We start from the raw sequence: 57,671 nt of genomic DNA on the forward strand, positions 1-57,671 counted from the left end.
GCCCCCGGCACACTGATGCCGCCGGGGATGCTCATGGTCTGGTATTCGTCGAAGCGCCGAGCGTCGAGCACCACCACGTCGGCCTCGCTGTCGAGCAGCGCCTTGACCTCTTCCGCCGCCAGTGACGGCGTATGGCGCTGGCTTTCCACCAGCTCGCCAAAGGCCTTGCTCGGCACATTGACGTCGATGAACAGTTCGCCGCCGGCCTTGCGCCAACCTTCCAGACCGCCTTCGAGCACGCTGACATCAACGTAACCCAGGCCTTCCAGGCGTCGCGCCGCAATGTCGGCCAGGCCTTCGCCGTTGTCATAAACCGTGACCTGGGTGTCGCACCTGGGGATGCGCGAGTAGACCTCAAGCTCCAGCTTCGACAGCGAAATGTTGGCGGCAAACAAAGGGTGACCCTGGGCGAAGGGCGCCTCTTCGCGCACGTCGACGAGAGCCAATTCTTCACGGTCCAGCAACGCTTGGCGAATCTGCGAGTAGGAGCGGGTGCGTACGGTGCTCATAGGGCTTGGCTCTCTTTGGACAGGTCCCAGATGTTGGGGAGGAAGGCATTGGAATAACCGGAAATGAACAGCTTCTCGCTACCGTCGGGCTGGTACACCGCGCGGCGGACGGCGCCGATGTTGGCCCCATAGACGTGGATGCTGATGGAGACCTGGTCATCGAAGGCATTGCTGACTTGATGAATGTCGCCAATCTTGGGGGAGACGGCTTCGACTTGACCGGGACGCAGTTCGACGCGTTCGCCCTCGGCGAACAGGTACCCGTCAGGGTGACGGTGAAAACCCTGGGAATATTCCGCCCCGCGCAGCATGCCGATCAGCCCCCAGACCCGATGGTCGTGGATCGGTGTGCGTTGCCCGGGTCCCCAGACAAAACTGACGACGCTGAAGCGTTGCCGTGAATCGGCGTGCAACAAATATTGTTGATAGCGTTCGGGGTCTGGCCTGGCGAAATCTTCGGGTAGCCAATCGTCATGGCTGACGAGTTGGGCAAGCAGCTTGCCACCGCGATGGAGCAGGTCGCCTTCGCGGGGATTGCTGTCGATCAACTCTGCCAGGGCGCCAATGAATGCTCTTAATCTTTCCGGGTGTCGGGCCTGGGTCATGGCGAATCCGTCGTCGTAGAGGAACATGAGATGCTGGTAATGTAAGCATAATGATTTGAATTAATATGCTATTTTTTAATGATTAGCTTATAGCTGGAACGAATTTAGACTGGGTAGATCTAGCGTTAGAGGTTATTGGTCGGTGGGTTGGGCTATCCAGCCATAGGCATTGGCACTATGCTTTTCACACATCTTATTGACTGTTCTCTATGTGCGGGCCAAATGAAAATTGACGATATTGACGCCTTTGTCGAAGTGATTCGTTGCCAGTCCATCAGCCATGCCGCCGAGACGTTGCAGCTGACGCAACCGGCGATTACGCGGCGCGTGCAGAACTTCGAGCAGGCATTGGGTGTGGAGTTGTTCGACCGCAACACCAAGCCGCTCAAGCCCACCTTGATCGGCACGCGGGTCTACGAGCAATGCCGTTTGATCCTGCGGGAGATGGATGCCTTGCGGGAACTGGTCGCCACCGACGCGCCGCCGACCGGGCTGCTGCGCCTGGGTGTTCCGCAAACGATTGGTGATGTGGTGTTGCTCGATGCCCTCAAGCACTTGCGCAGCGAATACCCCGAGTTGCGCGCCCAGGTGGCCACGGGCTGGGGTAGTCAGCTGGTCGGCAAGATCGAGCGTGGCGAGTTGGATGCGGCGGCGGCTTTGTTTCCTGCCGGCAAGATCTTCCCCGACAACATTGTCGGCGAGTCGATCGGCAAGATGGAGTTGGTGGTGGTCTGTGCCAAGGCGCAACTGCCCAAGCGCCCTTGCAAGCTGGCCGATGTCTACCAGAATGGCTGGGTCCTGAATCCCGACGGCTGCGGTTTTCGCGCCGGGTTGCAACGGACCTTGTCCGACCAGGGCTTGGCCTTGCGGGTCAACCTGGAAACCTTCGGCACCGAATTGCAGTTGGGTCTGGTCGCCGATGGCCTCGGCCTTGGCTTGGTGCCGCGTCCGTTATTGGAGCGCAGCGCCCATCGCGATCAACTGGCAGCCATGCCCCTCAAGGATTTCAAGCCGGTGATGGACCTGTGGCTGATCTACCCGCACTTTCTCGGCAACCTGCAAGGGCCGGTGGATGCTTTCGGCAAGCTGGTGGCCGGATCGTTGCAGAAGATCAAGAGCGCCGCGTAAGGCGTGGGGAGGGTCTTTATAATAAAAAAAAATAATAATTAGCTTAGATTAAAATGTGCTTTTTATTATTTTTTGCCTTCCCCTAGGCTTGCTGGAGATCCTTAAGGCCATCCAGGAAGTCTTGTCATGAGCAGCGTCAGCCCACTGTCTAGCGTTTCGAAAAATGTCCGTCAACGCGTCACTCCCGAGGAATGGGAGGTTCGCGTGAAGTTGGCCGCCGCCTACCGGTTGGCGGCCTTGTTCAAATGGACCGACCACATCTACACGCATTTTTCCGCACGCGTGCCCGGGCCTGACGAACATTTCCTGATCAACGCGTTCGGGTTGTTGTTTGATGAGATCAGCGCTTCCAACCTGGTCAAGGTCGACGTCGATGGGACCATTGTCGATGACCCTACGGGACTGGGCATCAATCACGCAGGCTATGTGATCCACAGCGCGATCCACGGTGCGCGTCCCGACCTGCAAGCTGTGCTGCACACCCATACGCGCGATGGCATCGCAGTGTCTGCCCAACGCGATGGCCTGCTGCCGATCTCCCAGCATTCCATCGCTTTTTCGGGGCGGGTGGCCTACCACGGCTATGAGGGCATCGCTCTGGATCTCGACGAGCGCGAACGATTAGTGGCGGACCTGGGAGACAAGAGTGTACTGATCCTGCGCAACCATGGGCTGCTGACCGCGGGCATCAGCGTCGAACACGCGTTCCAGCAACTGCAAGGACTGGAGCGCGCCTGCAGCATCCAGATCGCGGCGCAGGCGGCTGGCAATGCCGAACTGATCTTCCCGCCGGCCGAGGTCGTGGCCAAGGTTGAAACCCAGGCCGAGACACTCAAGAAAGGCGATGGGCCGGGTGTTGCGCGGCATTGGAATGCACTGATTCGGCAGTTGGAAAGAACTGGCCTCGACTACAAGAACTGAGTCTGTGGGCGAATGTGTTGAAGGTTGTAATCGGCACATTCCTATTGTGGAGCGAGCCTGCTCGCGATAGCGTCGGGTCAGCCAGAATTGACGTTGGCTGGTCCACTGCTATCGCGAGTAAGCTCGCTCCCGCCTATTCCGCGTATCGCTTTCAAGCCACCTTTTCAGAAGCCTGGCGCTCGCGCTCGACGATCAGTCGGCGCGTCAGCGGGATCAGGCGCTTACCATAATCGATGGCGTCATCAAGCGGATCGAAGCCGCGGATCAGGAAGGTGGTGATACCCAGGTCGTAGTAGTCGAGCAGCGCTTCTGCCACTTGTTCCGGGGTGCCCACCAAGGACGTCGAATTACCCTGTGCGCCCAGCAGGCTGGCAATGCCGGTCCACAGCCGCTTATCCAGGCGCGAGCCCTGGGCTGCGGCTGCCAGCAGGCGTCGCGAGCCTTCGTTCGGTGGTTCCCGGCGTACGAATCCATTTTGTTCGGCCAGTGCGCTTGCCTGTTGCAGGATGCGCTCGGCGCGTTCCCAGGCTTGCTCTTCAGTGTCGGCCAGAATCGGTCGCAACGACAGGCTGAAGCGGATGCTGCGGCCATGTTTGGCGGCTTCGGCACGCACCTGGTTCACCACCTCGCGCACTTGCTCGTAGGTTTCCCCCCACAACGCATAGACGTCCGCATGCTTGCCCGCCACCGCGATGGCGGCCGCCGATGAACCGCCGAAGTACAGCGGGATATGCGGCTGCTGCGGTGATTTCACATCCGAATGCGCGCCTTCGAATTGGTAATACTTGCCTTGATAATCGAAAGGCTTTTCGCGGGTCCATTCCTGGCGCAGCACGTCGAGGTATTCGTCCGTGCGGGCATAACGCTCGTCCTTGCCGATGTAGCTACCGTCGGCACGCAGCTCCCGATCATCGCCGCCTGTGATGATGTGCACGGCGGTGCGCCCGCCATTGAACACATCCAGCGTGGCGAACTGGCGAGCCGCCAGGGTTGGCGCAACGAACCCAGGTCGGTGCGCAATGAGGAATTTCAATTTTTTCGTCACACTGGCGGCGTGGGAGGCGATCAGCGTGCTATCCGGACTGTTGGAATGAAACGCGACCAACGCCCGGTCGAAACCCGCTTCTTCGTGGGCCCGGGCCACTTTCTCCACATAATCGGGTTGCAGGGTTGGGCCGCTGCGAGGATGGATCTCCGAGGCGTGGTGGCCGCCGATGAAACCGATAAATTCAACACTCATGGTGGGTTCCTTTTCTTTGAACGGGTGTGATTTCACCTCCACCAGGCAAGGGGTCGGTTCGTGACGAACAAAGGTAGGCGTGCGGTGTTGGCCTGTGAAATGCCAATTTGTTCTATGTTAAGTATCAAATATATTGATTAAATATCGTCAAAATTATCAGGTATATGCATTTTAAGGTAAGCGGTTCGCGAGCCCGCCAACGACGCTGCCTGGGATGCATTATCATGCAAATAATTTATCTGAAATCGGAGATATCTGATTTCTAATCATATTAGGTTATTCCCAAAAAGAATTTCACTGCGTTTTTTTATGCGAATAGCATGAAAGCGAAGCTGATGCATGGCGCCTCCGGCCATGTTCTTTATGAGGAAGGAAGCCTGATGAGCAACAAGACTTTCGAGACACAAGGCACCAGCAGCTCGTTATTCATCGACAAGACTGCGGGTCTCAGCGCAACGGGGCAGGGTGTGTCGAGGCTGGCCCCCGACTGGTTGCGTCGTTGGCGCACGCCAGAAGCGCTGCTGCGCTTGATCAGCCCGATTGTGCTGCTGCTGTTGTGGGAACTGGCGTCGCGCTGGGGCTTGATCCCGCAGCGGGTCATTGCCGCGCCGTCGCAGATCGGCGGAACGCTTTGGGCCATGATCGTCTCGGGTGAGCTTGGCAGGCATTTGTTGGTCTCGCTGCAACGGGCGCTTGTAGGGTTGAGTATCGGCGTCACCATCGGCGTGTTTGCGGCGCTGATCAGTGGCCTGACGAAACGCGGCGAGGTGGTCCTCGATTCGCCTATGCAAATGTTGCGCACCATCCCTTCGCTGGCCCTCGTGCCGCTGTTCATTCTCTGGTTCGGCATCGGCGAATTCACCAAGATCGCCCTGATTGTCATCGGCACCACCTTCCCGGTGTACCTGAACCTGTTTGCTGGCATTCGTAATATCGACCCCAAGCTGATCGAGGCGGCCAACACGTTGGGGCTGAGCCGTCGAGAGCTGATATGGCACGTGATCCTGCCGGGCTCCTTAACCTCGTTTTTCGTCGGCCTGCGCTACTCCCTGGGGATTTCCTGGCTGGCCCTGGTATTTGTCGAGCAAATCAACACCACCGCCGGCATCGGCTACCTGGCAAGCGATGCGCGAGATTTCATGCGCACCGACGTGATCGTGATCTGCTTGCTGATCTATAGCGTCCTCGGTCTGTTGATTGACGGATTGATCCGCACGCTGGAGCGATTTGCCCTGGCCTGGCGCCCAACTTTTGTGAGGAACTGATATGTCGAGCATTGATCTTGTGAACGCATCCAAACCCACAGAATCCGTAGCGCCTGTGCAATTGCGCAACGTGGTGCGTCAATTCGGCCAGCAGCGGGTGATCGATGGCTTGGACCTGGATATCGCCCCGGGAGAGTTCGTCGCGCTGCTCGGCGCCAGTGGTTCGGGCAAGACCACCTTGCTGCGCAGCCTGGCAGGACTTGACAGTATCGACAGCGGTCAACTGCGCGTGCCCAGGGCACGAGCGGCGGTGTTCCAGGAGCCTCGGTTGATGCCCTGGAAACGGGCCTGGAAGAACGTGATTCTTGGTCTGCGCGTTCCCGATGCCAAGACTCGTGCGGTAGAAGCCCTGACCGAGGTGGGCCTGGCCCATCGGCTGGAGGCCTACCCGGCGACGCTGTCTGGCGGCGAAGCCCAGCGGGTGGCGCTGGCTCGCGGGCTGGTGCGCGAGCCAAAGTTGTTGCTGCTTGACGAGCCGTTCGCCGCGCTCGATGCGCTGACCCGGATCCGCATGCATCGGCTGATCATCGATTTATGGCGCAAACACACACCTGCTGTGTTGCTGGTGACCCACGATGTGGACGAAGCGATCCTGCTGGCCGATCGGGTCATCGTGCTGGCCAACGGCAAGATCGCTGAACAATTGACGATCGATCTGCCCAGGGCACGGGACACCGGCCAGGAAGGCTTCCAGAACATCCGTGCGCGCCTGTTGAAGTTGCTGGGTGTTGAAAGGCTGGAGCCTGTGACCCAGGCAAACGGCGCTGCGCTTCAGGCTACCAATAGCAGCGTCCGGCGGTTTGCCCATGGATAATTTGACGACAAAGGCGTTCGCCGCCATGCCCAGGCGCACCTGGAAAAACACGACCGCACTGTTGACCGGCGCCGCGCTGCTGCTGGCTGGCTGCGGCGAAAGCAGCGACACGAAATCGCCTTCCGCCAAGGCCCCCGACTTGTCCAGCGTGACGCTGGTGCTGGGCGATCAGGCCAAGGGTCTGCGCACGGTGGTGGAAGCGTCGAACGCCTTGGAAGGTATCGAGTACAAGGTGCAGTGGGCGAACTTTCAGGGTGCCGCGCCGTTGTTCGAAGCCCTGCGTGCCGGTGCTGTCGATCTGGCGCCGGCGGGTGATACGCCGGTGCTCGCGGCGGCGACGGGAGGCACGCCCTTGCGGATTGTCGCGGTGCGGCGCGGTCAGGCGCGAGGGATCGCGATTCTGGTCCCGCCGGACTCAACGATTCGCAGCGTCGCCGATCTGAAAGGCCGCAACGTTGTGGTCTCGTCGGCCCGAGGCAGCATTGCCCAATACCTGCTGATTCGTGCACTGGCCAATGCCGGCGTCGATGAGAACGACGTGAAGGTGGGATTTGTCCTGCCGACCGATGCCTTGCCAGCGTTCAACGCCGGAAAAATCGAAGCCTGGGCGACGTTTGGTGTGTACCAGGCTTTCGCCGAGCAGAAGGGCGCGCGGGTATTGCTCAGCGGGGAGGGCATCAATTCGGGGCTGACGTTCATCACTGCTTCCGATGAGGTCTTGAATGATCCCCTCAAGCGCAAGGCGTTGAGTGATGTCCTCGGACGTTTCGCCAAGGCCTTCGAATGGGCGCAGGACAATCGCGACGAGTACGCCCGGGTGTTCGCCAAGGTCAACGACATTCCCCTCGAAGTCTCGCAGACGTTGCGCAGTTGGGGCGACGAGTCCCTGGTACTGATCGAAGCGAGAGACGTCCAGGCCCTGCAGCAAGTCGATGACTTGTTCGTGGAAAAGAAGATCTTCCCCCATCGAGTCGACGTCAAGGCGCTGACGAATGAGCAGGTGTTTTCGCCGACGCCTTTGGTGTTGACGCAATCGGAATCGGCGCGTTAGCCCAGGTTCTGGCGGGCTCGATTTGGACATTTACAGGAGTCGATCAATGGGCAATGTTCAGAGCGCCACCCGTGCCCTGGAGATCTTCCGACGACCGCTACCAGGTGGCGAGTTGCTGGATCTTGGACGGGTGTTCCGCGAGCCCTTGGGGTTTTCGCGGTTGCACACCACGCCCAAGCACATTCTGAGTCGTCGCGAAGGGCTCTTGCTGGGAGCTTTCGTCCTGGTGCTGCATGGCGCGGTGATTGTCTGGGTCAACCAGGCACCCGCGCCGGTATTGCCCGTGGTACCGCCGGAGATCCCGCCTATGACCATCGAGTTTTCCCAGCCCGCGCCGCCGGTAGTGCCTCCGCCACCCGCGCCGGTTGTGCAGCCTGCGGTCGAGCCACCGTCGCCGGTCGAGGAGGAGCTGGCCGTCAAACCTGCGCCGCCTAAACCGATTCTCAAACCCAAGCCGGTGGTCAAACCGGTGCCAAAACCCGTGGCCAAGCCTGTTGAGCCGCCACCGGCACCTCCAGCGCCGCCGCAACCGGTCGCGGCCCCTGCACCGCCTGCACCGCCCGCGCCGAAACCGGTGACGCCACCGTCGGCCAGTGCCGGTTACCTGAAGAACCCGGCGCCGGAATATCCATCGCTGGCGATGCGTCGTGGTTGGGAAGGCACCGTGTTGTTGCGGGTGCATGTCCTGGCCAGCGGCAAGCCCGGTGAGATCCAGCTGCAAAAAAGCAGTGGCCGCGATCAGCTCGACGCCGCCGCGCTGGCTGCGGTCAAGCGCTGGAGCTTCGTTCCGGCCAAGCAGGGTGACGTCGCCATGGATGGGTGGGTCAGCGTGCCCATCGATTTCAAAATCAAGTAACTCAACTTATCCGAAAGACCGCGGGCCACCTGACAAAAGGCGCATCGCAACAACCGACTTAGCGCCTTGTTGGAGAGCCTGACCATGAACCTGATTGCATCGCCTTTCGAATCCATCGAACACGCCGTCATCTGGCTGTTGATCCTTTTTTCCATCGCCACCTGGGGCCTGGCCTTGCTCAAGGGCGTGCAGTTCATTCGCCTCAAGGCCCAGGACCGCAAATTCCATAAACACTTCTGGGCCGCCTCCAGTCTCGATTCCGCCGCCGAACTGGCCCAAAGCCAACCGGGCGCCGCTGCCCGCGTGGCATTGGCCGGCTACGCCGCGATCCAGGTGCCGGAAGACCAGCAAGCCGCCGACTTGAGTCAGTCGATCAACCACCAGGACCGCCTTGAGCGCGCCTTGCGCCAGCAGATCGTGCGGGAGCGCCGCTCTTTGGAAAGCGGCCTGGCCATCCTGGCGAGCATTGGCAGCACCTCGCCCTTCATCGGTTTGTTCGGTACCGTCTGGGGCATCATGTCGGCCTTGAAAGGCATCAGTGCGGCGGGCTCGGCCAGCCTGGAAACTGTGGCCGGGCCGATCGGTGCTGCCCTGGTTGCCACGGGTGTCGGTATCGCTGTCGCGGTGCCGGCGGTGTTGGTCTACAACTACTTCCTGCGCCGCCTGAAGCTGACCGCCGCTGACTTGGATGATTTCGCCCACGACTTCTACAGCTTGGCGCAGAAGAATGCCTTTCGCGTGTTGTTGCACCCGGTGCTGAACAAGCCTGGCGCGACCGTCGCCGGGCAGCCCGTCAAGGAGGCGTCCTGACATGGCCTTCTCCACACAAGACAGCGATGAAGTGCTCAGCGAGATCAACGTCACGCCCTTGGTGGACGTTATGTTGGTGCTGCTGGTGGTGTTTATCGTCACCGCGCCCCTGCTGACCAACGCCATTCCCATCAACCTGCCCAAGACCGAATCGGTGGCGCCCGTGGAGCAGAAAGACCCGCTGGTGGTGAGCATCGATGACAAGGGCAAGGTGTTCATCAACAAGGACGAGATTCAGGCAGAATTGCTGGAGTCGAACCTTAAAGCCGCCAAGGCGAAAAGCCCTGATGTCCGTGTGCAACTGCAGGCGGACAACGGGGTGAATTATGGCGAGGTGGCTCGGGCCATGGCGTCTATTGAGCGGGCGGGGATCAGTAAGCTGTCGGTGATAACGGCGAAATAGGATCGGACTCATGTCTTGGATGTGAGCGCTGAATGATGGAAGGGTAGGTGTCGATCACGCGGGACGTACCACTCTGACCTTCATATGGGGTTGGTTGTCGGGTGCGGTTGGAGGAGGAGAGTCTAGCTATGTCGGACTTGGCGCATAACGACTGAGGCGATTAGATTTTCTCGCACAAGCAAATAGAACTCAGAGAGTTCAGCATTGATTCTAGCCAGAGCTCAGTCGTAACCAGCAGAGGGCGTGTCACTTTCGGTGATATAAGGCGGACTGCATCCAATTCCAGCCTTCGGCCTGGTTGAAGCCATTTCTGTTCGTATACCGGCCGCCCTGGAGCGGAGACTAATTCATGTCCCTTCCAGGCGCTGAGCGAGGACGCAGGAACCAGTCCAGGTGTTTTGTAGCTAACGGGCTCACGACAAAGACAATGAGGCTTACTGTGATTGGCGTTAGAACCAGTGTTCGATGCCACACAGCCCAGTTGTCAGCCAGCGGACTCAATGTGTAAAGCAGGAGTGTCGCGATGGAGCAGGGACGCGACATAGCGGTATCGGACGACTTCCTCCAGCGATTGGCGCGAGGGCTGCGGCTCGACCGAGCCGAACGGGAGCACCTTTTTGCACTGGCTGGCCGTGAGACATTTACGGATGGGACTGAAGGCGCCGAGCTTTCTCGGTCACTGGTAACGATGATTAATGCTCTGGATCAAGCCGCCTACATAATGGACAGCTCTTGGGGTGTGCCATAACGAAGCGGCAAGGAGTCTGTTTGAAGACTTCACGTTGTCACGACCGAATATGCTGCGCATCGTCTTCTTTTCCGACCACTACCGGCAGAAGATTCAGGACTGGCAGTTCGCCGCGAGGCTTGTGCTGCTCAAGGCGCGCCATGACTATCTGACAGGAGGGAAGAGCCCGGTTCTGAAGTCCATCCTCAACGAGGTTCTTCAAGCCGTCCCACAAACGATGGAGTGGTGGGATGATCCCGAAATCCTCCCGATCGGCGATACGGACATTACGCTCCGCGATGCACAGGGCCGTTGGCGAAGCTATCGCATCAACATCCTTATTTCCAAGGACAGGCCTGGCCTTCGCGTCGCCTTCTACGATGAAAAAACATAAGACGGTCAGCTTTTCAACGTGGCCGTGGGTTTGCAAGCTGAGGTCAACGCAGGTTGTCGTGGATGTTAGGACATGGAGTTATGGTGCCGCGGTTGTTTGTGCATACCCCATCTCGACAATGGGGGAAAGTATCGCCGCATAATCAATTGACGACGGTGATTGCGCCGATGGCGATGGCCGCGAACAGCATCACTATCACGGTGCCGAAGGTCCACTTCAGCGAGACCCGCTGGTTGTCGCCATAGTCAATGTCCAGCAGGCCGCACAACAAGTAGGTCGATGCCACCAGCGGGCTGAGCAGGTGAACCGGCTGACCGATGAGTGAGGCAATCGCCATTTCGTTCGGACCAATGCCGTAGTGTGCGGCGGTTTCCGCGAGGATCGGCAGCACACCGAAATAGAAGGCGTCATTGGTCAGGACGTAGGTGAACGGCATGCTCAGCAGGGCGGTGATCACCGACATGTAATGCCCGGCCTGCTGCGGCAGCAGCGTAATCAGATTGTCAGAGATGGCCTTGATCATCCCGGTGCCGCCCATGATGCCGACGAAGATGCCTGCAGCGAAGATCAGCAGGGTCACGGCCATGACGTTGTCGGCGTGACGGGCGATGACTTCCTTCTGCTGTTTAAGCGTGGGGAAGTTGACCAGACATGCCAGTCCGAAGGCAACCATGAACAGAATCGGCAGCGGCATCAGGTTGAGCATCATGCAACTGATCAACGCGACGGTCAGCACGACGTTCAACAGGAACTTCGGGTCGCTAAGGCGAATGTGTGCGTACCCCTTGAGCACTTCGTCCTCGCTGACAGCGATCAGGCCCAGACGCCGATATTCCATGCGCCCCAACCACCACGCCGCAAATATCACCCAGACTCCACCGGCGATCATGACCGGGACCATTTCCAGGAACAGCTCGGTGATGTCCACGTGCATCGCGCTGGCCGCGCGGGAGAAAGGGCCGGCCCACGGCAGGATGTTCATGACGCCGATCGCCATCAAAAGCACTGTAGCCATCACTTGCAGGCGGATACCGGTCAGCCGGTAGATCGGCAAAAAAGCGGCCGTGGCGATGATGTAAGTAGTGGCGCCATCGCCATCCAGGCCGACGCAAAGCCCGAGCACCGCCGTGCCGATCACGATCTTGCGCGGGTCACCTTTGACCAGGCGCAGCAGCACTTTGATCAGCGGATTGAACAGCCCGGCGTCAGTCATCATGCAGAAATAGAGAATGGCGAAGGTCAGCATGATGCCGGTAGGGGCGAGCATCTTGATGCCGTCGTACATCATCCCGCCCAGTTGCGTAGTGAAACCGCTCAGGCAGCCGAACACGATCGGCACCAGCAGCAGTGCTACCAGCGGCGAGAGACGTTTGCTCATGATCAGGTACATGAAGCTGGCGATCATGGCGTAGCTCAGAAAGATCAACATGGGCATCCCTTTTATTGGTTTTGTCGGGTGCGGGCGATGCGTGCCCGCTTTTTCTGGCCGAACGAAACCCGTGCGCAGCGCACACAGGGTTCAGATCAAATGGATTTAGCTGTGAGAGAACATCGCTTGGCCGCTGTGTTCGAGGTCGGCCACCAGAATCGTGCTGGTGGACGAGTCGGTGATGAACAACTGCCGATTGCCTTTACCACCGAAGGCCAGGTTGGTCAGGGTGCGGCCTTCGGTGCAGGAACGAATCCGGTGCAGCGGCACCGCTTGGGGATCGAAGACCCAGACGCAGGCATTGCCGGCATCGCAAACGTACAGGTTGCCCTGTGAATCCAGTGCCATGCCATCAGCGCCGCTGACTCCGCCCGCCATGGCGGTGAAAATGCCGACCTTGCTAGTGCCGCCGTCGCGCTGGATCGGCAGACGCCAGACTGCATTGCCTCGGGTCATCGCCACGAACAATGCGTTCTGCGCCAGGTCCATGACCAGTCCGTTGGGGCTGGGGCCGTTATCGATCAGACGAATCAGCAACTCTTTGCCCAGGTCGTAGGCGTAAACGCGGCCGGTAGGATCCTGCTGGCCTGTCTGGCCTTGATCGGTGAAGTAAAGCTTGCCATCGGCGTCGAAAAAAAGATCGTTCACCCCTTTGAAACCTTCACTGCGGCTGTGGGTGAGGAAGGGCGATACCACTCGGGTGTCGGGGTCGAGGGTCAAAATCCCCTGCTTGTAGTCGGCAATGAAGATACGGCCGTCCCGATGGATTTTCAGGCCATTGGGCCAGCCATCGTATTGCGCGACCAACGCCCAATTGCCCTGCGGATCAATGCGGAAAATCCGCCCGTAAGGAATGTCGGTGACGTAAAGGTTGCCTTGCAGATCGAACGAAGGCCCTTCGAGAAAGCTTTTGACCTTCTGCCCGGGTTTGTTGGCGCGGACCCAGTCGGAGTCTCCGTCTTTCCAGAATTTTTCCGGCAGCGTCGTGAACACGCGAGTCGGCAAATCGCGAGGTGGGGCATACAGGCTCACAGGATCAACTCCTCGGGGCGAATGAAGAAATAACCGACTTTGCAGGCGAATATCTCTCCGCACCCTGTTTGTTGTTGTTCTATCTAGCAGAACAATATTTCTTCTGATGGAATAAATGTCGACCTTATTTGGGGGGATGTCAACCCACTCGCTTTCTCCGAGTTGAGGTTGGAAGCGTTCTCCAGCTCAACACTTCCAAATTCATAGGCTTGTAGTTGGCATGCTTGGATGAGCGGCGTTGACAGAGCAAAATCTTAGGCTCATGATTATTTCAGAACAACGTTCTATCAGATAGAACATATGTAATTCCACACCCGGAGACCCGGCGATGAACCATAAGAACAATGTAGATATTCTGATCAGCGAGGTGGGTCCCCGTGACGGCCTGCAGAGCGTCAGCGCAACCATGCCCACGGAGCTGAAGCTCAAATGGTTGACCGCGCTGGCCGATGCCGGGCTTAGGGAAATCGAGGTCGGCTCCTTCGTGTCGCCAAAACTGTTGCCGCAAATGGCCGACGCTGCCGAGCTGGTCATGCATCTGCGCAAGCGCCCGGATGTCTTCGTGACTGCCTTGGTACCGAACCTCAAGGGAGCGGAAGCTGCGTTCAATGCCGGTGTGCAGAAAATTACCTTGCCGATTTCCGTCAGTGAGCCGCATTCGTTGGCCAATATTCGCAAGACTCACCAGCAGGTGTTCGACGAAGTCCGAGCGGTGATCGCGTTGCGCAACGAGCGCTTTGCTCATGTGGAAGTCGAGTCCGGCCTGTCGACCGTATTCGGCTGCACGATTCAAGGCGAAGTGCCGGAAGACGACGTGATTCGCATGGCCTTGATCATGGCCGAGCTGGGCGTGGACGAGGTCGGCCTGGCCGATACCGTCGGCTATGCCAATCCTGCGCAGGTGCGTCGAGTGTTTACCCGGTTGCGCAACGAGATTGGCAGCAAGGCGGGCAGTGCGCATTTCCACAACACCCGCGGACAGGGCCTGGCCAATGTGGTGGCCGCACTGGACGTCGGCGTCACCACTATCGATGCCTCTCAGGGAGGTATCGGCGGTTGCCCCTACGCACCGGGGGCATCAGGCAACATTGTGACCGAGGATCTGGTCTATCTGCTCGAATCCATGGACCTCCGGACCGGCGTTGATATCGACAAGCTGGTGGCTGCTCGTGAGTGGTTGATGCAAGGTCTGCCGGGAGAGCCGCTGTACGGCTTCATTCCCGACGCTGGCGTGGGCAAGAATTTTCACTACGCCGGAGGTGCGCGATGAGCCTGCACAATGAAAACCTGCAGAGCTTACCGCTGGCGGGTGTTCGAGTGATCGAGTTCGTACACATGGTCATGGGCCCGACCTGCGGGTTGGTGCTGGCGGATCTGGGCGCTGACGTGATCAAGGTCGAGCCGGTTCCCGAAGGCGACAATACCCGGCGTCTGACCGGTTCCGGCGCCGGTTACTGGATGACCTACAACCGCAACAAGAAAAGCTTTGCCGTCGACATCAAGACCGAAGAGGGCATGGCGGCGGTGTGCAAGCTGATCGAAAGCGCGGACGTGGTCACCGAGAATTTTCGCCCTGGTGCCATGGAAAAACTGGGTCTGGGATACGAGCAGGTCAAGGCGATCAAACCGGACATCATCTACAGCTCGATGAAAGGCTTTCTTCCCGGCCCTTACGAGCACCGCACCGCGCTGGACGAAGTGGTGCAGATGATGACCGGGCTGGCTTACATGACCGGTCCGGAAGGCCGTCCACTGCGCGCCGGTGCATCGGTCAACGACGTGATGGGTGGCATGTTCAGTGCGATTTCGATTCTCGCGGCGCTGTGGCAGCGCAAGAACACCGGCGAAGGGCAATTCGTGCAGACCGGTCTGTTCGAGAACTCGGCCTTTCTAGTCGGCCAACACATGATGCAGATGGCGACCACGGGCAAAGCTGCGGCACCAATGCCCAGCCGCTTGTCGGCTTGGGCCATTTATGACGTGTTCAATACCTGCGACGACGAGCAGGTGTTCATGGGCGTGGTCAGCGACAGTCAGTGGGCCAGTTTCTGTCAGACCTTCGGCTTCGAAGAATTGGGGCGTGATCCCGAGCTGGCGAAAAACACCCAGCGAGTTCAGGCGCGGACACGGATTCTGCCTCAGGTGAAAGAGCGTTTGGCTCAGTTCAGCAAGCAGAAGGTCATGGCGATGTGCGAACAGGCGGGGCTGCCGTTCTCACCGATTCAGCGCCCGCAGGATCTGTTCGACGACCAGCACCTGAACGAGTCGGGAGGGCTGGCGCATCTGGCGCTGGAAAGCGGCGAGCAGGTCAAGGTGCCGATGTTGCCGTTCGAGATGAATGGCCGACGTTTCGATACGCGCCTGAACGTGCCGCAACTGGGCAGTCACTCCACCGAGTTGCTGGAAGAAATGGGCTATGCGTCGGGGGATGTCGACGCTCTGCGTGCTCGCGGAATCATTCGCTGACGCGCCTTCAAACGGATTCTTGAATCAATTCGCTGACGGAGTTTCCCGCCGTCAGCCTTATAAAAATAAATGTTGAGGAAACCGGTCATGGCAATTGTCACGACATCCCCGCACAGCAGCACAACCGGCGGTGTGCGGCCGCTCGATGCCGAGCAGACCCGCGTACTGCACAAGGCCGCCTGGCGCCTGATCCCGTTGCTCGCGCTGGCATACTTTTTCAATTACCTGGATCGTACCAGCGTCGGTTACGCCGCCCTGCAAATGACCGAGCAACTGGGGCTGACCGCCACGCAGTTCGGCCTTGGGGCGGGCATTATGTTCTTTGGTTATTGCCTGTGCGAAGTGCCGAGCAATCTGGCGATGTATCGATTCGGCGCCCGCTTGTGGATGGCTCGAATCATGATCACTTGGGGGCTTGCGGCAGCCGCTACGGCGATGATCGTCGGGCCCTACAGCTTCTATGCCGTGAGGTTGATTCTCGGCATCGCCGAAGCGGGTTTCTTTCCAGGCGTGATCTTCTTTCTGACCCTGTGGTTCCCAGCGCAGTATCGCACTCGCGTGCTGGCCTGGTTCACCGTAGCCACGCCGATCTCGTTTCTTGTCGGCGGCCCGCTGTCGATCTGGTTACTGCAGATGCATGGCTTTCTGGGCCTGGCGGGTTGGCAGTGGATGTTCCTGATTGAAGGCCTTCCGGCGTGCATCCTTGGCCTGATCACACTGAAAGTCCTGACCAATCATCCCGCCGAAGCCAAATGGCTGTCAGCTGATGAGAGAGAGGTGCTGATAGGCATGTTGGCCGAGGAACAGACCAAGGGCCAGCACAGCCATGGCTTCAAGGCGGCGTTGAAGGATCCGAGGGTGTGGATTCTCAGCTCGATCACTTTCAGCTTCACCCTGGGTTCTTACGGCATCGGTATCTGGCTGCCACAGATGCTCAAGGCCCATGGCGTCGAAGTCAGCATGATTGGATGGGTGGCGGCGATTCCGTACTTCTTCGCGACAGTCGCGCTACTGGTCTGGGCCAAACACGTGGACCGCACTGGCAAGGGCATTTTCAACCTGACTCTGGCGATGCTGCTGGCCGGTTTGGCGCTGCTGTTCGCCTTGCAGATGAATGCGCTGGTGCCGGCCTTGGCGGGCATCACCATGGCGCTGATCGGGACCATCGCCGGCAAGACCATCTTCTACACCTTGCCAGGCAAGTTCCTACGTGGGCAGGCGGCTGCGGGCGGGATTGCGCTGATCAATTCGATCGGTGCCTTCGGTGGTTTTGTCGGTCCCTATCTGATGGGGTTCCTCAGGGACTACACTGGTTCGTTCACCGCAGGTCTGATGGTGATGGGCTGCATCATGTTCGTCGCTGCGGCGATGGTGGTGTCACTGCGCCTGTTCCTGCGCGAAGAGTGACGACCGAGCTGCAGTTTTTTGCCAAAGGTGGCGTGGACCTCTGATATTGTCTTGCGGGCGACCTGCCTGGCCATGAGGCCACCTGTCGTCCGCAAGCGTAAATCGACAATGAGTGTCTATGAATACCGAATCCGAAAAGAACGTTTCCGACCCGGGCAGCAGCGCAGAGGGCGGAGTCGCCGCGGTGGACCGTGCCTTCGCCATTCTGGCTGCGTTCAATATCGAGCAGGACAGCCTGACCTTGGCTGAGATCTCGCGCCGCACTGGGCTCTATAAAAGCACGATCCTGCGTCTGATCATTTCGTTGGAAAAGGCCGGCTTTCTTCGCCGTTTGAGTGACGGTCGCTACTCCGTGGGCCCTGAACCGTTGCGTCTGTCGCAGCTTTATCAGACCTCGTTCAGGCTGCGGGACGTGATTCACCCGTTGCTCGAATCCATCACTGAGGAAAGCGGGGAGACCTCTTCGTTCTACGTGCTGGAAAACGGCAGCCGGGTCGTGCTGTTTCGGGTCGAACCCAAGCGCGCGGTGCGGGTTTCGGTACTCGAAGGCGCGCGCTTTCCGCTACAGGCCGGCGCTTCGGGCAAGATCCTTCGCGCCTTTTCCCGCTCCGTCGACCCGGCGCTGACCGAGGTGCGCGAGCGCTTCTGGGCTTGTTCATTCGGTGAACGCGACCCGGAAACCACAGCGGTTTCGGTGCCGGTTTTCTCTATGGGGTTCGAGCTGAAGGGAGCGCTGACGCTGTCCGGCCCATCCGATCGTCTGCTGAAAGAGCATATCGACCACGCGGCTTCCATTTTGCTGCGCAATGCAGCGATTGCGACCAGCGCCTTGGGCGGCAGCGACGTGGAATTGCGCGCTGCGCTAAAACGCCTCAATCCATGATGGCTGCCCTTTGGATGTCCGGTTTGGAGCGAAACGATTTATTAGTATTTGATGGAATTCTATTACAAGCTATCTGGATTCCCGGGGAAAATTTTCACCAAGGTTCTGGCTGGGTGTTGGCGTCATCGACCGAATAGCTATCAGCAAAACGGTCAATGTTACGCAAAGGGGCTGAGCTAGAACGGCGCAGCCTCCTCGCCCAGCAGAAGCCCTATATCGCCAACTTTGTTTTCAAGGGCCAATTTGATGCTGGCCCGAAGTTTTTCGTCAACCTCCTTGTGCAGACGAATCTTTCCAATCGCCAGTGAAGTGATAAATTCCATAGCAGCGTCACCGCGTTCGAAGCCATAACCCTGAACGACACGCAAGATGATATATGCCATGGATGCGCTGTAGGTTTCGTGGGCGCTGTAGTCGAGCTCTGTGGGTAATGCAGCTCGGAGAAACGCACCCTGTATGATACCGTCGTCGTAACGAGAAAAGACTTCAGTCGTCAGCAGCACCCGAAGTGAATTCAGACTGTACCGAGATTTATTCACGTCCCCTGTGGGCGCCACTCGCTGACGCTTTCTGAAATAGGGAAAGAAATTTGGCTATCGCATTCTTTTCAGGCTTGTGCGCTCCGACAACTCGATAAAATTCCCGTCGGCATCACGGACGAATGAGACCACCGCCACACCGCCGTAGTCACGCGGCGGCGCTGCTTCGATGGCGCCTCGTTGTAGCGCCAGCTTGTGCTCCTCCCGGCAGTCCTGGACCTGGATGGTGAGGTAGCGCCAACCCCGGCCAATCCACGTCTTCGGTGGTTCGGTAGCAGGTGACGCCGATCGCAGTATGACCAGTGAGTCCCCAACCAGGAACTTGTTCGGTGATGGCGAGGGGCATTGCAACGCATGCCCCCAGAAGCGCGCTGCAGCGTCAAGGTCAGAAACCTGAAGTTCCACGGCCAGGCCGCTGATTCCCTCGTATCCCGGTGGCACCAGAACAAGCTGATTGCCATCTGGGTCGCTCCATTGGATTAGTTCAGTGAGTTCGGGGACGACCAGAAAGACGCCAATGAAACGGGTAGCTGTGGTGTATGGGAGGTCGCGTAGGCTGTGGTTGATCTTGATGATGGACCCGTTCGCGTGAAATCGGTGCTGATGTATCCCTTCGCCGAGCTTTAGCACCTGATCGAATGCCAAGCCAGCCTTGTCCTGCCAGAAGCTGAGCTGCTTGGCTAGATCGGAGGTGGTGAATAACCCAACGTCGAGCTGTTGTTTTGCGAGCTGCATGATCGTGCTTCCTTAAATGCTATCAGAAGAGTTGCGCGGTGCCTGGCGCTTACATCAGACCTTCGCTGATGAACGGGAAGAACAGCCACAAATGCAGCTTGGTTCCAAAGTCAACGTTAGGATCGCTGTCGTGAGCGTCTAGACGCCATCGCCCACGCCCACCACTCCAGACTTGTCGTCTGGAGCCAGGCGCAGTCTGTAGCTGCCGGCTGCAATGCGGATTGCCAACGCTAGGGCCATCCTGGCCAGCTCCGGCGAATGTACCGGCACGCCAAGCAACCCTGTGCGGCCACTGCTGTATTGAAAGATCCGATCAGCGCGCCTAGCGGATCAATTGCTTTACGGGGCGAACTAAGCTTTCGCCGGGCTAGCTCAGACCTCTCCGAGGTACTTGCCCATGTTGCGTTCGAATTCCGCCGGTCCGACAGCTCCAACCTTGGCGTAAATCTTGGCCCTACGCCCCGGCACGGTGGGCCAGGTGGTGGCGGGCCCGAGGAACAGGTCCTGCACAGCGAGCAAGTCCTTGGGATCAGGAAGGGTGTGGCGATTGACGAAGTTCTTGGCGGCGGCCAGTGCCGGTCTGTCAAACGTGGCGATGCGGCATGCGATAAGGTCGACGTAAGCATCAAGCTCCGCGTCCGGCAGCGCCCGGTTCACCCAGCCATAGAGCTCAGCCGTGGCGGCGTCGTAGTCCAGGCTGCCGAGAATGACCTCCAGAGCGCGGGCGCGGCCCAGCAATGGCGGCAGACGGTCGAGTGCGCCACCTCCAGGCACAATGCCGGCCCCCACCTCGGGTTGGCCGAAAATGGCCTTCTCCAGGCTTGCAAAACGCATGTCCATGGCTTCGGCCAGTTCCGCGCCACCGCCGCGTGTACGACCTCGGATCTTGGCAATGCTCACCACCGGCAACTGGCTCAGACGCACCGTCATGTCAATCCACGTCGGAAGGCCCGTGGGGCCGGGCGCGGTAGGAGTGTCGCCAGCGCGTGTGAGGTCGTAGCGGCCAAAGAAGTAATCGGGGTTGGTGCTTTCAAACACGACTACCTGCAGTGTCTGGCTAGCTTCGATCTTGTCCACTAGCGCCTGAAACTCCAGCACGGTCTCAGGGTTGACGATGTTGGATGGCGGGTTGTCGAACAGGATGCGCCACTGCTTGTCGGATAGCTCTTCTATGCGGAATTGGCTATTGGTCATGTCAGCTCCTCAATGCACTTCGACATCAGATCAGTTTGGATGTGTCGAGCACCAGCTTGCCGCGGGTGTGACCGCTGCCCACGGCTTCGTAGGCTTGCTTCAGCTGGTTCAGCCCGAATACCCGGCTGACGTGCGGCTTAATGATGCCGGCGTTCACCAACTTCGCGATCTCGGCCAGCTGAATGGCATCCGGGCGCGTCAGCGGTCCATGGAACTCGGCGCCACGCGAGGCTGCAAGCTCTTCGTACTTGGCTATTCCTGCAGCTGCGCCCTTGGCAATCGCCTCCGGTAGGCCCAACGACATGAACGCGCGGGTATCCGCCATCATGACCAGGCCTACGTAGCGCCCGCCGGGTGCCAACGTGTTGATGGAACGCTCGACCAGTTCGCCGCACACGCCGTCATAGACCACGTCGAACGGGCCAAAGTCTTCGAAACGCTGCTTGGTGTAGTCAACCGCAATGTCGGCGCCCAGTTCCTTCAGGAAAGCCTGGTTGGCGGTACCGGCAGTTGCTGTCACGTGTGCACCGAAGTGTTTGGCCAGTTGGATGGCGAATGTACCCACGCCGCCGGCGCCGGCCTGGATCAGGACGCGGTCGCCATTTTTCAGGTTGGCGCGTTCGAAAAACGCTTGCCAGGCGGTCAGGGCCACAGTTGGCAGGCTGGCCGCTTCGATGTGGGAGATCTTCGTGGGCTTCTTGGCCAGCAAGTCATTGGTGACTACCGCTAGCTCTGCGTAGGCGCCAGGCGCGCGGTTGGACATGCGCGCGTAGACCTCGTCACCCACCTTGAACTGGGAGGGACCGCTGACCTCGCGCACCACACCGGAAATGTCGAAGCCCGGCACCTGAGGGAAGGAGTAGGGCAGCACGCGTTGGAAGCCTCCGGCACGCATGCCCAGTTCCACGGGGTTGACGCCCGCAGCCTTGATTTCGATCAGAGACGTGCCCTCGGAAAGGACCGGGTCTGGCAGTTCGCCAGATGACACAACCTCGTTGTCGCCATAGGCGGTCAGATAACTTGCTCGCATTGCAGATCTCCTCTGGAAGTGAATTTCAGAGTATGCGATAGACCTGCAATAGTCTAGTTATTGAACTTTTGTGCTCGGAAAATTCCCCCAGAAAATACTTGGCTATTTTTTCTAGTGATTTTGCTCGCTAACGTGGGCTTTGAGCCGCAGGTCTGTTAGCGGCACGGCACGACCTTTGACGGAGCGCACTTCCAGCGGCGCCAACTCGCTGCCGTCGCTGGCATCGAGCATGTCGGCTGGATAGCAGTCCTTGGGAAACAGCCATCTGTCACCCCATTGGCGCAAGGCCACGATCAGGGTGTAAAGGTCCGCGCCCATGGGGGTCAGTACATACTCATGTCGGCGGGCGTTCTCGGTAATTGGCTGGCGTGCCAGCACCCCGCCCTCGACCAGGCGCTTCAGGCGCTCGGTAAGCAGGTGGCGTGAGATCTGCAAACGCTCTTGGAAGTCGTCGAAGCGGCGAACGCCACTGAAGGCCTCCCGGATGATCAGGAGGCTCCCCCATTCGCCAATCAGATCGACGGCGCGCGCCATCGGGCAGTTTTCTTCCGCCCAGCTTTTTCGTTGCATCGTCATTGGTTCCATTAATACGAGTACAAATTATACGACCTCGAGATCGAAATTCTTCCAGCGAAACACGACTGGAGCGGCGTTCATCTCGTCAATGTCTCTGAGGATGCGAGTCTTGAGTTTGGGCGTCGAATCTACGCTGATATAGCGGGGGAGGATGCGTGCCATTTCGAGAAGGCGCATTCGATCAGATTGAGCCAAGAGCCATGCTGGGGACATGGCTTGCCACAAGATGGGATCGGCGGACTGAGCGATGAGCGTTGCAGGGAGGCTGGCGTTCGCAGCACGAGGGGAACTAGGTCGGCTCCCACCTGCTGCGACAGTTTTAATTGTCTGAAACCACTGGTGGACCTAAACAATAAAAAACGTCGCATTTAGTCGTCTGAGCTGGGGGCCTGCAAGGTCAGCCGGCATGGTAGTGAAGCGGGCGAAGGCACCTTTCTCGAAATCCGTACCGTAGCGCCTTGTCAATCACTTCCTTCGCCTCACCATCCTGTGCCTTGCCGCCGCGCTCCCCTTGCATTCAATATGGATACTAATATAGTATCCATGCATGGCTTCAGTAAACACTCAGTTCTCCATTGCCGTCCATGTACTGGCGGCAATCGCACATCACGACGGAGTTTTCGCTTCGGAGATTCTCGCGGGCAGCGTAAATGCGAACCCGGTTTTCGTTAAAAGAATCCTCGTTAAGCTTTCGAAGGCGAAACTGGCTAAGACGACTGTTGGTAAGTCGGGTGGTTACGGACTGGCACGAAGCCCAGAAAATATTTCGCTTTTAGACATCTATTCCGCAGTAAGTCCTCCTGATGCGTTTGCCATCCATACTTATCCCAAAAGAAAGGAGTGTATCGTGAGCTCTAACATCAAGGAGGTCATGAGCGACATCCTGGTTGACACGCAGGAGGCCGTCCATAGGGAGCTGAGACAGACGACGTTGGCGGATGTGGTGTCTAAAATCAGAGCTAAGTCCGCTTAGCTTTTTTTTGCCTATAATAGATACGTTAATAGTAGCCAATAAGCATTTAGAAGGAGCGCGAGATGACGCGATTGAATGAAGAGTCCCCTGTGATTGACGGCACTGCAACCGGACCCGTCGCTGCAAGGCATGACAAGGATGCGCCCACCGCCGTTCTCATCGGGGTGACCGGTGGACTTGGTCACGCGCTGGCCAGGCTCCTCGCGGCCGAGGGCTTTCGATTGGTGCTCGCTGCACGACGAGAGCACGACGCAGCCGAGATAACTGGCAGAAGCGACGGTTCGGCGATTTACCTACGCGCGGACGTAACCGATCCGGCGAGCCTCGAGAAGCTGGCGGCAACGGCCTTTGAGCACCTCGGCCGGATCGATGCAGTGGTTAACCTTGCAGGCATCTCGCCGCGCAAACCTATTGAAGACTACACGCTATCCGACGTCGACGATCTGCTCGCTATCAACGTGAAGGGGCCCATCTTCGTGACTCAGGCATTCCTGCCTGGACTGCGCAAGCAAGCCAGCGACGGAGTAATCGTCCACATCGGTGGTGCCATGGATGGCCGGGTGGCGCTGCCGTTTATGAGTGCCTACGCGGCGACCCGCGGCGCACTGGCGAGCTACGTGCAAGGCGCCAATCGCGAGCTTGAAGGTACAAACGTATCCCTGTCGTTCTTCGGGCCTGCACCCTCCAACACCGAGTCGGAGTCCCCGTTTTTCGACATGTGGAAAAAGATGGGCGTCGCCCTATGCGAGCCTGATGAGGTGGCGAGCGATATCCTCGCCACCATCCGCCAGCGACGTAAGGAGCATGTTATGGGCGGCGCGCTGCTCAAGATGATGACGCTCATGAATGCCATCTCTCCATCCGCTGCTGATGCGATTGGTCTGCGGAAATTTGGGAAGCTTATCAAGCAATATAGCCCGCGTTGATAAGGGGGCTTCGAACTTGTATCCGGGGGCGGGCGGAAGGGCTCCGCACCTTAGCCGGCCTCTATAACATGGCTTACAGCATGTAGGGCGGGTGCGCAAACTGAGACTGCGTCTTACCGACAAAGTCTATGACGGCACCTTTCTGGGCGAAGAACTCTTGATCCAAGAGACTAGGCGAGTGATTCCACCAAAGGCCAGCTGCAAGAACCCGCCCGCCTACGATGCCTGAGCTTACGACGATTGAAATCGCTCAACTGCATCGAGCCGATGTTCAGCCGCCTCAAGCAGTTCCTTCGCGTTACGACCCTATACGACAAGGCGCGAAAATCATTCTCGGCATTCCACAGCCTAGTCGCAGCCAACATATGGCTCCTATACAACTACAAGAGCCAAATGCCGAACAGGTGGGGATCTCGCATACGACCGATAACTCAATCGCTGACAAACGAATAGGATCCCAGGTGAACGAACAATTTTTCCAGCCCTACACTTTCAACAACGGAGCGACGGTAAAAAATCGGCTCTTCATGGCGCCGATGACCAATGGGCAAAGTCATCCCGACGGACGCTTTAGCGAAGAAGAATTGAACTGGTTAACGATGCGTGCCCAAGGTGGATTCGGCGCGGTCATCACAGCCGGAGCTTCGCCCTACGAAGACGACCTTTACATAGAAGGGCAGATCGGAGCTTTCTCAGATGCTCACGAAGATGGACTCCGCCGCTTTGCCGAAATGGTTAAGCGCGAGCAGGCGCTGTCGATTGTTCAGCTCATGCCCTCCGGAATGCGAGCAAAAGCCAAGCTGAATAGAGGCAAACAGCCGGCGGGTCCAAGTGTCGTTCAACTTCCGATTCCTGATTTTGAGCAGCCTCGGGAGCTCAGCGAAGAACAAATCCACGCCATCCTTGATGCTTTAGTGGATAGCGCGCGGCGAGTGCATCGGGCTGGCGCCTCCGGAATCGAGCTACACGGTGCCAACGGCTACCTCTTTACCCAGTTCTTTAGTTTGACCACGAACCTGCGAAAGGATAAATGGGGAGGCTCGGTGGAAAATCGCGCACGATTTCTCCTCGAAGCTATGCGGAGAATCCGGGCCGACTTACCTAGCGACTTCACCATCGGAGTGAAGATCCTCGCCGAAGACTGGAACAGCGGGCGGGGCTTCGACATTGACGAAGGCTTGGAGATGCTCCGAATGATGAACGATGTGGGGTTTACTTACCTGAATCTCTCGGCCATGAACGCTAAGGAAGTATCCTGGAAATATCCCAATCAAAAGCAAACAAATCTCTCGCGGGTTAGGGGCGTTTTAAGGGGCGACATTCCCGTGGTGGCAAGTGGATCGTTGTTAACGCCGCAAGAAGTTCAAGATGCGCTCAACGATGGTGCCGATATGGTTGCTTTGGGCCGTGCGGCGATATTAGCCCCGGACTGGCCGAAAAGGGCTGCTCGCCCTGACTTCGAAATTAAAAATTTTCCGCTCACGCTTGAAGAGCTCTATGCGCTCGGAGTGTCACCGAAGTTTGTGCATGCGCTGCGAAATGGGCTTTCCATGTGGAAATTCATAAAAGAAAATTAGGAAGAGAACTCCATGAATATAAAGCAAAGTAAAGCGCGAGTATTGGTTATAGGTTCCAGTGGGCAAGTAGGTAAGAAAGTAGTTTCCAATCTAGAAGGCAGCCTTGACGTTAACGTTAGGATTACTTCCCGCAGGCTTGAGGAGGTTCATCGTTTAAGCTGCGAGGGAAAGGACATCGTTCACCTTGATCTGGACGATCCCCGAACTTTCGGAGCCGCGCTCGCAGGCGTGGATCGAGTTTTCCTTTTAACCGGCTATACCGTAGCCATGCTTGCGCAGAGCAAGACGCTGGTAGACGCCGCCAGTAAAGCCGGTGTTAAGCATATCGTGCACCTCGGTGTGTTTGGAGAATGGGATTGCACGGGGCCAGCCTTTGCCTGGCATCAATTGGTTGAGGCCTATATTAAAACCAGCGGAATTTCTTGGACCTTCCTTCATCCCAATATGTTTATGGAAAACATACTTACCCTTTGCTTAAAGGGAGACACATTGACCACTTACTGGAACGAATACCGAACGGGCTGGGTTGCTGCGGCGGATATCGCCCTGGTTGCAGCTACCGTGCTTCAGCAGGGGCCGGCGAAGCACGCTGGTAAAGAGTATTGGCTTAGCAGCGATGTTGCTACAGGCCCTGAGCTCGCCAAACTTCTAAGCGAACTCCTCGGAAAAGAGATTACCGCTAACGTCCTTGGCCCCGCAGAATTTCAGGCTATTTTCACATCGGCAAGTATCCCGGTGGAGTCATGGTATGCGGATGGCGGCGTCGAGATCATGCGACAGGTTGTGGATGGACGGATGGGATATCTCGGAAGCGTTCGGGATGATGTTCCGCATGTTACCGGACAGCACGCCGTAACACTCAAGCAATGGATTCTTGAGCATCGGCAGGAGCTGATTTCGAGCACCGGGCACTAGGATTGCTCCGATCAACTTGCCATGCAGGGGCGGCAAGTCGCAGTTTTCCTCGGCACGCACCGCTTAGGGGGGGCTCTGAAATAGGCGAATGTTTCCGGCTATCGTACTGTCTGGGTCGCCCCATTGGATTCGCTTAGTGAGTTCGGGTGCGGCCAGAATGACGCCAGCGAACCAGTTAGGTGTGGTGTAGTCAACACGCAATGTCGGAGCCCAGTTCCTTCAGGAAAGCCTGGTTGGCGGTACCGGCAGTTGCTGTCACGTGTGCACCGAAGTGTTTGGCCAGTTGCATGGCGAATGTACCCACGCCGCCGGCGCCGGCCTGGATCAGGACGCGGTCGCCATTTTTCAGGTTGGCGCGTTCGAAAAACGCTTGCCAGGCGGTCAGGGCCACAGTTGGCAGACTGGCCGCTTCGATGTGGGACATCTTCGTGGGCTTCTTGGCCAGCAAGTCATTGGCGACTGCCGCGAGCTCTGCGTACGCGCCAGGCGCGCGGTTGGACATGCGCGCGTAGACCTCGTCACCCACCTTGAACTGGGAGGGACCGCTGACCTCGCGCATTACACCGGAAACATCGAAGCCCGGTACCTGAGGGAAGGAATAGGGCAGCACACGCTGGAAGCCGCCGGCACGCATGGCCAGTTCCACGGGGTTGACGCCCGCAGCCTTGTTTTCGATCAGGGGCGTGCCCTCGGAAAGACCGGATCTGGCAGTTCGCCAGATGACACAACCTCGTTGCCGCCATAGGCGGTCAGATAACTTGCGCGCATCGTAGATCCCCCGTGAAAGTGAATGTCAGGATATGCAAAAGATATAGAAAGGTTTATTTATTGAACTTATATCGTCGGAAAAAACCAGCAAAACTAATGGGCTATTTTTTTTAGCAGTTTTGCTCGCGAACGTGGGCTTTGAGCCGCAGGTCTGTTATCCAGCGTCCGATTGGCTATGGGTAGAATCCAATAGCCTTGCTTGGAATTACTCCATTTTTGCTCTTGAAACACCCCGAAAACAAGTCCAGAATTGAGTCTTTTCCTGCTTCGGCAAGAAAAGAAACCCCTTAGATTTCAATGGGTCGGACGCCAGATGCGAGTCTCGTTTCCGGCTCCAATCTCCTGATTTGTATTCGCTGTATCGTCAATCTGTGGTTATTCGCGCAGCGTTTTGCCGCAACTGATCTAAATAGTCAGCCCATTGCTGAGCAGCCTCCCGGCGCTGCACTAGCAGTTGCGCGCGCGCATACACAGCGCCAAGAGCTCCCGGCATTCGGTGAGATAACGAAAGTTCGAGCACGATTGGATCGATACCCAAGTGCTCGTGGGCAATGGTTCTGTAGGTCGCGCGAAAGCCGTGAGCAGTGATGTCATACTCCGGCCAGATACGCTGAAAGGACTTGAGCATGGAGGTCGGATTGATGGGGCGACCCGGATAGACCGGCGAGACGAACACCCAGCCTTTGCCTTCTTCATCCACCACGCGGGTTTTATGTAGCTCGCGTAACAGAACCAAGGCTTGCTCAGGCAACGGCACGATGTGCTTGCTCTTATCCAGATGCTTGGTCTTGCTCACGACGTAACGCCAATCGGCGCCCACCAAGTCGACATCTTCCCAGCGCATCTGCACCAGTTCGCCTGGGCGGACCGGCAGCATGACCAGCAGGCGCATTGCGGTGGCAACGCTGCCGTCGTTGCAGTCATCAAGGCGTAGAAGAAACCTGCCCAGGTCGGATGGCCTTTCGATCGCCGGGTTGCTGGTCACGATATGGCGAATCTTCAACTCCTCGATGTTACTGAGCGCCACGTTGCGCTCCACCCAGCCGCGACCTTCGGCAAAGCCCAGAACGGCACGGATGATGGTACGCACGCGCCGGGCCATGGCCATGGTGCGCTGGCGGCGCAACTCAGTGATGATCGTAGTGATGTGCTCCAACTTGATCTCGCTGATCGGTTTTTTGCCAATGGCAGGCAAGATGTGGTTGTTCAGCGCTCCGGTAAAGCCCGAGATGGATTTGGTCACCAATTCGGCAGACTTGAATGCCAACCATTGCTCGGCCACGTACGCGAAGGTGCGCTCTTCATTGAGCAACTGCGCCTCGATCTTGGCGGTCTTGGCCTTGAGCGGAGCGGTGTGGTTAGCCACGTCGCGGCGTGCGCCGCGGGCAATGTCGCGCGCCTCCTTGAGACCAATGTCGGGGTAAGCGCCGATGGAGAAGCGGTTTTCCTTGCCATGCAGGCGATACTTCAATCGCCAAACCTTGGAAGGGGATTTGCCGACCTTGCTCGACGCCCTTACCTCCAAGTAGAGCCCAGGGACTTCGCCATCGGCGTGTTTGCCGGGTTCGGTCAGCGAGCGGATCAAGGCATCGCTGAGTTTTCGTTTGAAAACAACCGCATTATCTGGGGGCATCGGTGGGGGCACCCTTTTTAAGGAACCGAAATTTGCCCCCAATTATGCCCCCATGAGTCGTGGAATCCATTGGATTTAGACAGACGGCAGTAGACTTAAATTTTCAATAACTCGTTGTTATAAAACGGTTTTATGGAATTTAGTGGAATTCAATTACAGGCTATCGGGGTCCCCAAAGAACATCTGAATGCGCGACCGCAACCAACGCTCCCCAGGATCGTTGTCCTGGGACCCGCGCCAAGCCATGTGCAGCTCAAAGCTACGCACTGGAAGCGGTGGGTCTTCGGCGCGTACGCCACCGGCGGCGGTCAGTGCGTCGGCGGTGTAGTCGGGGACGATGGCGATGATGTCGGTACCCGCCAGTAGCGTGCTCAGGCCATTGAACTGAGGCACCGCCAAGACCACATGGCGCTTGCGATCGAGTTTCTCCAGCTCTTCATCGATAAAGCCGCTCAAGTCACCGGCGAAGGACACCAGCGCATGGGGGCGGGCGCAGAATTCATCCAGGGTCAGTCGTCCTGGCGCGGTGTCGGCCCGTAGTACTTTGGGCAAGCTGCGCCGCAGGACCTTACGCTTGGCGTTGGCCGGCAAATCTTCGGTATAGCTGACGCCGATGGAGATTTCACCGGACGCCAGCAAACCAGGCATCAGAATGTAGTTGACCCGGCGCACCACCAGCACGATGCCGGGCGCTTCGGCCCGCAGGCGCTTGAGCAGCATCGGCAGCAGGGCGAATTCGGCGTCGTCCGACAGGCCAATGCGAAACACCGAGGTGCTGGTGGCCGGGTCGAATTCCGCCGCCCGGCTGACCGCCGTGGAAATCGAATCCAGGGCCGGGGAGAGCAGGGCGAAGATCTCGACCGCCCGGGCGGAAGGCTCCATGCTGCGACCGGTACGTACGAACAACGGGTCATCGAACAGGCTGCGCAGGCGCGACAGCGCGGCGCTGATGGCCGGTTGGCCTAGGAACAGTTTCTCGGCCGCGCGAGTCACACTGCGTTCATGCATCAATGTTTCGAACACGATCAACAGGTTCAGGTCGACACGCCGCAGGTCATTACGATTCATCTGGGGTCCTGGCAGATTCGGCAAGCTTGACGTGAGCGGCCATATGGGAACAATGGCCGGCATGAATCTTACGGGGAAAGACTGGTACTCTGCACCGGCTAATTGAGTTTTCTTAGGTTAAGTCCTACGCAATGGCTTGGTTTTTCTTGCTGCGGAATCAATGACAGGCATGTCGACTATTAATAGCCACTGATGGTCTTGGGTACAAAGCCCGGATAGAGTTCATGGCATTAGAGGTTACTTTGACGAGGTTTGCGATGTCCCGCACGATCCGTTTTCACAAGTTTGGTGGTGCCGAGGTGCTCAAATGCGAAGAGCATACGGCGGCTCTTCCTGCGCCAGGAGAAGTGCAGGTCCGTGTCGAAGCGATCGGCATCAGTTGGTACGACACCTTGTGGCGCCAGAACCTGGCGTCGTCCCAGGCGCGCCTGCCTTCGGGCCTGGGCCATGAAATGGCCGGTGTGGTCACGGCCGTCGGCGACGGCGTCGATGACTTGGCCGTGGGCGACAAGGTCGCCAGTTTTCCGGCCGAAAGCCCGAACGATTACCCGGTGTACGGTGAAGTCATCGTGCTGCCGCGCACCGCCCTGACCCGTTATCCCGACGTGCTCAGCCCGATCGAAGCCGCCGTGCATTACACGCCGCTGCTGATCGCCTATTTCGCCTACATGGACCTGGCACGGGTCAAGCCGGGGCAATTCGCCCTGGTCACCGATGCCAGCCATTGCGCCGGTCCTTCCTTCGTACAACTGGGCAAGGCCCTGGGTGTGCGGGTGATCGCGGCCACCAAGACGGCTGAAGAGCGTGAGTACCTGTTGTCGCTGGGCGCCGAGAAGGTCATCGTCACCGAAGAGCAGGACTTGCTGATGCAAATCAACAAGCTCACCGACAACCGTGGCGTCGATGTGGTCTTCGACGGCCTCGGCGGGCCGCAGATGTCGCTGCTGGGTGACGTGTTGGCACCGCGTGGCAGCCTGGTGCTGTATGGCTTGCAGGGCGGCAACCAGACGCCGTTTCCAGCCTGCGCGGCGTTCCAGAAGAACATTCAGTTCTTTGTGCACTGCATCGGCAATTTCACCGGCAAGCCGGAACTGGGCATTCTCCAGGACCAGGTGGCCTTGCAACGAGCACTGCGCGATATCAATCAACTGACCGCCGACCGTGTGCTGTTGCCACTCAAGACTCGGGTCTTCCCGTTCTCCGAGTTTGTCGAGGCTCACCGCTACATGGGCGAATGCCCTTGCCGTGAACGTGTTGCCCTTCAGGTCACCGACCCGGTCTGAACCCTGCCTTGCGCAAGAGTCATCGTCCGGGCTCTTGCGCTGCCTTCGTCCTGACACCTTCTTATCCTTTCTGACGACACCTCCTGCCTGGCGGTGCTGCGTTCTTACCTGGCCTTTCGTGCCTTGAATGGCCTGTCCCGGTTCGCTCAAGCCTGAAACGGTCTGCCGACCAACATCTGAACTGGTTTTTGCCCTCAATCTGTATCTTCTAATCATTGTTTAAGTCTTGATAATTGAACGCTGATTTCCATATCAAGGAAGAAGTCGTGGTGCTGTATAACTTTTTCGAAGGTCTTCATCCTTCAAGATGCATTCAAGGGGCAATAAACGTAAATGGGTATGGGGCTATCTATCGACCCTGGGGAAAACAGGGCGGGGTAGAGAGCCAATTAAAGTTCGGCAAGTTCTTTATTTCTCGTACTCATTGTCTGTGGGACGTTGTCGGAATTCTCCTAGGACGTGCCGTTCGGTCGGTTAGGTCCCCTGATTTCAAGGCTTTCGGCGGGGGAGTGCTGGGGCGTGAGCCGACTCTCAGTATATGTATCAAATAATTACAACAAGCAATGCTCGAGCGTATTGCTAATACTCTTTGAGTGCTAGAACAATCATCTAGACCAACACGTCGTGCAGTCACGTTGGTGCGGGTGCGACGCCGATAGTTGAATTTCCAGGTAAATGGCTATGAGTGCAATTCATGAGCAGGCAATGACTCACGTGTATCAACAGATACTGCAACGACTGTCAGGTTTTTATTCCCGGGCAGAACGTACCGCGTTGCAGCTTTTGATCCAGCGTTTAATTGTCGCCGCCGGAGGCATCGAGCGGATTGGCGATTATCGCGTGTTGACGGTCCTGAACGGGAGCCGGGAAAGCTTTTATGTGCTGACCGCCTTGCGGGCGGCACAGCTGAGTATCGCGGGGCGACATCCGGTGACCTTCACCTTGCGTGTCGCCACGCCACGCTTGAGCGAAACCACCCAGGCGACGCTGGAAAACATCCACCGCTGCTACAGCGCGCTGTTTGTCTACGATGATCCCCGGGTCGAATTGCTGATGGCGGATAATCGCGAGGTGTTGCCGTTCAATCACCGGCAGCCCTTGTCGGTGGCAGGGCACGAAGCCAATCGCATGGACCTGCTGGTGCTGGGACACCTTCGTGCGGTCGACAGCCCCTTGGAGATTGGGGATGACGGCTACCTGGCGATGGCCGAATTCTATCGGCATATGGCTCGCTGGGAGTCGGGCGTGGATTCGTTGGTCAGCAGCGATACACCGCGCCAGCAAAAACAATTCATATCGGGCCTTCGCCGCGCGACTCGCAAGATCGGCCTGCAGACCGAGCACGCCTGCGGTTTCGACAACCTCTTTGCCCACCTCGACACCCTGGGTGGTGATATCTACCGGCATTTCTATGGGCCGGATCGCCTCGATGCCTGGAGGCCCGAGGGGCACTTCGAGGCCTGCCGGCGAGTGGGCCACGTCGGCATCGACGACCTGATCGTCGTTCGTTCGGAGGGAACCAACTGGCCGCTCTTCAACGAGTTCCTGCGGGTGCAGACCGAGGGGCTTGTGCCGTCCGCGCCTGAAAATGAATACATCAGCCCGCTGCTGTCGGCCCATTTGCACGGTCTGCAGGCCTGCTACCTGCATGGCCGCAGCTATGAAACCGGCTATGGAGACTACGCGCAGCGAGCGATCATGATCATGCATCGCAAGCAACTGCCGGAACACGCCTGCGAACAGGCCCGGGCACTGTTCGGCTCACCGTCGTCGATTCCCGAGCGTCGTGCCTACGCCGCCCTTGAAGCGCAAAAGGTCCTGGGGCTCAGCGAAACGCAACTGGTGTGCATGCTGTTCGCGCCCTTCGTGGGGCAGGGGGCGGGCCTGGAGCATTTCCTGCGTTGCTGCCATCCCGGCATGCTGGTGGCGATGCCGGACCTGCACAAGGCCATGCAGGGCGCGACCGTCGTCGATCAGGTTGCGCAGTGGATGGTCGAGGTCAGCGGCCTGCCCATCGACATCCTTGGCAAGCTGTACCGGGCGAGCGTCTCACTGCCGGAACAACCGGACATTGCCCCGGGCGCCGATCTGCAGCAGACCATTGACGGCATCGACACTGCAGAAGCCGGGGCGCCTGTCGATGGGCTGCATGAACGCTCGGCAAGGCATTGAGGAACGAGGTTTGACGGAATCATCTACCTCGTCCCCAGTCCTTGTACCCGGCGTTGCGACTGGGTCGGCGGCGACCCGCTGTCCTGGCCTGAGCCGATGAAAGGTTGCCGGGAGACAGGCTTCGCCTACCAGGCGGTTTATCGCTACCTGACCACGCTGATCAACGAGCTGGAGGTTGATGCGCGGGTTCGCCTGCCGTCGCTGCGGCAACTGGCCGAGCGTCTGAACGTATCGATATCGACCATTCAGTACGCGTATTCGCTGCTGGAAAAGGAAGGGCGGGTCTATTCGATCGCCAAGTCCGGTTACTACGCGCTGCCAGTGCCCAGCATGGCCACCCTGGACGGCGGTGACGATTTGCTCGAGACCTTGTACGTCAATGCCCGACGACCAGGCATGCGGGTGTTCAGTGCGGACGAACCGGCATCGATGCAGCCATTGGACAGCCCGCTGTTGCTGCTCGAGCGCGAACTGCTGCGCCAGTACCCACGCTCCTCGCAGACACCCTCGCAACCCTGGGGTGAGCTGGAGCTGCGCACCGCGCTGGCTGCCCGCTACACGTCTTCGCCGGCCCGTTGCTGGAATGCCGATGACGTCTACATTGGCGCCGACCTGCGTGGCGTGCTGGAGATCCTGATCGCGGTGCTGGCACTGCGCGGTGCCGCCGTGCTGATCGAATCACCCTGCGATTGGGCAGTGTTGCGCCTGCTGCAGGCGGCGGAGGTCAACGTCATCGAGCTGCCACTGCTGACCAGCGGCGAGCTCAATGTCGAGCAACTGGAACAACTGCTGGTGAACGAAACTGTGCGCCTGGTGGTGTTGTCGTCGGTCTTGAACATGCCGAGGGGGACGCTCGTTCCTGAAGAGAACCGTCGTGCCATCGCGCATCTGCTGGAGCGGCACGGAACTTGGGTGCTGGAGAACGACAGCCATACGGACCTGGCGTTCGAGGCGAGGGGGACGCCTTTTCGAGACTTGCTCGACCCGGACCGGTTGATCGTCTATTCGACGTTCGAGAAAACCATCGGGCCGGAGGCGCCGTATGGCTACGTGTTGTCGCGCCAGTTGACCTTGCACCTGCAGCGACATTTCCTGCTGCGCGCGTTTTGCTTGTCGCCGATTCGCCAGAAAGCCATCGCCCGGCTGTACAGCAACGGTCGGATTGACCAGCATTTGCTGGTGTTGCGGCGCCTGCTGCGCGAAAGCGCGGTTTCGACGACGCAATTGCTGCGCGAGCGGCTAGGGGATAGCCTGCAATGGGCAGAACCTCAAGGTGGTGCGACGATCTGGATGCAATCGACGCGACGGGTCGACTTGCGGCGGGTTTTCCATCGGCTGCTTGCCCAGCGAATCGTCATCGCGCCAGGGGAGTTGTTCAGCCTCCAGGGCCTGTATGCACAACATATGCGCCTCACCCACGCCCTGAACGGGCCACAGGACATGGACGCTGCGCTCTGCGCGCTGGCCGATGCCTTGAGGCTCGAACAAGCGTAGTCGGCGCAATGGATCGAACCCATCGCGCCATGGTCGAACTGTCAGTAAACTGCACCCCATTTACCGAGCCACTCCACTCAGAGGTTTTGCATGACAGTCAGTCCATTTGCGGGCAAGCCGGCACCGGCAGAGTTGTTGATCGATATCCCGCGACTGGTGACGGCCTACTACACCGGCCGACCCGATGCCTCGGTTGCGACCCAGCGCGTGGCTTTTGGCACGTCCGGGCACCGTGGCAGCTCCTTCGACCTGGGCTTCAACGAGTGGCACGTGTTGGCCATCAGCCAGGCGATCTGTCTGTACCGCGAAGCCCAGGGCATCAACGGGCCGCTGTTCGTCGGTATCGACACCCACGCGCTATCGACCCCGGCGGGTGCCAGCGCGCTGGAAGTATTCGCGGCCAATGGCGTCACCGTAATGATCGCCGAAGGCGATGAATACACCCCGACACCGGCGGTTTCCCACGCCATTCTCTGCTACAACCGTGGCCGCACCTCGGGCCTGGCGGACGGTATCGTCATCACGCCGTCCCACAACCCACCGCAAAGTGGCGGTTACAAGTACAACCCTACCAACGGTGGTCCGGCCGATACCCATATCACCAAGTGGATCGAAGCCAAGGCCAACGAGCTGCTGGCCAACCAGCTCGCCGGCGTCAAGCGCGTCAGCTACGAGCAGGCCCTGAAAGCCGATACCACCCACCGTCACGACTATGTAAACACCTACGTGGCAGACCTGATCAACGTCATCGATTTCGATGCCATCCGTACCGCCGGGTTGCGTCTGGGCGTCGATCCGTTGGGCGGCGCGGGCGTGCGCTACTGGCCGGCCATTGCCGAGCATTACCGCCTGGACCTGGACGTGGTGAACACTCACGTGGATTCCACCTTCCGTTTCATGACCGTCGACTGGGACGGGCAGATCCGCATGGACCCGTCCTCCAGCCATGCGATGCAAGGGTTGATTGGCCTGAAGGAACGCTTCGACGTGGCCTTTGCCTGCGACCCGGACCATGACCGCCATGGCATCGTGACCCCATCCGGTGGCCTGTTGGCGCCGAACAACTACCTGGCGGTCTCCATCGACTACCTGTTCCAGAATCGCCCGCAATGGCGCGCCGATGCCGCCGTAGGCAAGACGGTGGTCAGCAGCGGCCTGATCGATCGCGTGGCCAAGCGCCTGGGGCGCCGCCTCTATGAAGTGCCGGTGGGCTTCAAGTGGTTTGCCGATGGCCTGTTCGATGGTTCCCTGGGCTTTGGGGGTGAAGAAAGTGCCGGTGCTTCGTTCCTGCGCAAGGATGGAGGCGTCTGGAGTACCGACAAGGACGGCCTGATCCCGGCGCTGTTGGCAGCTGAAATGACCGCGCGCACCGGTCGCGACCCGAGCCAGGCCTACCGCGCGTTGACTGACGAGCTGGGCGAACCATTCTCGGTACGCGTCGATGCCAAGGCCAGCCCCCAACAGAAGGCGCTGTTGAGCAAGCTGTCGCCCGATCAGGTGGCCTCCACCGAACTGGCCGGGGAGAAGATCCAGAATATCCTCAGTCATGCGCCGGGCAATGACCAGGCCATTGGCGGCCTGAAGGTCATGACCGAAAACGGCTGGTTTGCGGCACGCCCGTCCGGGACCGAGGATATCTACAAGATCTACGCCGAAAGCTTCCTTGGCGACGCGCACCTCAAGCAATTGGTGGCTGAAGCGCAAACGTTGGTGGATGGGGCTATCACCAGCAAGTGATACATCTGATGTGAGCTTTGTGGCGAGGGAGCTTGCTCCCGCTGGGCTGCGCAGCAGCCCCCTCAAGCTCACTCAATCGACCTGATCCACCGCGTCGCCGGGTTCTAGGGCCGCTGCGCAACCGAGCGGGAGCAAGCTCCCTCGCCACAAGAGCAGCAGTGACGCGATGCAGGGTTTAGGCGAGGTCAACGAGCACGATTTCGCTGTCTTCGATCGCGGTCACCCGCAATATCCGTTCATCTTCAATCGCAACACCGTCTCGAGCTTGTGCACGCAAGCCGTTGATTTCTATCAATCCTGTGGCCGGCACAAGATAAGCTCGACGTGCGGCGTCCAGCCGATACTCCGCACTTTCACCCGCCTTGAGATTGGCCGCTACCAGTCGTGCGTCGGCGCGAATGCGCAGGCTCTGGTCATCGCCGGCCTTGCCACTGGCCAACGTCACGAAGCCTTCGCGCGAGTCCTTGGGAAACGGCTTGGCGCCCCATGACGGTGCCAGGCCTTCTTCGTTGGGGATGATCCATATCTGGAAGATGCGGGTGGCCGTCGACTCCAGGTTGTATTCGCTATGGGCAATGCCGGTGCCGGCGCTCATGACCTGTACATCACCGGCCTGCGTACGGCCTTTGTTACCCAGATTGTCCTGGTGGCTGATCGCGCCTTCGCGCACATAGGTGATGATTTCCATGTCCCGGTGCGGGTGTTGGGGAAAACCGCTGCCGGGGGCGATGACATCATCGTTCCAGACGCGCAGGTTGCCCCAATGCATGCGTTGCGGGTCGTAATACTCGGCGAACGAAAAATGGTGGTGGGCATCCAACCAGCCGTGGTTGGCGGCGCCCAAGGTGGCGAAGGGCCTGAGTTCGAGCATGTTCGTATCCTTTTCGCTGGGAGCGAAAGCGATGGTTGATGGCGCTATTCTCGCGAAGGAAATCATCGACAAAAAGCGTAAAAAACGCGTCAAACCTATCGACTAACCAGATATGAATTCGTGAGCCAACTTTCACTTCATCGCCTAAACCCATGACTTAAAAGCTTTTGGGTGGAACCTGGCGGTAAATCCAGACACCATAGCTGTCATGGTTCATGAACACCGGAGTCCCCAGCGTGGCGCAACACACTCCCGATCTTCCCCCCGAGCTTCTATCCCTGGCCCAGATGCCGCTGTTCAAGCGCCTGGCCGCCCGATTCTTCGGCCATGGCCTGACACGCCTGCGAGCCCAACATCGTGCCTCCTGGTTGCATGGCCAGGCCGACGGTTTCCGCAGCGGTCATACCGCTGGTTTTGACTATGGATACAAGGAAGGCCGGGCCGAAGGGCTGGAGGAAGGCCGCCAGGTCCTGTTGATCCGTGATTCGCGCAGCACGGAGCATCCGGCACCGCAGGTCGATGATCTGCTGTTCGATGACTGGCGCCTGCCGCTGACCGCTGAGTTGAAGAAACGCATCAAGGCAGATGTCGCCCGATTGCTGCCGGTCCATGCACAACCGAGTGCTGCGCAATGGAAGATGATTTTCAGCGACACGCCCTCGACCTCGGTGGTCGCCGGGGCCGGGGCGGGGAAGTCCACCACCCTGGTGCTGCGCATTGTGCTGTTGTCCCATTACCTGGGTTTCGAATTGGACTCGATGACCGTGGTGACGTTTACCCGGGAATCGCGCAAGGATTTCATCCAGAAACTGATCGAAGTGTTTGCCCTGTGGGGACGTACCGTCAGCCTCAAGGAAGCTCGGGACTTGGTGCGGACATTCCATTCGCGAATCTTGCCCATGGTCCGCAGCTTGCCCGGGTTTGAACGGCTCCAGGCGTTCGAGACCCTGAGCCATCGCGCCGAAGCGGGTGACGATGATGCCCAGGGCAATCCTTTTGATTTGCGCATCAATGACGCCCAGCGCCAGCAACTCAACGCCTGTTATTACAACCTTTACCAGCGTGACCCGCGTTTCCGTGAGTTGATCCTGCCGTTGTCCCGCCACGCGCTGCAGCTCAAGGAACTGGAGCGCGATCACCCGGATGTACAAAAGCGGGTCGCCGTGACCGCGCTGGCAGCCCAGCGCGATGAAGAATTGTGCGATGCCGTCGAAGACCTGTGGTTGCGCGCCGGTGCCTGGCCGATCAAGGGTATCGAGCCGAAACGACAAACGTTCGAGATCAATGGGGCGACGTTCCACTGCCATGGTTACGCGCCTTCCCTGGATGCCTGGGTAATATTGGGGTTCGATCCACGGGAAGACGCCCGGCTCAGTCGTCCGGGCGCCAAGTTGAGCATCCGCGCGGAATGGGCGGTCAAGCGCACTCTGTTTCAAGCTTTCTGTCGTAAGCCACTGATATGGCTTGAAAGTTATGAGGCGTCAAAACGTGTATTAGCATCAATGGCCGGCGATGCCAGTGCCGGGCCAGGGTTCGATTACAAGGTCAAGGGCGAGTTGGGTTCGGCACCGTTGCTGGACTGCTTTGTCGCGGCGGCAGGCTTTATCGAGAACCTGGGCCTGGACGTCCCGGATGCCGTGGGTCGGATGTCCTTTGCCCAGGATGACCCTGATCGGTATTTCTTTGAGGCGCTGAGTCGCTACTGGCGGGCATTCGAAGACCATCTGCTCGACCAATCGCCGCCGGTCATGACCTACAACCGCATGTTTGCGCTGTTCAGCGAACACTCGCCGGAAAACTTCAAATTGCTGGGGGATGCGTTGCTCAGGCCGCTTTCGCACCTGATGATCGACGAATTCCAGGACGTGTCGCCGCAGATCGTCTCCTGGCTGCGAGCCAGTCTTCGGGAAATACGCAGTCGTGGCCCCGCGATGCACGTGGGGCGCGGTGCCCAGCGCTCTTCCTTGTTGTGTGTCGGGGACGATTGGCAGTCGATCTATGGCTGGCGCGGCAGTTCACCGAGTTATTTCATGGCATTCAACCAGCAATTCCCGTCGCCGACGACCACCCGCGTCATGCTCACTGACAACTATCGCAGCCACCAACACATCATCGATGCGGCCGAGCATATTGTTCGCGCCGCTGCGGCTATCCCAGGCAAGAAGGCCAAGGCCAGTGGCGTGTCTTGCTCGCTGAGCCCGGTCAATGTGTTGGATCGAGACGATGAAGGGCTGGCGCGGCGACTGGATGAGCACTACCGCAAGGGCGATTCGATCTTGATGCTGTATCGAAAAAGCAGCGATAAGCTATTGATAGAAAAGTATATTCAGTCAACAGTTAATGTGGATTCTAGCTTGCCGTGGGAGGCGAGGCGGCTCAGGCAGATGACTTACCACAGTGCCAAGGGGCTCCAGGCTGATGCGGTGTTCCTGCTGGGCGACTGTCAGCACCTGAGCAGTTCACCCTACAAGAACCAGGTCTACCGAATGGCCGGTCTAGGCAAGGACGGTGATGCCGAACCTTACGACTCGGCGCAAAAGGACGAAATCCTGCGCCTGGCGTATGTGGGCATCACGCGTGCGGTGCAGCACTGTTACTGGTACGTCGATGGCCAGGACGGCCAGGCGGCCAATGGGCCCAAGGCTTCGGATCGTATTGCCGGGGACAAGCCCTTTTTTGCTGACCATCGCCGGAGCGTGGCAAATGGCCGGCAAAAAGCCTGAAGCATGATGGCACCTTTGGATAAATGATCTACACCTATGGCAAGGGATTGCATTGCCAAGGTCGGCATGCGGTTGATCGATCGATCACCGCGCGAAATCTTCGCCACGCTCCCTCGATATCGTTCCCACCCGGCTGCCAGAGCCAGGCCTGACTGTGTCCGCTTGGCGGGCGCCAAGGAGGTGCGTCACATCGCTGAGCGTGGACCGTGAACAGGTCTGGCATCGTGCCAACGCCTGATAACAGAAGGAGGCCCTGCGCATCGCTCAACCCTTCGACGGGACGGCAGGCGCCTCCCGATAAGGAGATATCGATGAAGCATTTCCAAGGAAAGATCGCTGCACTACTGGCCCTGACCGGCACGTTGTCCATGGCTGGCGCCCAGGCCGGGACGTTCCCTGATTACGGCTTCGCGCCACCCAAAAGTTCGTACCCCTCCGCATTTTTCCGGCTCAGTCAGGACTACCCCACCGTGGCGCCGGGCCCGTCTTCGATACCGTCGTTTTTCAAGCACCTGCCCGCCAATTTCAGCAATGATTTTGAAAGCTGGCGCACCTACATGAACGAGGTAAAGAACTACTGCCTGGAGGGCAATACGGAAGTCGGCTGGAACGTGCAGAAAAACAAGGTTCGTCAGTGGTATCACATGCCTTGGCAACACTATGGCCCCAACGGTCGTGAAGCTATTCACGGGCTGACCAAAGAGGCGCCGATCCAGCCCAAACAGTTGGCGAGTACCCAAACCGGGAATGGCCAGACCTATGCGGTCGGCATCTATAACGATATAGGGGCGTACACCATCGGCCAGGTTTGGAAGGATCCGCAGAACCCTGATCCGAGCTATACCTCGCAACCAAAGGGATTTCCCAATGGCACAGTGGTGTGCAAGGCGTTGTTCGCAGACATCGATATCAATACGGTCCCCTCGCTGGTCAATCCGGTACTTTGGAGTGCCTACACCGCCAAGGACTTCTACTCAACCAAACGCGCCATCACCAAAGTCGCGTTGATTCAGATGGACATCGCCGTCCGGGACACGCGCGTCAAAGATACCGGCTGGTTGTTCGGCACCTTTCAGTACAACGGTGCGATGACCGGTAAATCGGGCTGGGACAACCTGGTGCCGGTGGGAATCATGTGGGGGAACGATCCGAAGGAGAACGGCAACGCGTTCACCAACCCGACGCCGACTGAAACCAAGATCAACCCGACGTTGAAGCAGACCGCGATCAATGCCAATACCAAGGAGCTGCCACCGACCCACCTTGGCTGGAACGGCCGCCTCAACGGCCCCGTGGACAATCCTCAGGCCTCTTGCCTGAGTTGCCATATGACCGCCGAGTACCAGCAATTGGCGCCAATGAATCCGACCTTCCAAGCCAACCCGCCACCGGTGGGAGGCGAGGAATGGATGAAATGGTTCCAGAACATCCCGGCTGGACAGCCGTTTTCGCCGGGCACCCGCAGCACGGACTACAGCCTGCAATTGTCCGGCGCCCTGGCGAACTTCTATGAATGGAAATGCAACCACAGCGGAATCTATGCCGACGGCAAGAATGCTTGCGCCAAAGTCCAGCCCCTTAACCTGATGAAGGCGAGCAATGCGCCTGAACAAGAGGTGTTTAAAGTACAGCGCAGCCCTGAACTGGAAGAGCTCAAGTAGCGTGCCCCCGGCCTCGGACAAGCGCCGAGGCCGGACTTCCTGTGGGGGCGAGCTTGCTCGCGAAAAGGCCGGCACATCCAGCTTCGGTGTGACTGACCCGCCGTCATCGCGAGCAAGCCCGCTCCCACCGGGCAATGCGTTCGCTCAAACCAGGCAGGCACCTAAGCCATCGGCGGCAACCGCCGCTTGACGGGCGTCTTCTTGACGATGGCCGTATTGGTCTCGGCGTGGATATTGAGTTTGTCCAGCAAGGTATCCAGCTGTTCCATCGAGCGCACGTGCAGGCGGGCGATGAAGCAGTCGTCGCCGGTCACCTTGTCGCATTCGGTGAATTCAGCGATGGCCTGGATCTGCCGCTCCACTTCCTGCAACTGTCCCGGCAGCGGGCGGATACGCACGATGGCCTGGAGTTGATAGCCGAAGCACTTGGGGTCGACTTCGACGGTGTAGCCCCTGAGCACACCACGTTCTTCGAGCCGGCGAAGGCGCTCGGCGACACTGGGGGAGGACAGGCCACTGAGGTTTGCCAGGGCCTTGAGGGAACGTCGGGAATCTTCCATCAGGGCACTGATGAGGATCTGGTCAATATCGTCAGTCATTTCAACTCCATTAGGTGAATGTGTGAAGTTGCCTTGATAAAAAAGGTCGAATCGCAGTTTAGCCTTTTTCAAGCCATGGAGAAGCCCCCCGACGGCTCGGCATACTGTGCCCACTTGCTGAAGGAGCCTGAAGATGGACAAGACCTTACGCCGCGGTTCGCTGGAAATGACTGCCGCCATGCTGATCTCCGGAACCATTGGTTGGTTCGTGCTGGTTTCCGGCCTGCCGGTGCTGGATGTGGTGTTCTGGCGCTGCGTGTTCGGCGCCGTGACCTTGCTGCTGATCTGCGCCGGTTTCGGCTTTTTGCGCCCCGGCATCCTCACCCGTACCACTTTCCTGCTGGCGGTACTCAGCGGTGTGGCGATCGTCGGCAACTGGGTATTGTTGTTTGCCTCCTATTCCCGCGCCTCGATTGCCATCGGCACGGCGGTGTACAACGTCCAGCCGTTCATGTTGGTGGGGTTGGCGGCGCTGTTTCTGGGGGAAAAAATCACCGCGCAGAAACTGTTCTGGCTGGCGGTGTCGTTTCTCGGAATGCTGGCCATCGTCAGTGCCCATGGCGAGCAAGGGCAGGGTGGCGATGATTATCTGCTGGGCATTGCCTTGGCGCTGGGGGCTGCGTTGCTGTACGCCATCGCGGCGTTGATCATCAAGCGTCTGACCGGCACGCCGCCGCATCTGATCGCGCTGATCCAGGTTAGCACCGGCGTGTTGCTGTTGGCGCCCTGGGCGAACTTCTCGGCGTTGCCGCAGCAAACCGAAGCCTGGGCCAGCCTGCTGACCCTGGGCATGGTGCACACTGGCGTGATGTATGTGTTGCTGTACAGCGCCATACAACGCTTGCCGACCGCTTTGACCGGTGCGCTGTCGTTCATCTACCCGATCGCAGCGATCTTCGTCGACTGGTTCGCCTTTGGCCATCGCCTGGAGCCGCTGCAATGGTTGGGCGTGGCGGCGATCCTGCTGGCGGCTGCCGGCATGCAACAGGGCTGGGGCATCAAGTCGCGGCGCCCAGTCCTGTCGTAGCCCACCGTTCGGGCGTGGATCAGAAGATGTAGTCAGTGGTCAGGAAGTTGGAATCGCGCTCACGGATGATGTCGCTGATCAACGCCTTGTTGTTCTCCTGGAACTTGGTTGCCACCAGCGTGCGGATGGAAAAGGTGCGCAGTGCATCGTGGACCGACAAGGTACCCTCGGCCGAATTCTTCCGGCCATTGAACGGGAACGTGTCCGGGCCACGTTGGCACTGGGCGTTGATGTTGATGCGTCCGACCTGGTTGGCGAAGGTGTCCACCAGCTTGCCGACTTGTGCCGGGTTGGTGCCGAAAATGCTGAGCTGCTGGCCGAAGTCGGATTCCAGTACGTAATCGATGACGGTATTGAGGTCGCGGTACGGCACGATGGGCACGACCGGACCGAACTGTTCCTCATGGTAGACCCGCATCGCGGTGTTCACTGGGTACAGCACCGCGGGGTAGAAAAACGAGCTTCGCGATTCGCCGCCATGGGCATTCTTCACTTCTGCACCTTTGGCGAGTGCATCGGCGACCAGCGAATGCAAGTAATCGACTTTGCTCGCTTCGGGCAGCGGCGTCAGCGCCACACCGTCCTCCCAGGGCATGCCAGGTTTCAGGGTGGCGAGCCTGGCGTTGAACTTCTCGATGAACGCCGGCGCCACATCCTCATGGACAAACAGAATTTTCAGCGCCGTGCAGCGCTGGCCGTTGAATGACAGCGAGCCGGTCAGCGCCTCGTTGACCGCGTTGTCCAGGTCGACGTCCGGCAGCACCAGGCCGGGGTTCTTCGCATCCAGCCCCAGGGCGGCGCGCAAGCGGTGTGGCCGTGGGTGGAGCTTCTTCAGGTCACTGGCGGCCTTGTTGGTGCCGATAAAGGCGAAGATGTCGATCTTGCCGCTGGCCATCAGCGCGCTGACCGTTTCGCGGCCGCTGCCGTAGATCACGTTGATCACGCCCGCCGGGAAGCTGTCGCGGAAGGCTTCCAGCAACGGCCGCACCAGCAGGACGCCGAGCTTGGCCGGCTTGAACACCACGGTGTTGCCCATGATCAAGGCCGGGATCAGCGTGGTGAAGGTTTCGTTCAGCGGGTAGTTGTAGGGGCCCATGCACAAGGCCACGCCCAGGGGCACGCGTCGGATCTGCCCGAGGGTGTCCTGTTCCAGCTCGAAGCGGCTGGAGCGCCGGTCCAACTCCTTGAGGGCGTCGATGGTGTCGACGATGTAGTCGCAGGTGCGGTCGAACTCCTTCTGGGAGTCCTTGAGGTTCTTGCCGATTTCCCACATCAGCAACTTGACCACGGCCTCGCGTTGCTCGCGCATGCGTGCCAGGAAGGTTTCCACATGGCGGATGCGCTCGGCAACGCGCATCGTCGGCCACTGGCCCTGGCCGCGATCGTAAGCCCGCACGGCAGCGTCCAGGGCGGTGAGGGCGGTCTCGGCATCCAGCAGCGGCGTGCTGCCGAGAATCACTTGTTCATCACCCAGCTCACCCGTCAGGTAAACGGGGCTGCGGACGACGGCCAGTGGCCCTTGCCAGGTTTCCAGGACGCCGTCGACCAGGTATTCACGCTGTTCGATCCGGCCTTCGAGGCGGTAGGCCGGCGGGATGTCGGTGGCGCTGGGAAAAAGGTTGGCGAGGAAGGGGACGGTGGTCATGTCGTTACTCCATCAATGAAATGAGCCAGGGCAGACGGCTTGCAGGTATAAATCGCTTTTAGCGTTATACGCCTTAATGGAGGTGTTTTTTAAGTGGCGGCAGTTTGCTTGTGCCGGACTTATGCAGGAGCCGCCTCGCTTCGCTCGACAGCTCCCACAGGCCCAGCCTTGGAAAGCGGTGGGCGTTATCAACGACTCACCAGCGCATCCGCACGCCCATGCTGGTAATGATGCCATTGAGGTCGTTGTCGTCGACGTCACTGCTGTAATCGGCACTGACATACAGGCTGACCGCCGGCGTGACCCGGGCGACCAGGCCCAGGCCGACTTCGACGGTAGAGGATTTTCGGCTGCTGCTGATCTTGTCGACCTTATCCAGGGACACCGTGCCGGCGCCCTGGACGGTGTGCCACAGGTTGGTTCGCAGGTAAGGCTCCACACCGAGGCCGTTGACCTGGTAGTTACCCTTGAGGCGTGCGCCAACGCGGCCGCTCCAACTGCTCAGTTCATCGCCGGTGCCGCTCTCGGCATTCGGCGTATCGAGGGTGATGCGCTGGTTGATCAGTTGCGCCTGGGGTTCGACCACCCAGTGGGTGCTGATGCCAATAGGGAAGCCACCTTCGACCGACAGCGTCACCGCATGGCCTTCGGTGGCCTGGCGCTGGCCTTGTTCGGTGCGGCTGTAGCCATTGATCCGGCCGCCGCTGGCGCTCAGGTCGACGTGCCAGCCCGCGGGGCCGGTCAGGCTCCAGTAGGCGCCGAGGCTCGAACCTTTCAGGTTGACGGCATCTTTGTCCGGGTCGGCCAGCGCGGGCATCACCAGCAGGCCGCCGCCGGTTGAAGTGATCTGCTGTTGCCCAGTGATCAGTCCCATGCGCTGGGTATGACCGTCGCCGTTTCGCACTGTGAACAGGGCGGGGCTTTTGCCGGAAGCAGGCTCACTTCCAACCAGTGCGGTATCGAGGTGGGTGGATGATGTTCGGTCGTACCAGGGCTGCACGGTCTCCTCGGCAGGCCAGGCCTGGACCTCCATGGATGAAAGCAGCAGCAACGATGTCGAGACGGTATGGAAAGTGGTGGTGAGCGCTTGTGGACGGAGGGAAGTTTTCATGGGGGCCTGCCTTGCAATCGCATGCGTTTCTCGCTTTTTGGCGTCTCTCCTACCCCGAATGAGGGGCGACCGAATGGATTGAGGCAAGCCTCTGGCGGCCCGTGTTGGCGGGTTCCAGAGGCCTGCCCCTGACTGTATTTCCGGGGGTAGTACGGTGTAGTCAAGAAGACCGATGGCGGCGCGTCAAGAAAATGAACGATGAATGGCAAAATGAAATCAGCGCTAATAAAGCGCTGATTTCAATTGGTTATTGTGGTGGGTATTCGGGCGTCAAACCTCTGTCGTAGACCCTGTCTACCAGCTGATTCGTAAACCGACGTTGCCCATGACACTGTGTTGCTGGTTGCTGTCGAGGTTTTGGCTATAGTTCGCGCCGGCGTACATGGCGACGCTGGGCGCCAGGCTCACGGTGACGCCAATCCCGAGGTCGCCGGTGGAGGCGCGCTGTTGGGTCTCGACCCGTTCGGTGTCGTCGAATATCACTGAGTCGGTGCCGGAAAACGTATGCCAGAGGTTGGCGCGCAGGTACGGTTCCACGGGCATGCCGCTGACCTGGTAGCGGCCCTTGAGGCGCGCACCGAGCCGGCCGGTCCAGGCACCGTCGGAATCGAATTCGACCTTGGAGACCCCATCGTTTTGCGTATCCAGGGAGACCTTTTGGTAGATGATCTGGGCCTGGGGTTCAAAGTCCCAGTCAGCGGTCACCTTGAAGGGGTAGCCGGTCTCCGCCGAAGCGGTCAAGGCGTGCCCGCGATTGTCGATTTTCAGGCCGCGTTCGGACCGGTTGTCGCCGTTCAATCGCGTGCCCATCACCACGGTGTCGACGTAGCCGCCGTTGGGGTCGGTGAGCGTCCAGTAGAGCCCGTAGCTGTCGCCGTCGAGTTCTATCTTGCCGGCGTGTCGGCCTTCGAAACCCAGGTTGAAGCCTTTGACATTGCCGTTCAATTCCGTGTGCCCGACGAAGAAGCCAATGCGCTGGGTCTGGCCGCCGGACAGAAGCGAACTGTATAGGTCGTTGCCCACCTGGAACCCTTTGATCGACCCATCGAACTGCGGCGTCACCGTACCGGCCCAGGTTTTATCCAGGTCTACGCCATAGACCCGACCCCAACCCGCGCCGAACGCGCCGGTTTCCGTGAGCAGGCGCTGGTCACCCTGGCGGTCATGGAACGTACCGAGGGCCATCAACGTCAATTGCGCCGCCGCCGGAGGCAGCACCGACCAGGTCGGCACTTCCGGACGATACAACGGGATGGGGGCCGCGCCGGGCACTGCGGTTGGCAACGGCGGTAGCGTCGGGACGGGGGGCGCGCCCGGTGCGGGGGGCGCCGTCGGGATGGGCGCCGCTACCGGTCCGGCGACCACGGTGGAGCGCAGGTACCAGTTGTTTTGATTACCCGTCACGCCGCCTTTGAACAGGCGGTAATCGAACGCGCCGGCCGAGACGGACTGCGCCAGAGAAAAGGCATCGATGTTACTGACCGCGCCGCCCTGGGCCTGGACCACTTCGATGCCATCCTGAGTCGTCAGTGCGCCCGTGCCGCCCAGGTTCGTGACTGTGATGGCGGTATTGCCAGTGAGCGTCCCGCCGTTGACCACCAGCTTGTCGCTGGCGGAGCCATCGGCGCCGATTGCCGTTTGCACGTGCAACTGGCCGTTGTCGCCGACGTAGTTACCCTGGACGGTGAGGGTATCGATGGTGCGGGTGTTGCCCTGGGTAAGGTCTATCGTGCCGGCATTGTTGAGCGTCGCCAGTTGACCGGCAGTAAAAGGGGCGACAACGCCTTGGGTCGCCGTCAGCGTGCTGCCGCTCTCGATGTTGAGCGTCCCTGTGCCGGTGGCGCTGTCACCCAACGTCAGCGTGTCATTAAGGTCCAGTTGCGAGCCTTGGGTGAGGTTGACCGTTTCCCAATTGAGGTAACGGGCGCCGGTGCTGGAGGTGCTGCCTTCAAAGGTCAGGACGTCTTGGCCCAATCCGCCATTCACGCTGGGGGTGATGCTCAGCCCGGTCTCATCGAGGTTGCTCAACAGCGCCGTGTCGCTGCCGTCACCCATCAAAATAGCCGAGTGAATGAGGCCACCGCTCCACTGCAACTGGTCATCGCCGGCACTGGCCCGGACCTCGCCGAGGATTTCGCCGCCGCTGACGGTAATGCTGTCGTTGCCGCCGCTGACGCTGACATTGCCGCCGATGCGTCCGGCGGAGAGGCTGATGGTGTCCTGGCCGAAACCGGTCACCAGGTTGCCAATGATCTGCCCGCCTGACATATCGAAAACGTTGTCATCGAGCTTCATGTCGACCCGGCCGATCGTGCCGCCGGTCATCTGCGCAACGTCGCCGTCTTCGAACGCGTCGACGATGGTGCCGCCGGTCATCAAGAACGTATCGAGACCGTCACCTTGTGCCAGGGACAGGATCCTGCCGCCATTCATGATGAAGTCGTCCACGCCGGAGCCTTGCTGGACATCACCGTCAATCAAGCCGTTGGCATTGATCACGATGCGGTCGACGCCGGCACCGAATGTGACGTCGCCGCTAATGACACCACTGCCGTTGGCGGGCATGGTCAGGCTGTTGTTACCCGAAAGGTCCGTCAGCCCGGGGCTGGTGCCGCTGTCGCAGACATAAGCGTCATCGCCTGCGGTTGGCGTCAGCGTGCAAGCGGCCATGGTGGCCGGGACGGGTAACAGGAAGGGGGCTGATATCCACACAGCGTTGAACAGCCGATTGAATCCTCTATCGTGCCGAATCATGTGCTATCCCTCTGCGTCGGCATCTCGTAAATGCCGGTTTCAGCATCGGTTGCACTACAGATGGCACACAGGGCCTGGCAACGCTCGCTGTATGGGATGGCACCCTAGCAATGAAAAACCAGCGTCGCTACTGTCAGAACTTACAGGTCCACGGGCAGGAAGAGCAGAAAAGGCCCGCTCTACAAATTAATCCCGTTCACTTAAGGCCATCGACAAACCCGTGGCGAGGGAGCTTGGTCCCGCTGGGCTGCGATGCGGCCCCTAAACCTGCCAAATGCGCAGCATCAGACACACCGCACCCGCCGGTTTACGACTGCTTCGCAGCCGAGCGGGACCAAGCTCCCTCGCCACAGGTCCATCATTTTCTTAAGTGAACAGCATTACGCTCTACAAATGCACTTCCACCGAAAGCGGCAGGTGATCGCTCAGGTGCGTCCACGGTTTGTTGCCCAGGATTTGCGGGGCATGGCTGCTGGCGTTGCGCAGATAAATACGGTCCAGGCGCAACAGCGGGAAGCGGGCTGGATAGGTCCTGGCGGGGCGACCATGGTGGTGCTCGAAGGCTTCATGCAGATAGCCACGGCGGGCGAGGGCGAGGTTGCCACGCAGCTGCCAGTCGTTGAAGTCGCCGGCAATGATCACCGGGGCGTCCTCGGGCAGCGAATCGAGCAGTTGGCAGAGCAGTTTGAGCTGCAATTGGCGATGGCTTTCCAGAAGACTCAAGTGCACGCAGATCCCATGGACAGCGGCGTGCCCGGGCACATCCAGCACACAGTGCAACAACCCGCGCCGCTCCGGGCCGGTGATGGACACATCGAGATTGCGAAACTGGCGGATCGGGTATTTGGAGAGCAGGGCGTTGCCATGGTGGCCATCGGGGTAGACGGCATTGCGGCCGTAGGCGAAGTCGCTCCACATGCTGTCGGCGAGGAATTCGTACTGGGATGTCTGGGGCCAGTTGTCGTAGCGTGACGCGTGTCGGTCATGTTCGCCCAGCACCTCTTGCAGGAACACCAGGTCGGCGCCGGTACTGCGCACCGCTTCGCGCAATTCGGGCAGGATGAAGCGACGGTTGAGGGCGGTGAAACCCTTGTGGGTATTGACCGTCAGGATCCGCAGCCGATGAACCGCCGCAGGCAGCTCCGATGGCATTGGTTCGACGGCCCGCCAATCGGGATCTTGAGTCACGTTCCCTCCTGAATCAGACGTACCTGTTCATGCGACTGACCCAAGGCGTCGGCAGTTCCGGATTTTTCGTGTCCTTGCCGCGCCGAGCGCTATCGCGAGCAAGCTCGCGAAAGCGGTGTATCCGAACCACCACCATCACGAACAAGCCCAGTTCCTACAGGCACGTGTTCAGATGAAGACAATCTCATACGGCATACCCATCCGATCCAGGATAACCCGGGGCACCAGCGGGGCGATGCCGCTCGCCGGTTCGCCGTTGAGTTGGCTGACGTAAGCGTACATGGCGTGACGCTTGCGGGCGGTAGTCCAGACATCCAGGCGCAGTTTGCGGGCCCGGTGCCAGGGGATCTTGTTTTGCTCACGGACCGGCCAGTGCCAGGCCCACACCGGCAGTTCGTTGAACGCCACCCCGATCCTGTCGGCGGCCAGGGCCCCGGCGCGCCCGACGGTCTCGTGGTCGCTGTCGCCATCCTGGCGCCAGGTGCTGAACACCACGTCACCGGGGCGCAGGTGACGCGCGATGAAGTCGGTGAGCTCGGCCTCGTGTTCGGCCAAGGCCTTTTCCGGGAAACCACCGCGTACCCATTGCAGGCCATGGGCGGCTATGCCCAGGCGATGCAGGGCGTCCACGCTTTCCTGCGGGTGAGGGCGGTGTGTACGCAGGCGCTCATCGGTCCACAACGGTGAACCGGGATGGATCAGGGCTCCATCGGAGACCGAGATCAGCAACATGGGTTGATCAAGATTGTTCAGCAACTGCAGCAATCCGCCACAGGCGCCGATCTCATCGCCTGGATGCGGGGAGAGGACGACCGCGCGGGCGCCGGCGGGAATGAGCGTCTGGGTACTGATAATCGGGATATCGGCCAGTTGCGCAGCGCTGTTCCAGATTTGCGGATGCTGCCGGCCGGGCAAGCGAGAGGCGGGTTTCATGAGAGACATCCTTGTGTGTATTCAATCTTTCAGCCATCTACCGGGCCTACTGTCCGATGACGCCCGCGTGGGTATGGCTGCGATTCACAGCGCTCCGAATCCTGGAGACTACCGCATGTGAAGTATTGACCATGTCGGCCGATTCGTCTTGCGAGATGTGTGTCTGAACTGCACTTTTTTCTTAAAACTGGGCTGTGTGCAGCGAAAAACCGCGTCCTTGCGGTCTCTCTGGCGGTTTACAACCGGTACTTCATTCCTCTTCTTCGCGTTGCAGCTCAAACAGCAGCAGCGAGCGCCCGGTGACGGAATATTCGGAATCGAAATCGAAGCGCTCTTGTCCTCGAACGGTCGGCTGGTTGGTGTCGACCATGCAGGTCCAGAAACTGCCCTCGGGGACTTCCGGCAAGCGGAAGTTGACGATGTCATGGTGGGCGTTGACCACCAGTAGCAGCGTTGCATCGCCGGCCTTGCGTCGAATGCCGGTCTCCTGGGCGCGGCCGTCCATCAGCATGCCGAGGCAGCGACCATGGCTGTCCTGCCATTGCTCAATGGTCATTTCGCTGCCGTCCGGGGCCAGCCAGGTCACGTCCTTGACGCCGATGTCCTCGTTGTAGTTACCCACCAGGAACCGCCCGCGTCGCAGGATCGGATAGGCCAGGCGCAACTTGATCAGGCGCTTGACGAACTTGAGCAGCGTCGCGCCATCCTCGCTCAGGTCCCAATTGATCCAACCGATCTCGCTGTCCTGGCAATAGGCGTTGTTATTGCCGTGCTGGGTACGGGCGAATTCGTCGCCGGCGACGATCATCGGCGTACCTTGAGCCAGCAGCAGGGTGGCGAAGAAGTTGCGCATCTGCCGATGACGCAGCGCGTTGATCTCTGGATCGTCCGTCGGCCCTTCGACGCCATGGTTCCAGGACAGGTTGTTATTGCTGCCATCCTGGTTGTTCTCGTCGTTGGCCTCGTTGTGCTTGTCGTTGTACGACACCAGGTCATGCAAGGTGAAACCGTCATGGGCGGTGACGAAGTTCACCGAGGCGTACGGACGCCGACCACGCTGGTTGAACATCTCGCCCGAGGCCGTCATTCGGCTGGCGAAATCGGCAAGCTGGCCGTCGTCGCCCTTCCAGAAGGCCCGCACCGTGTCGCGGAACTTGTCGTTCCACTCGACCCAGCCCGGCGGGAAGCGTCCCACCTGGTAGCCCCCGGGGCCGCAGTCCCAAGGCTCGGCGATCATTTTCACCTGGCGCAGCACCGGGTCCTGGCGGCAGGCCACAAGGAAGCTGTGGCGCTCGTCGAAGCCGTCATGGTAGCGGCCCAGAATGGTCGCCAGGTCGAAGCGGAAGCCATCGACGTGCATCTCCGTGGCCCAATAGCGCAGGGAGTCGGTGACCATTTGCAGAACGCAAGGATGGCTCAGGTCCAGGGTATTACCGGTGCCGGAATCGTTGATGTAGTAGCGTTTGTCGTCGGGCATCAGCCGGTAGTACGAGGCGTTATCGATGCCGCGCATGGACAGGGTGGGCCCCTGTTCGTTGCCTTCGGCGGTGTGGTTGTAGACCACGTCGAGGATGACTTCCAGGTTGGCCTCGTGCAGGTGGGCGACCATCTCCTTGAACTCGGCGATCTTGCCGCTGGCCAGGTAACGTGGGTCCGGGGCAAAGAAGGCGATGCTGTTGTAACCCCAGTAGTTGGTCATGCCTTTGTGCAGCAGGTGCTGGTCATTGACGAAGGCATGGATGGGCAGCAGTTCCACCGAAGAGACACCCAGCTTGCGGATATGCTCCAGCACATCATCGACCATCAGCCCGGCGAACGTACCACGCAGGTTCTCGGGCACCGAAGGGTGACGCATGGTGAGGCCGCGCACGTGGGTCTCATACAGGATGGTCTTGTCCCAGGGGACGCTGACGCGATGGTCGTGGCCCCAGGTATGCGCAGGGTCGATGACTTTGCACTTGGGGACGAACGGGGCGCTGTCGCGCTCATCGAAACTGAGGTCGCCATCGGGATGGCCGATGGTGTAGCCGAAGAGGGCTTCCGACCACTTCAACTGGCCGACCAGTTGCTTGGCATACGGGTCGATCAGCAACTTGTTGGGGTTGAAACGGTGGCCGTTCGCCGGGTCGTATGGGCCGTAGACCCGGTAGCCATAGATCAAGCCCGGGTGGGCATCCGGCAAATAACCGTGGTAAATCTCGTCGGTGTACTCCGGCAGCTCGATGCGTTCGAGTTCGACTTCGCCGGCATCGTCGAAAATGCACAGTTCGACCTTGGTGGCATTGGCTGAAAACAGCGCGAAATTGACCCCGAGGCCATCCCAGGTTGCACCCAGTGGAAAAGGCAGCCCTTCACGAATCCGCGAAGCCTCGATCACGGGCGGCGGCGTGTTTTTTTTTGGACGGGTCATAGTTGCTCCTGCAAAAGACAGACAGATTCAGCGATGCGATTCACTTGGGGTGGGTGGTTCCACCCTTCACCTGTGACGAGGGGATTTGTCCCCGCTATGTGGGACAAAAGTTGTTTCTCTGTGGGAGCAAGGCTTGCCCGCGATGAAGCGATGTGCGCCTGCTGAAATCGAGGCGCCTGTTTCGCGAGCAGGCGTTGCTCCCATCTGACGAGGAGACCGATAGGATCAATCAAACAGCCGGCGGCTTGCGCGGTGCCCGGGGCTTCTTGTCCGCTGTTTTGTTGGCGGGTGGCACTACTGCTGCAGTCGCTGCGGAGGGTTTGGCCGCAGGCTTGGCCTTGGGCGACGTGTTTTTTGCGGCAGTCTTGGCCGTGGCGCTCTTGGCGGCAGCAGGCTTGGCGCCATCGGTTTTGCTGGCCGCTGGTTTGCTCGCCGCCTTGGGTGGCTTGCTCGGCGCCAGCGCTTCGGCTTCGGCCAGTTTGCGCGCCATCTCCCAGTGGCGTTTCTCCTGCCCGGCGGGCTTACCCTCGGACTCCCAGATCTGATAGGCGAATTCGCGAATGCGTTTATCGTCGGTACTCATCGCAGTGCTCCTGATTCAACTCAAGGTTGGATAAAGACATTGACCGGGAAATTCCCCAGAGCGGTGCTGATCAGCAGCTCCCTTTGGGGTGTGACTGTTGTGCTTGAAAAAAGTCCCTTCAGTTTTTCATCCCCGGCGGCGAACGGTAACGACACACGGGTATCGCCCCAATCCGACGCAGCCACCAGCGGCGTGGCACTGTTTTCCAGCAACGGCGCCGCATGGACAGGTACAACAATGATCGCTCGTTGTTGCGAGTCTTCACGCATGAAGGCCAATACTCGCTCCGCTTGCTCGCCGAGCACTTCCAGCGGCTGGTAGCGACCCTGGCGCCATAGCAGCGGATACTCGGCTCGCACGGCCAATGTCCTGGCGATCAATGCCTGTTTGATCCGGCCGTCACGCCAATCGCGAATCAACGCGGCTGGCGTGCTGTCGCCCCCTAACGCCTCGCGGCGTGCCTGGAAATCCACCGGACGGCGGTTATCCGGGTCCACCAGGCTGAAATCCCAGAACTCGTTGCCTTGGTACAGGTCCGGTACGCCGGGTACGGTCATGCGCAGCAAAGTTTGCGCCAGACTGTTGAGGGCGCCCGCCGGGGCGATGGCCTGGACCGCCTCGGCGATGGCGCTGCGCAAGGGCAACCCCTCATCGCCCAGCAGTAACCGTTCGAGGAACATCTGGGTGGCCTGCTCATAAGCGTCGTTGACCGCCGCCCAGCTGCTTTGCAGCTTGGCTTCGCGCAGGGCCTTGCGTTGCCATTGCCACAGGCGCTCGTTGTAGGCGGCCAGGGCTTTGTGGTCCTGAAGGTCGAGGTCCAACGGCCAACTGCCGAGCAGGGCCTGGTACAGAATCAGTTCATCACCAGCCGAGGGCGCCGCCGGGTCACTGTGCAGCGAAGGCGAGAGGATGCGCCATTGCTCCACGCAGGCGGTGTACCAATCGGCGCGTTCGCTGAGCACGGCCAGCCTGGCGCGGGTGTCTTCGCCGCGCTTGTGGTCGTGGGTGGCGGTGGTGATCAGGTTGTCGGGGAAATGTTCGAGTCGATCGAGGCAGGCGTGGTGGAACACTTGAGGCGGGGCGCTGAAGCGCTCGGTGTCATAGCCCACGTCATTGCGTGACAACAGCGCCGCCGAGCGATAGAGCGCGGTGTCCTCCACCGCTTTGGCGGCGGCCGGCGAGGTCAGTTGCTGGAAACGCACGCAGGCATGGCGCAGGCGTTTACGCTGGTTGCCGCGCGGACGTTGCCGCCAGGGCATCCCACCGAGCCAGCCGGCCAGGCAATCGATCACCGGCCAGTCGGCTTCGCTCAGGGTTTGCCGGGCGCCTTCCAAGGCCTGGTTGAAGAACACCTCGTCTTCGGCCGAGCGCCCCAGGGGCGTGATGTAGGTGCGATACACCGGGAAATGCACGATCAGTTCCTGCAAGGCTCGCCGAATCGCACCCAGGGTCAGGTCGCGGGTCATCACATCGTCCCGGGCCACTTGCAGGAGGGCCTGGGCAACGCTTTCGAAATCCCCGGCCAGGGAGCCATTGAGAATCTGCTGGCGAGCCAGGCGGGCTTCTTCGATGAAGTGCGCTGGCCGTTCACTGTGCTGGCTCCAGAATTCGGCGAGGGGGGCGGCACCGGCCGGGTCATGCTGCAGCAGCGAGACCTGGTTCATGAACTCGTAGCCGGTGCTGCCGTCGATGTTCCAGTCCCGCCGCAACGTCTCGCCATCGCCGAGGATCTTCTCGACGAAAATCGGCAGGTGTCGGGTCGGCGACAGCGAATCGACGCGTCTGCGCAATTTGCGGCAGTAACCGCGAGGGTCGGCAAGGCCGTCGATGTGGTCGATCCGCAGGCCGTCCACCAGGCCTTCGCCGATCAATTGAAAAATCTTGGCATGGGTCGCCTCGAATACCGCCGGACGCTCGACCCGCAGCCCACCCAGCTCGTTGACATCGAAAAAGCGCCGCCAATTGATGTCGTCCGCCGCCGTGCGCCAGCTGGCGAGCCGGTAGCTCTGGCGCTCGAGCAGTTGGTGCAGACGCTCGAAACCTTCGGGTTGAGTGGAGTCGTAGCCGTCAAGGTTGTCCTTGATGGCGGCGAGGATGCCCGCTTGCGCCGCCAGGTCCTGCAATTCTTTTTGCAACGGGCGGGCGAGGGTATGGGCATCGGTCTGGTAATTCAGCGTGGTGAAGCGCTCGGCCAGGGCCTTGAGCGATTCGGTTTGCTCGGCGGGCAAGGTTTCGGTGGGTTTGAGCAGTTCGCCGTAGTGCATCGGGCAAATCGGGAAGCGGTGTTCGTAGTGCTCCACGTAGAAGCTGCCTTGGCTGGCATCGAAGTGCAGTTGCAAGGTGCCTTCCTGCAACGCCACGCCGTAGTCGCTGCCCAAGAACGGCAGCAGCAATTGGCCTTCCATCAGTGGATCGGGGGAATGCCACTGGATGTCGAAGAACTCACCGTAGGGGCTCAGGCGACCCCATTCCAGCAAGTCCAGCCACCAGGGGTTGTCGTTGCCGCCGACGGCCATGTGATTGGACACGATGTCGAGGATCAGCCCCATACGATGTTCGCGCAAGGTCGCAACCAGGCGCTTGAGCGCGGCTTCGCCACCCAGTTCAGGGTTGACCAGGGTCGGGTCAACGACGTCGTAGCCGTGCATGGACCCGGCGCGGGCCTTGAGCAGCGGCGAGGCATACAGGTGGCTGATGCCCAGCGAGGCGAAGTACGGCACCAGGGGGATGGCGTCGTCCAGGGTGAAGCCTTTATGAAACTGCAGGCGCAATGTTGCCCGCAGGGGTTGGATCAACGTCTGTTTCATCGGTCACGCTCGTTCGCCTGAAGCCTCGCACAGGCGAGTATTTCCAGACGCCGGGCAGCGTCCGGGTGATCCAGCAACGCCTGGCTTTGCCCGGACAGGCGGCGACGCCAATTGGGGTGGGTGTCGATGGTGCCCGGCAGGTTGGCCTGCTCCTCGATCCCCAGGGCGTCTTCGAGCGGCAACAACACCAGCGGTGCGCGGGTGTGACCGAGGAAGCGCACGCTGGCATCGAGCACTTGGTCGGTCTCGCGGTGTTCTTCGCGAAAGTTCTGCGGGTCCTGGTTCAGCACGTGGCGCAGGCCTTCGCGTTCGCGCTCGCGGTGTTTGCGCCAGTCCATTTCGGTGTGGGAATCGATCAGGTCGAGCCGGGCGTTCCAGTCGATGTCGTGACCGTGCCACCAGCCATTGAGCGTCGGCAAGTCATGGGTGCTGGTGGTGGCCAGGGCATTGTCCGGCCAGTCGAGAATTGGCTTGAAGTGGGTGTTGTCCTGTTCGAACAACAGCACGCGCATGCCCAGGATCGAGCGGGCAATGAGTTTGTCCCGCAGGCCATCGGGCACGGTGCCGAGGTCTTCGCCGAGCACGATAGCCTGATGACGATGGGATTCCAGCGCCAATAGACGCAGCAGGTCGTCTACCGGGTAATAGAGGTAGGCGCCATCGCAAGGTGGAGCGTCGTTAGGGATCACCCACAGTCGTTGCAACCCCATGACATGATCGATGCGCAAGCCTCCGGCATGGGCAAAGTTGGCCCGCAGCATTTCAATGAAGGCGCGAAAGCCGTTGCGCACCAGGCCTT

At 59.5% G+C, this 57,671-nt stretch carries 48 protein-coding genes (2 of these 48 cut by a window edge); 24 read left to right on the forward strand and 24 right to left on the reverse strand.

The annotated features are described in order from the left end of the window. Positions 1-509, reverse strand: partial view of a rhodanese-related sulfurtransferase gene (locus TK06_RS05175; protein ID WP_063321125.1) — the start only. It extends 1,075 nt beyond the left edge of the window; only the first 509 of its 1,584 coding nucleotides appear in the window; it begins with the start codon at positions 507-509; its stop codon lies off the left edge, out of view. Beyond that, positions 506-1,114 (reverse strand): cysteine dioxygenase, encoded by a 609-nt coding sequence (locus TK06_RS05180; RefSeq protein WP_063321126.1) that lies wholly within the window; start codon positions 1,112-1,114, stop codon positions 506-508. Before TK06_RS05180 ends, TK06_RS05175 begins: the two co-directional genes overlap by 4 nt. A 222-nt stretch (positions 1,115-1,336) precedes the next feature. On the opposite strand from TK06_RS05180, the gene TK06_RS05185 reads away from it, so the two are divergent. Both TK06_RS05185 and TK06_RS05190 read left to right on the forward strand, forming a co-directional pair. After that, positions 1,337-2,242, forward strand: coding sequence for a LysR family transcriptional regulator (locus TK06_RS05185; RefSeq protein ID WP_046061828.1), 906 nt, complete (start codon positions 1,337-1,339; stop codon positions 2,240-2,242). Between the two features lie 126 nt (positions 2,243-2,368). Beyond that, entirely contained in the window at positions 2,369-3,163 is a 795-nt protein-coding gene (locus TK06_RS05190; RefSeq protein ID WP_063321127.1) for a class II aldolase/adducin family protein, read from the forward strand. Positions 3,164-3,314: 151 nt separating this feature from the next. On the opposite strand, the gene TK06_RS05195 is transcribed toward TK06_RS05190, so the two are convergent. Then, the gene (locus tag TK06_RS05195; protein WP_063321128.1) at positions 3,315-4,403 is read right to left on the reverse strand and encodes an LLM class flavin-dependent oxidoreductase; all 1,089 of its coding nucleotides are present in this window, start codon (positions 4,401-4,403) and stop codon (positions 3,315-3,317) included. Between the two features lie 380 nt (positions 4,404-4,783). On the opposite strand from TK06_RS05195, the gene TK06_RS05200 reads away from it, so the two are divergent. From TK06_RS05200 to TK06_RS05235, 7 genes are all read left to right on the forward strand, one after another. After that, positions 4,784-5,668, forward strand: a complete 885-nt coding sequence (locus TK06_RS05200) for an ABC transporter permease (protein WP_063325070.1) — start codon at positions 4,784-4,786, stop codon at positions 5,666-5,668. A 1-nt stretch (position 5,669) separates the two neighbouring features. Further along, positions 5,670-6,482, forward strand: a complete 813-nt coding sequence (locus tag TK06_RS05205) for an ABC transporter ATP-binding protein (protein WP_063321129.1) — start codon at positions 5,670-5,672, stop codon at positions 6,480-6,482. A 25-nt stretch (positions 6,483-6,507) separates the two neighbouring features. Beyond that, entirely contained in the window at positions 6,508-7,533 is a 1,026-nt protein-coding gene (locus tag TK06_RS05210) for an ABC transporter substrate-binding protein (RefSeq protein WP_063321130.1), read from the forward strand. Positions 7,534-7,579: 46 nt separating this feature from the next. Next, entirely contained in the window at positions 7,580-8,389 is an 810-nt protein-coding gene (locus TK06_RS05215; protein ID WP_063321131.1) for an energy transducer TonB, read from the forward strand. Positions 8,390-8,473: 84 nt separating this feature from the next. Beyond that, positions 8,474-9,199 (forward strand): MotA/TolQ/ExbB proton channel family protein, encoded by a 726-nt coding sequence (locus TK06_RS05220; RefSeq protein WP_063321132.1) that lies wholly within the window; start codon positions 8,474-8,476, stop codon positions 9,197-9,199. Between the two features lies 1 nt (position 9,200). Next, positions 9,201-9,602 carry an ExbD/TolR family protein gene (locus TK06_RS05225; RefSeq protein ID WP_063321133.1) on the forward strand — a complete coding sequence of 134 codons (402 nt, stop codon included), beginning with the start codon at positions 9,201-9,203 and terminating at the stop codon, positions 9,600-9,602. Positions 9,603-10,339: 737 nt separating this feature from the next. Further along, positions 10,340-10,723, forward strand: coding sequence for a hypothetical protein (locus tag TK06_RS05235; protein ID WP_161951728.1), 384 nt, complete (start codon positions 10,340-10,342; stop codon positions 10,721-10,723). A gap of 142 nt (positions 10,724-10,865) precedes the next feature. On the opposite strand, the gene TK06_RS05240 is transcribed toward TK06_RS05235, so the two are convergent. Together TK06_RS05240 and TK06_RS05245 are read right to left on the reverse strand one after the other, a co-directional pair. Further along, positions 10,866-12,152, reverse strand: a complete 1,287-nt coding sequence (locus TK06_RS05240; protein WP_063321136.1) for a CitMHS family transporter — start codon at positions 12,150-12,152, stop codon at positions 10,866-10,868. Between the two features lie 105 nt (positions 12,153-12,257). Then, positions 12,258-13,184, reverse strand: a complete 927-nt coding sequence (locus tag TK06_RS05245) for an SMP-30/gluconolactonase/LRE family protein (RefSeq protein WP_063321137.1) — start codon at positions 13,182-13,184, stop codon at positions 12,258-12,260. 328 nt (positions 13,185-13,512) lie between these two features. On the opposite strand from TK06_RS05245, the gene TK06_RS05250 reads away from it, so the two are divergent. The 4 genes from TK06_RS05250 (at position 13,513) to TK06_RS05265 (ending at position 17,940) form a co-directional block, all read left to right on the forward strand. Next, positions 13,513-14,454 (forward strand): hydroxymethylglutaryl-CoA lyase, encoded by a 942-nt coding sequence (locus TK06_RS05250; protein ID WP_063321138.1) that lies wholly within the window; start codon positions 13,513-13,515, stop codon positions 14,452-14,454. Continuing rightward, complete coding sequence (locus TK06_RS05255; protein ID WP_063321139.1) at positions 14,451-15,650, forward strand: CaiB/BaiF CoA transferase family protein; 1,200 nt, start codon at positions 14,451-14,453, stop codon at positions 15,648-15,650. The genes TK06_RS05250 and TK06_RS05255 overlap by 4 nt, the downstream gene beginning before the upstream one ends. Positions 15,651-15,737: 87 nt before the next feature. Further along, a complete protein-coding gene (locus tag TK06_RS05260) occupies positions 15,738-17,057 on the forward strand; it encodes an MFS transporter (RefSeq protein ID WP_238992589.1) in 1,320 nt (439 codons plus the stop codon). A gap of 184 nt (positions 17,058-17,241) precedes the next feature. Beyond that, complete coding sequence (locus TK06_RS05265; protein WP_238992590.1) at positions 17,242-17,940, forward strand: IclR family transcriptional regulator; 699 nt, start codon at positions 17,242-17,244, stop codon at positions 17,938-17,940. Positions 17,941-18,116: 176 nt separating this feature from the next. On the opposite strand, the gene TK06_RS05270 is transcribed toward TK06_RS05265, so the two are convergent. The 5 genes from TK06_RS05270 to TK06_RS05290 form a co-directional block, all read right to left on the reverse strand. Beyond that, the gene (locus TK06_RS05270) at positions 18,117-18,443 is read right to left on the reverse strand and encodes a hypothetical protein (protein WP_238992591.1); all 327 of its coding nucleotides are present in this window, start codon (positions 18,441-18,443) and stop codon (positions 18,117-18,119) included. A 90-nt stretch (positions 18,444-18,533) separates the two neighbouring features. Beyond that, complete coding sequence (locus TK06_RS05275; RefSeq protein ID WP_063321142.1) at positions 18,534-19,214, reverse strand: VOC family protein; 681 nt, start codon at positions 19,212-19,214, stop codon at positions 18,534-18,536. A 372-nt stretch (positions 19,215-19,586) separates the two neighbouring features. Then, positions 19,587-20,408, reverse strand: coding sequence for an enoyl-CoA hydratase/isomerase family protein (locus TK06_RS05280; RefSeq protein ID WP_063321143.1), 822 nt, complete (start codon positions 20,406-20,408; stop codon positions 19,587-19,589). 25 nt (positions 20,409-20,433) lie between these two features. After that, positions 20,434-21,438 carry an NADP-dependent oxidoreductase gene (locus TK06_RS05285; protein WP_063321144.1) on the reverse strand — a complete coding sequence of 335 codons (1,005 nt, stop codon included), beginning with the start codon at positions 21,436-21,438 and terminating at the stop codon, positions 20,434-20,436. 111 nt (positions 21,439-21,549) lie between these two features. Then, positions 21,550-22,008: a winged helix-turn-helix transcriptional regulator gene (locus tag TK06_RS05290; protein ID WP_063321145.1), complete on the reverse strand. Its 459-nt coding sequence runs from the start codon at positions 22,006-22,008 to the stop codon at positions 21,550-21,552. A gap of 553 nt (positions 22,009-22,561) precedes the next feature. On the opposite strand from TK06_RS05290, the gene TK06_RS05300 reads away from it, so the two are divergent. The 4 genes from TK06_RS05300 (at position 22,562) to TK06_RS05315 (ending at position 26,405) form a co-directional block, all read left to right on the forward strand. Continuing rightward, positions 22,562-22,987 (forward strand): Rrf2 family transcriptional regulator, encoded by a 426-nt coding sequence (locus TK06_RS05300; RefSeq protein WP_063321147.1) that lies wholly within the window; start codon positions 22,562-22,564, stop codon positions 22,985-22,987. A gap of 62 nt (positions 22,988-23,049) precedes the next feature. Then, on the forward strand, positions 23,050-23,913 hold the full coding sequence (locus tag TK06_RS05305) for an SDR family NAD(P)-dependent oxidoreductase (protein ID WP_063321148.1): 864 nt from the start codon (positions 23,050-23,052) through the stop codon (positions 23,911-23,913). A 461-nt stretch (positions 23,914-24,374) separates the two neighbouring features. Next, positions 24,375-25,490 carry an NADH:flavin oxidoreductase gene (locus tag TK06_RS05310; RefSeq protein WP_161951729.1) on the forward strand — a complete coding sequence of 372 codons (1,116 nt, stop codon included), beginning with the start codon at positions 24,375-24,377 and terminating at the stop codon, positions 25,488-25,490. Positions 25,491-25,502: 12 nt separating this feature from the next. Further along, entirely contained in the window at positions 25,503-26,405 is a 903-nt protein-coding gene (locus TK06_RS05315) for an NmrA family NAD(P)-binding protein (RefSeq protein ID WP_063321150.1), read from the forward strand. Between the two features lie 190 nt (positions 26,406-26,595). Here TK06_RS05315 and TK06_RS05320 read toward each other — a convergent pair whose 3' ends face one another. The 3 genes from TK06_RS05320 to TK06_RS05330 all read right to left on the reverse strand — a co-directional run bounded on the left by TK06_RS05320 (position 26,596) and on the right by TK06_RS05330 (position 29,874). Beyond that, positions 26,596-27,180: an NADP-dependent oxidoreductase gene (locus TK06_RS05320; protein ID WP_409077376.1), complete on the reverse strand. Its 585-nt coding sequence runs from the start codon at positions 27,178-27,180 to the stop codon at positions 26,596-26,598. A gap of 357 nt (positions 27,181-27,537) precedes the next feature. Further along, a complete protein-coding gene (locus TK06_RS05325) occupies positions 27,538-28,806 on the reverse strand; it encodes a tyrosine-type recombinase/integrase (RefSeq protein ID WP_029300006.1) in 1,269 nt (422 codons plus the stop codon). Positions 28,807-28,959: 153 nt separating this feature from the next. Continuing rightward, positions 28,960-29,874, reverse strand: coding sequence for a LysR family transcriptional regulator (locus tag TK06_RS05330; RefSeq protein WP_063321152.1), 915 nt, complete (start codon positions 29,872-29,874; stop codon positions 28,960-28,962). A 257-nt stretch (positions 29,875-30,131) separates the two neighbouring features. Between TK06_RS05330 and TK06_RS05335 the strand changes: the two genes are divergently transcribed. The 4 genes from TK06_RS05335 to pgm all read left to right on the forward strand — a co-directional run bounded on the left by TK06_RS05335 (position 30,132) and on the right by pgm (position 36,560). Further along, positions 30,132-31,157, forward strand: a complete 1,026-nt coding sequence (locus TK06_RS05335; protein ID WP_063321153.1) for a zinc-dependent alcohol dehydrogenase family protein — start codon at positions 30,132-30,134, stop codon at positions 31,155-31,157. Positions 31,158-31,838: 681 nt separating this feature from the next. Next, positions 31,839-33,329, forward strand: coding sequence for a hypothetical protein (locus TK06_RS05340; protein WP_063321154.1), 1,491 nt, complete (start codon positions 31,839-31,841; stop codon positions 33,327-33,329). Between the two features lie 96 nt (positions 33,330-33,425). Then, the gene (locus tag TK06_RS05345) at positions 33,426-34,823 is read left to right on the forward strand and encodes a PLP-dependent aminotransferase family protein (protein WP_063321155.1); all 1,398 of its coding nucleotides are present in this window, start codon (positions 33,426-33,428) and stop codon (positions 34,821-34,823) included. A gap of 90 nt (positions 34,824-34,913) precedes the next feature. Then, positions 34,914-36,560, forward strand: coding sequence for a phosphoglucomutase (alpha-D-glucose-1,6-bisphosphate-dependent) (pgm, locus tag TK06_RS05350; RefSeq protein ID WP_063321156.1), 1,647 nt, complete (start codon positions 34,914-34,916; stop codon positions 36,558-36,560). Between the two features lie 175 nt (positions 36,561-36,735). Here the strand turns inward: pgm and TK06_RS05355 are convergent, their stop codons facing one another. Next, positions 36,736-37,431 carry a pirin family protein gene (locus tag TK06_RS05355; protein WP_063321157.1) on the reverse strand — a complete coding sequence of 232 codons (696 nt, stop codon included), beginning with the start codon at positions 37,429-37,431 and terminating at the stop codon, positions 36,736-36,738. Between the two features lie 236 nt (positions 37,432-37,667). Between TK06_RS05355 and TK06_RS05360 the strand changes: the two genes are divergently transcribed. Both TK06_RS05360 and TK06_RS05365 read left to right on the forward strand, forming a co-directional pair. Further along, positions 37,668-40,154, forward strand: a complete 2,487-nt coding sequence (locus tag TK06_RS05360; protein WP_063321158.1) for a UvrD-helicase domain-containing protein — start codon at positions 37,668-37,670, stop codon at positions 40,152-40,154. A gap of 311 nt (positions 40,155-40,465) precedes the next feature. After that, the gene (locus tag TK06_RS05365) at positions 40,466-41,815 is read left to right on the forward strand and encodes a hypothetical protein (RefSeq protein WP_063321159.1); all 1,350 of its coding nucleotides are present in this window, start codon (positions 40,466-40,468) and stop codon (positions 41,813-41,815) included. Positions 41,816-41,976: 161 nt separating this feature from the next. On the opposite strand, the gene TK06_RS05370 is transcribed toward TK06_RS05365, so the two are convergent. After that, entirely contained in the window at positions 41,977-42,414 is a 438-nt protein-coding gene (locus TK06_RS05370) for an Lrp/AsnC family transcriptional regulator (RefSeq protein ID WP_063321160.1), read from the reverse strand. 133 nt (positions 42,415-42,547) lie between these two features. Here TK06_RS05370 and TK06_RS05375 point away from each other — a divergent pair, with 133 nt between their 5' ends. Next, on the forward strand, positions 42,548-43,441 hold the full coding sequence (locus TK06_RS05375; protein WP_063321161.1) for a DMT family transporter: 894 nt from the start codon (positions 42,548-42,550) through the stop codon (positions 43,439-43,441). A gap of 19 nt (positions 43,442-43,460) precedes the next feature. On the opposite strand, the gene TK06_RS05380 is transcribed toward TK06_RS05375, so the two are convergent. The 9 genes from TK06_RS05380 to malQ all read right to left on the reverse strand — a co-directional run. After that, on the reverse strand, positions 43,461-45,086 hold the full coding sequence (locus TK06_RS05380) for an NADP-dependent glyceraldehyde-3-phosphate dehydrogenase (protein ID WP_063321162.1): 1,626 nt from the start codon (positions 45,084-45,086) through the stop codon (positions 43,461-43,463). 196 nt (positions 45,087-45,282) lie between these two features. Then, the gene (locus TK06_RS05385) at positions 45,283-46,197 is read right to left on the reverse strand and encodes an autotransporter domain-containing protein (protein WP_063321163.1); all 915 of its coding nucleotides are present in this window, start codon (positions 46,195-46,197) and stop codon (positions 45,283-45,285) included. A 294-nt stretch (positions 46,198-46,491) separates the two neighbouring features. Further along, complete coding sequence (locus tag TK06_RS05390; protein ID WP_063321164.1) at positions 46,492-48,951, reverse strand: autotransporter outer membrane beta-barrel domain-containing protein; 2,460 nt, start codon at positions 48,949-48,951, stop codon at positions 46,492-46,494. Positions 48,952-49,338: 387 nt separating this feature from the next. Further along, complete coding sequence (locus TK06_RS05395; RefSeq protein WP_219737683.1) at positions 49,339-50,103, reverse strand: endonuclease/exonuclease/phosphatase family protein; 765 nt, start codon at positions 50,101-50,103, stop codon at positions 49,339-49,341. A gap of 204 nt (positions 50,104-50,307) precedes the next feature. After that, positions 50,308-51,072: a PIG-L deacetylase family protein gene (locus TK06_RS05400; protein WP_063321166.1), complete on the reverse strand. Its 765-nt coding sequence runs from the start codon at positions 51,070-51,072 to the stop codon at positions 50,308-50,310. A 250-nt stretch (positions 51,073-51,322) separates the two neighbouring features. Beyond that, positions 51,323-53,482 carry a glycogen debranching protein GlgX gene (gene glgX / locus TK06_RS05405; protein ID WP_063321167.1) on the reverse strand — a complete coding sequence of 720 codons (2,160 nt, stop codon included), beginning with the start codon at positions 53,480-53,482 and terminating at the stop codon, positions 51,323-51,325. A 229-nt stretch (positions 53,483-53,711) separates the two neighbouring features. Then, on the reverse strand, positions 53,712-54,065 hold the full coding sequence (locus TK06_RS05410; RefSeq protein ID WP_063321168.1) for a DUF2934 domain-containing protein: 354 nt from the start codon (positions 54,063-54,065) through the stop codon (positions 53,712-53,714). Between the two features lie 20 nt (positions 54,066-54,085). Further along, positions 54,086-56,872: a malto-oligosyltrehalose synthase gene (locus TK06_RS05415; RefSeq protein ID WP_063321169.1), complete on the reverse strand. Its 2,787-nt coding sequence runs from the start codon at positions 56,870-56,872 to the stop codon at positions 54,086-54,088. Next, positions 56,869-57,671 carry the 3' end of a 4-alpha-glucanotransferase gene (gene malQ, locus TK06_RS05420; protein ID WP_063321170.1) on the reverse strand. It continues 1,276 nt past the right edge of the window, so 803 of the gene's 2,079 nt are visible here — the last part of the coding sequence; its start codon lies beyond the right edge, outside the window; it ends in the stop codon at positions 56,869-56,871. Before malQ ends, TK06_RS05415 begins: the two co-directional genes overlap by 4 nt.

The sequence above is a fragment of the Pseudomonas fluorescens genome (genome assembly GCF_001623525.1).
Classification (GTDB): domain Bacteria; phylum Pseudomonadota; class Gammaproteobacteria; order Pseudomonadales; family Pseudomonadaceae; genus Aquipseudomonas; species Aquipseudomonas fluorescens_Q.

Bases quoted from the DNA above. Each gene is read 5' to 3' on its own strand.
- TK06_RS05180 (WP_063321126.1), bottom strand. From the start codon at position 1,114: ATGACCCAGGCCCGACACCCGGAAAGATTAAGAGCATTCATTGGCGCC.
- TK06_RS05185 (WP_046061828.1), top strand. From the start codon at position 1,337: ATGAAAATTGACGATATTGACGCCTTTGTCGAAGTGATTCGTTGCCAG.
- TK06_RS05190 (WP_063321127.1), top strand. From the start codon at position 2,369: ATGAGCAGCGTCAGCCCACTGTCTAGCGTTTCGAAAAATGTCCGTCAA.
- TK06_RS05195 (WP_063321128.1), bottom strand. From the start codon at position 4,403: ATGAGTGTTGAATTTATCGGTTTCATCGGCGGCCACCACGCCTCGGAG.
- TK06_RS05200 (WP_063325070.1), top strand. From the start codon at position 4,784: ATGAGCAACAAGACTTTCGAGACACAAGGCACCAGCAGCTCGTTATTC.
- TK06_RS05205 (WP_063321129.1), top strand. From the start codon at position 5,670: ATGTCGAGCATTGATCTTGTGAACGCATCCAAACCCACAGAATCCGTA.
- TK06_RS05210 (WP_063321130.1), top strand. From the start codon at position 6,508: ATGCCCAGGCGCACCTGGAAAAACACGACCGCACTGTTGACCGGCGCC.
- TK06_RS05215 (WP_063321131.1), top strand. From the start codon at position 7,580: ATGGGCAATGTTCAGAGCGCCACCCGTGCCCTGGAGATCTTCCGACGA.
- TK06_RS05220 (WP_063321132.1), top strand. From the start codon at position 8,474: ATGAACCTGATTGCATCGCCTTTCGAATCCATCGAACACGCCGTCATC.
- TK06_RS05225 (WP_063321133.1), top strand. From the start codon at position 9,201: ATGGCCTTCTCCACACAAGACAGCGATGAAGTGCTCAGCGAGATCAAC.
- TK06_RS05240 (WP_063321136.1), bottom strand. From the start codon at position 12,152: ATGTTGATCTTTCTGAGCTACGCCATGATCGCCAGCTTCATGTACCTG.
- TK06_RS05250 (WP_063321138.1), top strand. From the start codon at position 13,513: ATGAACCATAAGAACAATGTAGATATTCTGATCAGCGAGGTGGGTCCC.
- TK06_RS05255 (WP_063321139.1), top strand. From the start codon at position 14,451: ATGAGCCTGCACAATGAAAACCTGCAGAGCTTACCGCTGGCGGGTGTT.
- TK06_RS05260 (WP_238992589.1), top strand. From the start codon at position 15,738: ATGGCAATTGTCACGACATCCCCGCACAGCAGCACAACCGGCGGTGTG.
- TK06_RS05275 (WP_063321142.1), bottom strand. From the start codon at position 19,214: ATGCAGCTCGCAAAACAACAGCTCGACGTTGGGTTATTCACCACCTCC.
- TK06_RS05280 (WP_063321143.1), bottom strand. From the start codon at position 20,408: ATGACCAATAGCCAATTCCGCATAGAAGAGCTATCCGACAAGCAGTGG.
- TK06_RS05285 (WP_063321144.1), bottom strand. From the start codon at position 21,438: ATGCGAGCAAGTTATCTGACCGCCTATGGCGACAACGAGGTTGTGTCA.
- TK06_RS05290 (WP_063321145.1), bottom strand. From the start codon at position 22,008: ATGCAACGAAAAAGCTGGGCGGAAGAAAACTGCCCGATGGCGCGCGCC.
- TK06_RS05300 (WP_063321147.1), top strand. From the start codon at position 22,562: ATGGCTTCAGTAAACACTCAGTTCTCCATTGCCGTCCATGTACTGGCG.
- TK06_RS05305 (WP_063321148.1), top strand. From the start codon at position 23,050: ATGACGCGATTGAATGAAGAGTCCCCTGTGATTGACGGCACTGCAACC.
- TK06_RS05315 (WP_063321150.1), top strand. From the start codon at position 25,503: ATGAATATAAAGCAAAGTAAAGCGCGAGTATTGGTTATAGGTTCCAGT.
- TK06_RS05325 (WP_029300006.1), bottom strand. From the start codon at position 28,806: ATGCCCCCAGATAATGCGGTTGTTTTCAAACGAAAACTCAGCGATGCC.
- TK06_RS05330 (WP_063321152.1), bottom strand. From the start codon at position 29,874: ATGAATCGTAATGACCTGCGGCGTGTCGACCTGAACCTGTTGATCGTG.
- TK06_RS05335 (WP_063321153.1), top strand. From the start codon at position 30,132: ATGTCCCGCACGATCCGTTTTCACAAGTTTGGTGGTGCCGAGGTGCTC.
- TK06_RS05340 (WP_063321154.1), top strand. From the start codon at position 31,839: ATGAGTGCAATTCATGAGCAGGCAATGACTCACGTGTATCAACAGATA.
- TK06_RS05345 (WP_063321155.1), top strand. From the start codon at position 33,426: ATGAAAGGTTGCCGGGAGACAGGCTTCGCCTACCAGGCGGTTTATCGC.
- pgm (WP_063321156.1), top strand. From the start codon at position 34,914: ATGACAGTCAGTCCATTTGCGGGCAAGCCGGCACCGGCAGAGTTGTTG.
- TK06_RS05355 (WP_063321157.1), bottom strand. From the start codon at position 37,431: ATGCTCGAACTCAGGCCCTTCGCCACCTTGGGCGCCGCCAACCACGGC.
- TK06_RS05365 (WP_063321159.1), top strand. From the start codon at position 40,466: ATGAAGCATTTCCAAGGAAAGATCGCTGCACTACTGGCCCTGACCGGC.
- TK06_RS05370 (WP_063321160.1), bottom strand. From the start codon at position 42,414: ATGACTGACGATATTGACCAGATCCTCATCAGTGCCCTGATGGAAGAT.
- TK06_RS05375 (WP_063321161.1), top strand. From the start codon at position 42,548: ATGGACAAGACCTTACGCCGCGGTTCGCTGGAAATGACTGCCGCCATG.
- TK06_RS05380 (WP_063321162.1), bottom strand. From the start codon at position 45,086: ATGACCACCGTCCCCTTCCTCGCCAACCTTTTTCCCAGCGCCACCGAC.
- TK06_RS05385 (WP_063321163.1), bottom strand. From the start codon at position 46,197: ATGAAAACTTCCCTCCGTCCACAAGCGCTCACCACCACTTTCCATACC.
- TK06_RS05390 (WP_063321164.1), bottom strand. From the start codon at position 48,951: ATGATTCGGCACGATAGAGGATTCAATCGGCTGTTCAACGCTGTGTGG.
- TK06_RS05395 (WP_219737683.1), bottom strand. From the start codon at position 50,103: ATGCCATCGGAGCTGCCTGCGGCGGTTCATCGGCTGCGGATCCTGACG.
- TK06_RS05400 (WP_063321166.1), bottom strand. From the start codon at position 51,072: ATGAAACCCGCCTCTCGCTTGCCCGGCCGGCAGCATCCGCAAATCTGG.
- glgX (WP_063321167.1), bottom strand. From the start codon at position 53,482: ATGACCCGTCCAAAAAAAAACACGCCGCCGCCCGTGATCGAGGCTTCG.
- TK06_RS05410 (WP_063321168.1), bottom strand. From the start codon at position 54,065: ATGAGTACCGACGATAAACGCATTCGCGAATTCGCCTATCAGATCTGG.
- TK06_RS05415 (WP_063321169.1), bottom strand. From the start codon at position 56,872: ATGAAACAGACGTTGATCCAACCCCTGCGGGCAACATTGCGCCTGCAG.